A 55798-nucleotide genomic window follows, 5' to 3' on the forward strand; every position below is an offset into this window, starting at 1 on the left:
GGGGCCATCAGCCTCAAACAGATCTCAGGGTTTGGCCAGTACCGGCAGATCCCCGGTCAACCCCAGCGCCTCACGCACAAACAACGCCTTCGCTTCGGGCATCTGCTCCACCAGCTTCAACCCGGCGTTGCGCAACCAGCGCAGCGGCAGCGGATCGGCCTGGAACAAGCGCTCGAAGCCCTCCATCGCCGCCATCAATGCCAGGTTGTGCGGCATGCGCCGACGCTCGTAACGACTCAGCACTTTCACGTCCGCCAGCCGTTCGCCGCGTTCCGCGGCCTGCAACAGCACTTCAGCCAGCACCGCCGCATCGAGGAAACCAAGGTTCACACCCTGCCCGGCCAACGGGTGAATGGTGTGCGCCGCGTCGCCGATCAGTGCCAGGCCTTCGGCCACGTAACGTTTGGCGTGGCGTTGACGCAACGGCACGCACAGGCGCGGATCAGCGCTGATCACCTCGCCCAGGCAGCCTTCGAACGCCCGCTCCAGTTCACGGCAGAACGCGGTTTCATCCAGCGCCATAAGGCGTTCGGCTTCACTCGGGGTGGTCGACCAGACAATCGAGCACCAGTCCTGCTGCCCGTCACGCTCCAGCGGCAGAAACGCCAGCGGCCCGTGATCGGTGAAGCGCTGCCACGCGGTCATCCGGTGTGGCTTGCTGCTGCGCACACTGGTGACGATGGCGTGGTGCAAGTAATCCCACTCGCGGGTGGCGACGCCGGTCAGGCGGCGCACCGCCGAGTTGGCGCCGTCCGCGGCAATCACCAGCGGCGCACGCAACTGGCGACCATCGGCCAGGGTCAGCAGCCAGTCGTCGCCGGAGCGGCGCATCTGCTCCAGCCGTGCGTTGGCCAGCATGCCCAGATCGCAATCGTGCAAACGATCGAGCAAGGCATCCTGCACCACGCGGTTTTCGACGATATGACCGAGCACTTCGGCATGCACACTGCTCGCCGAGAAATGAATCTGCCCGGTGCCGCTGCCGTCCCACACGTGCATGTCGGTGTACGGGCTGCTGCGACGTTTGGCGATGCCGTCCCAGACGCCGAGGCGTTCGAGAATCCGCTGGCTGGCCGCCGACAGCGCGCTGACCCGCGGCTCGAACGGCGCGTCGGCATCGAACGGTTTGACGCTCAGCGGGCTGCCGTCGAGCAGCAGCACTTCCAGGCCGCTGTCCTGCAACGCCAACGCAAGGGCGCTGCCGACCATTCCGGCTCCGACAATCAGCAGATCTGCGCGCATTTCCATGCTTTAAGCCTGTCTCGCTTGCGGCTTGAGCCGCACGTAAAGGGTTTTTCCGACTCGCGCCACGAGGTTGCCGGCGCCGTCATGAATGTCGACCTGCAATTGCGGCAGGTATTTCTCGCCACTGGCGGTCTGCCGGCGGATCTCGTCGAGCAGGGTGTCGTCGATGTTGAACCGGGCAAACACCGGGCCCTTGCCGGGGGCGATGAAATCGATGTCGGCCGCTTTGTCCCAGACGATGTAACGCGGCCCGAGGTTCTCCATCAGCATCAGCATGTAGAACGGATCGACCATCGAGTACAGGCTGCCGCCAAACTGGGTGCCGACGTAATTGCGGTTGTACCAGCCCAGCCCCATCGACACCTGAACGTCGCGAAAATCATCGCTGATGTGCCGCACCCGCACCCCGGAGCCGAGGTACGGTGGGTAAAAGGTCATCACCCAGCGCATCAAGCGCGCCTTGCCGAACGAACGGCTCAACCACTCAAGCATCCGGCCGCGTCCCCAGCCCCATGGCCTGACGGGCGAACCAGCGTTTGGCCGGCGGCAGCAGATCGAGGCCGAGCAGGCCGATGTTGCGCCCCAGCGAGACCAGCGGCTGGGTGCTGCCGAACAGTCGGGTGACCTGATCGGAGAAGCCCACGGTAAGCTCCTGGTCCAGGCGCTGTCGCTCGCGATACGCCTGCAATGTAGGGAAGTCGCCCAGCGGTTTGTCGCTGGCCAGCAGCGCAGCGGCCAAGGCATCGGCGTCGCGTAGCGACAGGTTGAAACCCTGTCCGGCAATCGGGTGCAGGCTGTGCGCGGCATTGCCCAGCACGGCCAGATGCGAGCGCACCTGCTCCTCGGCCTCGACCAGCGACAACGGATACAGATGCCGCGCACCGACCTGTTTCAAGGTGCCGAGGCGGTAGCCGAACACGCCTTGCAGTTCACTGAGGAATTCGCGTTCGCTCAAATCGGCCAGGCGTTGCGCGTCCATGCCCAGACGGGTCCAGACCAGCGCGCAACGGTTGTCCGGCAGCGGCAGCAAGGCCATCGGGCCTTCGTCGGTGAAACGCTCGAAGGCCATGCCGTTGTGCGCTTCGCTCGGGGTGATATTGGCGATCAGTGCGCTCTGGTTGTAAGGACGCTTGCGCACGTTGATGCCCAGTTGCTCGCGCAGACCGGAGCGACCACCATCGGCGAGCACCGCCAGATCGCACTCAACGGTTGTTTCATCGTTGAGGGTCAGGCGATAGCCGTCGGGCAGCGGCTCCATGCGCGTGACTTCCGCCGGGCAGCGCCAACTGATCACGTCTTTATCCAGATGCTGCCACAGGCATTGGCCGAGCCAGGCGTTTTCCACCACGTAGCCCAAGGCCGGCACGCCCTCTTCCATCGCCGACAGACGAGCGGTGGAAAAGCGACCACGGTCGGAGACGTGAATCTGTTTGATCGGCTCGGCGCGGCGGGAAATGTCCTGCCACACGCCCAGCCGCTGATAGATCTGCCGCGAGCCGAAGGACAGCGCCGACGAACGTGCGTCGTAGCTCGGCTGCCAGCTGTCGCCGGGGGCGAACGGTTCGATCAGGACGATTTTCCAGCCACGCGCCTTGGCCCCGGCCTGCAAGGCCAGCGCCAGGCTGGCGCCGACCAGGCCGCCACCGATGATTGCCAGATTGACTCGACTCATGCCGCGTATGTCCGTGCTTGCGCCATCAGCGCTTCGATTTCGGCGACGGTTTTCGGTACGCCGCTGGTCAATATTTCACAACCGGTCTTGGTCACTACCACGTCATCCTCGATGCGCACGCCAATGCCGCGCCATTTCTTCGCTACGTTCTGGTTGTCCGGGGCGATGTAGATGCCCGGCTCGACGGTCAGCGCCATGCCGACCTCCAGCACCCGCCATTCGCCGCCGACCTTGTACTCGCCAACGTCGTGTACATCCATGCCCAGCCAATGGCCGGCACGGTGCATGTAAAACGCTTTATAGGCTTCGGTCGCGATCAGCTCATCGACCTCGCCTTGCAGGATTCCGAGTTTGACCAGGCCTGCGGTAATGACCCGCACCGTGGCTTCGTGCGCCTGATTCCAGTTTTTGTTCGGGGCGATTTCAGCGAATGCGGCTTCCTGCGAGGCCAGCACCAGTTCGTAAATCGCTTTCTGCTCGGGTGAAAACTTGCCGTTGACCGGCCAGGTGCGGGTGATGTCGCTGGCGTAGCAGTCGATCTCGCAACCGGCGTCGATCAACACCAGATCGCCGTCCTTGAGCAGCGCGTCATTCTGCTGGTAATGCAGGATGCAGCTGTTGCGCCCGGCAGCGACGATCGAACCGTAGGCCGGCATCTTCGCCCCGCCCTTGCGGAATTCGTAATCGAGTTCGGCTTCCAGGCTGTACTCGTAAAGCCCGGGCCGGCTGGCCTGCATCGCGCGGATATGCGCCTGAGCGGAAATCCGTGCGGCTTCGCGCATCACCTTCACTTCTGCCGCCGATTTATACAGGCGCATGTCGTGCAGCAGGTGATCCAGGGCAACGAATTCGTTCGGTGGCTGGGCGCCGAGGTGCGCCTTGGAGCGGATCACGTTGATCCAGTCCATCAGGTGCCGATCGAATTCCGGGTTGCTGCCCATTGCCGAATACACTCGGTCGCGGCCTTCGATCAGGCCCGGGAGGATGTCGTCAATGTCGGTAATCGGGAACGCGTCGTCGGCGCCGTAATCACGGATCGCGCCTTCCTGGCCGGCGCGCAGGCCGTCCCATAACTCGCGTTCGGCATTGCGTTCACGGCAGAACAGCACGTACTCGCCGTGCTCGCGGCCGGGCATCAGGACGATGACCGCCTGTGGCTCGGGAAATCCGCTGAGGTACTGGAAGTCGCTGTCCTGGCGGTAGACGTGCTCGACGTCGCGGTTGCGGATCGCGACCGCGGCGGCGGGCAGGATCGCGATGCTGTTGGGTTCCATCTGCGCCATCAGGGCCTTGCGGCGACGGCTGTATTCCGCTTTGGGGATATGGATCATGGGCAGATGGCTTTCCCTGGCACGCGATTAATGCAGCGACGGCTTGGCGGCTGGCGGCACGTCGGCTTTTTTGGTTTCCGAGAACAGCAGCAGCGGCGCGACGCGCAGGTATTCCATGACTTCCATGTAGTCGCTTTCGCCGTCTTCGGATTCTTCCAGAGCGTCTTGCACCTGAGAGATCGCCGCCAGATCCTGCAGCACTTCGGTGGCTTCGGTACTGAGCATGCTGCTGTCGCGGCAGTTCAGGCCGAAACCGCTGAGGAAGCCCTGGCACCATTGGCCCAGTGCGGCGGCGCGGTCGGCCAGCGGTGCGTCATCGGTTGGCAACAGCAGAACGACGGTGACGTCGCTGCCGGTCAGCTCGCCCTTGACCATCTCTTGCAGGCCGATCAGGGCGTTGCGGACGTTGTCCTGTGGCTCGTTTTCCAGAAGTTCGGCGGCATCGATCAGCCACTCGTCGGCGTTGAAGCCGGCACCGGCGCAGCTGCGGCCGAGCAGCAGGCCATGCAGTTCGGCAGGCGAGACGTTGTGGCCGCTGGAAGTCAGCAGGGTGGCAAAGGCTTGGTACGGGGAATTCGCAATGGTCATGGGCAGCTAGGCGCCAGACGGCGCTATGTCTAGAATGAAGGCCTTGTATCCTACATCGACAGACTCGCCAAGACTATTAAAGGCTGTCCGCCAGCCAGGCGCCTGCCGCCCATCAGATGAATTCAGTGGACACAATGGAAGACACCGACCTGCAAGCGCTGATGGCCAGACTCGAGAAGCTGATTACCCGAGTCGAGCAACTAAAGAGTCAAAACGCACTCTTACTAGCTCAGGAAAAGACCTGGCGCGAGGAACGCGCTCACCTCATTGAAAAAAACGAAATCGCCCGGCGTAAGGTCGAATCGATGATTTCGCGCCTCAAGGCCCTGGAGCAAGACTCATGAGTTCAAGCAATAGCGTTACCGTGCAGATCCTCGACAAAGAATATTCGATCATCTGCCCCCAGGAAGAACGCAGCAATCTGGTCAGCGCCGCCCGCTACCTGGACGGCAAGATGCGCGAGATCCGCAGCAGCGGCAAAGTCATCGGCGCCGACCGTATTGCGGTGATGGCCGCGCTGAATATCACCCACGACCTCTTGCACAAAGAAGAGCGCCCGGACATCCAGGCCAGCGGCTCGACTCGTGAACAGGTGCGCGACTTGCTCGATCGTGTCGATCTGGTGCTGGCCGACGATCCGGACATCAGCAAGGGCTGATTCGCCAGGCCGCTTGAGGTATACTCGCCGCACTCCCTGGGGTGCTTGCCAGTTGACGATGTCCCTGAGCCGATTCGCACTACCCTGGAAGTTGCACGTTGGGCTGGTGTGCATGTCCGCCAGACGGAAAGCCTTAAAGTCTACTGCATCTTCCACCTTGAACTTTCGGGTTCAAGGGCTAAGTTGACAGCGGTTCATCCGGGGAGCCTGATTCGAATCCGATGCCGGTTTTTGCCGGCATCGGATTTTTTATGCGTGCGTTTTCGCCCTCACCTGCCGAAGCCGAACCATGACCGAACCTGCGCTGCTGCCCCGCCCGCAACTCCGCCGCCTGCTGCGCAAGGCGCGCCGTGCACTGACTCCCGGTGAACAACGGCAGGCCGCCAAAGGCTTGTTCCGGCAACTGGCGCAAGACCCGCACTTTCGCCGGGCCAGACACATCTCTCTGTACCTGCCCACCGATGGCGAAATCGATCCGCGCCTGCTGCTGCGCGAAGCCCAGCGTCGCGGCAAGGCCACCTACCTGCCGGTGCTCAGCGCCTGGCCGCGCACCAAAATGGTGTTCCAGCGGATTCGCCCCGGCGAAAAGCTCAAGCCCAACCGCTTCCGCATTCTCGAACCACGAGCCAATCTGGCCCATCAGCGCAAGATCTGGACCCTGGATCTGGTGTTGTTGCCACTGGTGGGGTTTGACGATGCTGGCGGACGCCTGGGGATGGGCGGCGGTTTCTACGACCGCAGTCTGGCGTACCTGGCCCGGCGCAAAAACTGGCGCAAGCCGACGTTGCTGGGCCTGGCCCATGAATGTCAGAAGGTCGAACGCCTGGCGCAGGCCAGCTGGGATGTACCGTTGCAAGGCACGGTCACCGATAAGGCGTGGTATTTCGCGGGATAGACGCCGCGCAGATCAGCGGCGTCGGGAAGGCAGTTTCAGCGCTTGAAGGCGGTCGACTGTTGGACCTGTTGCGCGACTTCAACCGGAGCATCGGTCTTGCTCGTCCACAGACTTTGCGCGTAACCGGTGGTCACGACGCCAAGGCCGAACAAAATAACCAAAGTCCATAGCAAATCCGGTTTGCGTTTCATCGATTGCCCCCCTCAAGGCACATCATCACGATGACAGCAGCGGTTTCCATTCGTAGGCCGTGCAGCAGCGTCAAGCTTTAAAGGCCGGCATTTTGCGACAACGTGAACCTCGGCGCAAACGCTGACGTCAACCGACCGTCGGTTTGTCATAAAATTGCCCGACAACCTGCCCAATGACCGCTTGAGGAGCAAAAGACATGGCCTATTGGCTGATGAAATCCGAGCCCGACGAACTCTCGATCAAAGATCTGGAGAAACTCGGCAAAGCGCGCTGGGACGGGGTTCGCAACTATCAGGCGCGCAATTTCCTGCGGGCGATGGCGGTCGGCGATGAGTTCTTTTTCTACCACTCCAGTTGTCCGGAGCCGGGTATCGCCGGAATCGGCAAAATAATCGAAGCGGCGTACCCGGATCCCACCGCACTGGAACCCGAGAGCCATTACTTCGACCCGAAGGCCACACCCGATAAAAACGCCTGGACTGCGATTGATGTTGCGCATGTCGAGACGTTTGCCCGGGTGCTGAAGCTCGATTATCTGAAACAGCAGACCGCCCTGGCTGAAATGCCGTTGGTGCAAAAAGGCAGTCGTCTATCGGTCATGCCGGTGACAGCCGAACAGTGGGCCGCCGTGCTCGGCTTGCGCTGAGAACTTGCCGGTCACGGTTTTTAGCGACAAAAGGGGCTAGGCTTGACGCTCATTTGACTGACATCAAGCGAACGGAACGCTTGAACAGTCAGACTGCAAGTCACTGCCGCAGGATGCCCCCATGTCGACGCACAGCCGTTCTTCACTTCTATACGCCGGTTCGCTCCTGGTGTTACTCGCCGCCGCTGGCGGATTGGGTTACTGGATGTCCATCAGCAGCCGCCTGGTCGAAGGGCTGTCGATGGGCAACGGGAGGCTGGAAGCCACCGAAGTGCAGATCGCCAGCAAGACTCCCGGGCGCCTCGCCGAGGTGCTTGTGGATGAAGGCGACAAGGTCAGTAAAGGGCAACTGCTGGCGCGCATGGACACCCGAACCCTCGAAGCCCAGCGCAATCAGGCCGAAGCCGAAGTGTTGCGCGCCCGGGAAAATCTCAACGCCGCTCAGGCCAATGTGCAATTGCGCCAGAGTGAGCTGTTGCTGGCCCAGCAAGAGCTCGGGCGTTCGCAATCACTGTTCAAGCACGGTTATGTCAGCGCGCAAATCATCGATCAACTGCAGTCACGTCTTGGCACCGGTAATGCCGCCGTTGTCGCCGCCCGGGCCCAGGTGTCTGCTGTCAGTGCGGCGATTGGCGCGGCACAGGCTCAAGTCGCGCAGTTGACCAGCGAAATTGACGACAGCAGTCTGCGCGCGCCGATTGATGGCGTGATCCAGCTGCGCATGGCCGAGCCCGGCGAAGTGCTGGGGGCCGGGGGCCGGGTCTTGCTGCTGATCGATCCCAACGACCAGTACATGAACCTCTATCTGTCAGCCGCGGTGGCCGGACGCCTGGCGGTGGGCGACGAGGCGCGAGTGCTGCTCGATGCCTTGCCCGATAAACCGCTGCCGGCAAAAATCAGTTTCGTCACGGCCAAATCGCAGTTCACCCCCAAAGAGGTCGAGACCCGCGACGAGCGGCAAAAACTGGTGTTCCGCGTCAAGCTGCGCCTGGTCCAGCCCAGCGCCGTGCCGCAGGCCAAACCCGGCATGCCCGGCGCCGGCTACGTGCGGATCGCGCCCGTCGAATGGCCGGCCAATCTGCAATGAGCGGCCTTGCGGTTCAAGCGAACGGTATCGCCCACCGCTACGGCAAACAGCAAGCGCTGAGCGACATCGCCTTCAGCCTGCCCGCCGGCACCCGCTGCGGACTGATCGGCCCCGATGGCGCCGGCAAATCCAGTCTGCTGGGGTTGATTGCCGGCGTGAAGACCTTACAGCAAGGGCAACTGGAGGTGCTCGGTGGCGCGATCGAGGATCGCCGGCATCGCGACACACTCTATGCGCGCATCGCCTTCATGCCGCAGGGGCTGGGCGGCAACTTGTACCCCGAGCTGTCGATCCGCGAAAACATCCAGTTCTTTTCGACGTTGTTCGGCCTGTCCAAGGCTGAAAGCGAGCAACGCATGCATAGCCTGCTGCTCGCCACGGATCTGCTGAAGTTCGCCGAGCGCCCCGCCGGCAAGTTGTCCGGCGGCATGAAGCAGAAACTCGGGCTGTGCTGCGCGCTGATCCATGAACCGGATCTGCTGATCCTCGATGAGCCTACCACCGGCGTCGACCCGCTCTCGCGCCGGCGCTTCTGGGAGTTGGTCGACGATGTGCGACGCCAGCGCCCGCAACTGACGCTGCTGGTTGCCACGGCCTATATGGAAGAAGCCGAGCAGTTCGAGCATTGCCTGATGCTCGACGCCGGCAAGTTGATCGCCACCGGCCTGAGTCGTGAGCTGGCGACCGTCACCTCCAGCGGCAAGCTCGACGACGCCTTCACTCATTTTCAGGGTGACAGCCATCACGACGCTCAGCCGCTGGTGATTCCACCGCGCAGCGGCAACAGCAGCGACATCGCCATCGAAGCCCACGATCTGACGCTGCGCTTCGGCGATTTCACCGCTGTGGATCACGTCAGTTTTGCCATTGGGCGTGGCGAAATTTTCGGCTTTCTTGGCTCCAACGGCTGCGGCAAGACCACCACCATGAAAGTCCTGACCGGGTTGATGCCGGCCAGCGAAGGCAGTGCAACGCTGCTCGGCAACCCGGTGAACGCCAAGGATCTGGCCACGCGCAAGCGGGTAGGCTTCATGTCGCAGAGTTTTTCGCTGTATGGCGAACTGAGTGTGCGGCAGAACCTCGAGCTGCACGCGCGGCTGTTCGATCTGCCAAAAACCGAGAGTGCACAACGCATCGAGGCATTGATTCAGCGCTTCAATCTGCTTGCGGTCGCCGACCAGCCTTCCGGGGCGTTGCCATTGGGACTGCGCCAACGTCTGTCACTGGCGGTGGCGGTGCTGCACCGCCCGGAAGTGCTGATCCTCGATGAGCCGACTTCCGGCGTCGATCCGGCGGCTCGCGATGACTTCTGGCGACTGTTGATCGAGTTGTCCCGCGAGCAAGGCGTGACGATCTTCCTCTCCACGCACTTCATGAACGAAGCGCAGCGCTGCGACCGCATCTCGCTGATGCACGCCGGCAAGGTCCTCGCCTGCGACACCCCGGCGGCGCTGCAACGCCAGTTTGCGGGAGAGACGCTGGAAGCGGCCTTCGTCACCTGCCTGGAACAGGCTCAGGGTGCTCAGGCATCAGCGCCTGTGACCGAGCCGCAAATGGCGCCGCCAAGCGCTGCGACAACACCAGTGCCCCAGCACGGTTTCAGCCTCGGTCGCCTGTTGGCCGTGGCCAGTCGCGAAGGCAAGGAGCTGCTGCGCGACAAAGTGCGCATGGCATTTGCCCTGGCCGGGGCGATTTTCATGATGGTGATCTTCGGTTACGGCATCTCGCTGGACGTGGAAAACCTCGCGTTCGCCGTGTACGACCAGGATCAGACACCGCAAAGCCGAGCTTATCTGGAGGCGTTTCGCGGCTCCCGGTACTTCGACGAACAGCCGGCCATTCATGACCCGCAGGAACTGCACCGGCGCCTGCAACGCTCGGAAATCAAACTGGCGCTGGAGATTCCCCCCGGATTCGGCCGCGATCTGTACGCCGGGCGCCAACCCGCCGTGGCGGCGTGGCTGGATGGCGGCATGCCGTTTCGCGCCGAAACCAGCCGTAACTATGTTGAAGCCGTGCACCTGGGCAATCTGCAACAGCTGGCCGAGCAGAGCAGCCCCGCGCTGGCCCACCCGGCGGCCGCTAGTCTGGAAACCCGCTTTCGCTACAACCAGGACGTGGTCAGCGTCAACGCCATCGGCCCCGGGGTCATGGCGCTGATCCTCGCCTTCATTCCGGCGATGCTCACGGCGCTGGGCATCGTCCGCGAAAAGGAGCTGGGGTCGATCACCAATTTCTACGCCACGCCCCTGACCCGTCTGGAGTTTCTGCTGGGCAAACAGGCGCCGTACCTGCTGGTCAGTCTGGTCAACCTCGCAGTGCTGGTGGCGATGAATCGCTGGCTGTTCGGCGTGCCGTTCAAGGGCAGCCTACTGACGCTGGCATTCGGCGGACTGCTGTATGTGTTGGCCACCACCAGCATGGGCCTGCTGATTTCGGCATTCACCCGCACACAAATCGCCGCGATCCTCGGCACCATGATCATCACCAGCCTGCCGACCATCCAGTTCTCCGGATTGATCGTGCCGCGCTCTTCACTGGAAGGTGCGGCAGCAGTGATGGGCATGCTGTTTCCGGCGGGGCACTTCCTCGACATTGCGGTGGGCACGTTCACCAAAGCACTGGATCTGCGTCAGCTGTGGCCGCAGTGCCTGGCGCTGTTCGGGTTCTTTGTCGGATTCACCGGGCTGAGCCTGATCATGCTGAAAAAGCAGGAGGCCTGATGCACAAGTTCGCGCACATCCTGCGCCTGGGACTCAAGGAACTGACCAGCCTGCGCCATGACAGCGTGTTGCTGCTGTTTCTGTTCTACGCTTTCACCGTGGCGATCTACATGCCCGCCGCCGGTTCGGTGATCGGCGTGCACAACGCCAGCGTGGCCATCGTCGACGAAGACCACAGCGCCCTCTCACGCCAATTGGCCCAGGCCCTGCAGCCGCCGGAATTCCAGACGCCGGTGCTGCTGCCTTATGCGCAACTGGATCAGGTCATGGACAGCGGTCAGTACACCTTCGTGATCAATATTCCGGCGGGCTTTCAAACCGACTTGCTCGCCGCGCGGCAACCGGCGATTCAGGTCAACGTCGATGCCACAGCCATGAGCCAAGCGTTCATGGGCGCCGGCTACATCGGCCGGATCTTCCAGCGCGAATTGCTCGACTATGCCGGTCAGGGCAACGCAGCGGCCAAGGCGCCCGTGCAACTGACTACTCGCGCCCTGTTCAACACCAATCTGGAGGGTGGCTGGTTTCTGGCGGTGATTCAGATCGTCAACAACATCACCATTCTGGCGATCATCCTCACCGGCACGGCGCTGCTGCGCGAACGCGAACACGGCACGCTCGACCATTTACTGGTGCTGCCGCTGACGGCGCTGGAAATCATGCTGGCGAAAATCTGGAGCAACCTGCTGGTGGTGGTGCTGTGCACCTGGCTGTCGCTGGAGGTGGTGGTCAAAGGCGCGTTGGGCGTGCCGTTGGCCGGCTCGATGAGCCTGTTTTTGCTGGTGACTGCGGTTTATCTGTTTGCCAGTACCGCGCTGGGCATTTTTCTGGCGACGCTGGCGCGTTCGACGCCGCAGTTCGGTCTGCTGGCGATTCCGGTGATCATCCCGATGTTGCTGCTGTCCGGCGGCAGCACGCCATTGGACAGCATGCCGCAGTGGCTGCAATGGGTCATGCAGGGCTCGCCGTCCACACACTTTGTCAGCCTCAGCGCCGCGATTCTGTTTCGCGATGCCGGGCTGAGCGTGGTCTGGCCGGACTTGCTGGCGCTGACGGCTATCGGCCTGCTGTTCTTCGTCATCGCGTTGGCGCGCTTTCGCAAAAGCCTGGCGTCCTGAACAGCGGCCAGCGTGGTTACTGAATGATCAAGTTGTTGAACAACAGATCTTCAACCACTGGCTTGCCGGTCTCGTCATTCATCACTTGCTGAGTCTGCTTCAAGGCTTCCTGACGCAGCTTCTCCTTGCCTTCGATGCTGCCCATCGCCTCGGTCGTCTGCTGGGTGAACAGCGCCACCAGTTGATTGCGGATCAGCGGCTCGTTGGCCTTGACCAGTTTGGTCGCCTCGTCGCCGGTCACACGCAGCGCCACGTCGGCCTTGTAGACCTTGAGCTTGGGCGTGCCGTCCAGCCCGTAGTTACCCACGAACGGCGGGTTCAGGGTGATGTAGTTGACCTTCGGCGCCTCGCCTTCTTTGGCTTCTTCGGCCAGCGCTGCCACAGGCAGAGACAGGGCCAGCAACAACATGATCCACGCTTTCACAATTCGCTCCTTATCCGGTTTGCGGCCTAGCATAACGACCCGCCGCGCAAGCACAAGCTTATGGCTGACTATCAGGGTCGGGCATGCTCGTTGACCCGTTGACTGACACACCTACACTTATCGGCCATCACTCCCAAAGGAATAGCCCTGATGAAAGCCGTGCTGTGCAAAGCCTTCGGCCCTGCCGAATCGCTGGTGCTGGAAGACGTCGCCAGTCCTGTCGCGAAGAAGAACGAAATCCTGCTGGAGGTGCACGCCGCCGGGGTCAACTTCCCGGACACGCTGATCATCGAGGGCAAGTATCAGTTCAAGCCGCCCTTCCCGTTTTCTCCGGGGGGCGAAGCGGCCGGCGTGGTCAGCGCCGTCGGTGAGAAAGTCAGCCATCTGAAAGTCGGCGACCGGGTCATGGCCCTGACCGGCTGGGGCAGCTTCGCCGAACAGGTCGCGGTGCCGGGCTACAACGTGCTGCCGATCCCGACGTCGATGGATTTCAATACCGCTGCGGCGTTCAGCATGACCTACGGCACTTCGATGCACGCCCTCAAGCAGCGCGCGAACCTGCAACCGGGCGAGACCCTGCTAGTGCTCGGCGCTTCCGGCGGCGTCGGTCTGGCGGCGGTGGAAATCGGCAAAGCCATGGGCGCCCGGGTGATTGCCGCCGCCAGCAGCGCGGAAAAACTCGCCGTGGCCAAGGCCGCCGGCGCCGATGAACTGATCAACTACAGCGAAACCAGCCTCAAGGACGAAATCAAACGCCTCACCGATGGCCAGGGCGCCGACGTGATCTATGACCCGGTCGGCGGCGACCTGTTTGACCAGGCCATCCGCGCCATCGCCTGGAACGGCCGCCTGCTGGTGGTCGGCTTCGCCAGCGGGCGCATCCCCGAACTGCCAGTCAACCTCGCCCTGCTCAAGGGCGCGGCAGTGGTCGGCGTGTTCTGGGGCTCCTTCGCCCAGCGCCAGCCGCAGGACAACGCGGCGAACTTCCAGCAGTTGTTCAGCTGGTTCGCCGAGGGCAAGTTGAAACCGCTGGTGTCGCAGGTGTATCCGCTGAGCAACGCGGCGCAGGCGATCAATGATCTGGGGCAACGCAAGGCTGTGGGCAAGGTGGTGGTGCAGGTGCGCTGAGTTTTTCAGGCCGGTGACTTCCCGCAACCGGCTTGAGCCGCGCACAGCAGCGACGCAGCGTCACCCTCAACGGCGCTGCGTCGCCACCTGTCAAAGCAAATCACGAACCTCCCCCGGCAGAAAACTCATGTATCTACGCGTAGGGTTTTCCCGGCAGCCCCTGACGATCATCGGTACGCGCCGGTTCATCTCGGCGATGATCGCCAGTCGCTGCTCATAGGCCAACTGACTCTTGTGGATCACGTTCGAAATGTACGCACGGGTGTAGTCGAACACCTTCGCGTCAACCAACGCGTGCTCTGGCATGTTTCTGAAACCGCCATTGATGACGTGACACTTAACTGACTTCAGCCACTGATTGATGTCGATCGGCTGATCCAGATCCAGGCGAAAGACTATCGGCGCAACGACCGACTGCTCCGCCGGCCGCTCTCCCGCTACCGTCCAGGGTTTGAATCGCCACTGTGTTACCGCATCTTTAACCAACTCAGCCAGGTCGGGATGAGCACTTTGCACAATGTTGATCCCGCTGACCGAACCATCCGCCTTGACGATGAAGCTGACCCTGACCTCGCCTTCGACCCCGGCTCTGGACAACACCTTGGGGTAAATCGGCATGGGATTGTTTTCGGGTATGAGCAACCCTTCCGCTGCCAGCGCGAGGCTGAAGATCATCAATAAAAGCCCAGCAAAAAACCATCGCATGATCCCGCCCCTTCCCTAGTGAAATGCCTGTTCGGCAACTACAGAAAGGTTACGGAGCAAGGTCCTTTAACTGAATGGCGCAGCTTCGCTTTGCGATGCAGGACATTTCCTGATCTCGGTGGGAATTCTGGCGAGCCCCCTGCGCAAAGGGCTTCAGGTACATTTTCTGACGGACGTTTAGCCGCCGTTTGCACCAGCGAGGTCGCCCGGCAACAGGTGTTCCTGCACTTTATGGCTGCGAGACGGGATCAGTCGCCCGTTCTCATCGAAGCGCAGGACGATCAGCCAGTCGAATACATCATCCGGCCATTTTTCCTGTCCCATCAGCGCTGTCGCGTCGCCGCCGAACGCCTTGATCAGCTTATTGATATGGCCGTGATGCCAGGCGATCAGCACTGTCGGCGCCTGATTGCTCTTGCGCAACAACCCGACCAGTTGATGGAGATCGCCATTGACGTAGGGCTGCTCGATCGGCAGTTTCAAACGCTCGGACAGCGGCGTCAGCGTCAGGCGCGAGCGCGAACTCTCCGGGGTGTCGCCGGCAGCGATCAAGCGCTGGGGGATGAGCGTCTGGCCGTCGAGTTTCAGCGGATTGAAATAGTCGACGTAGGCGGCCGCACGCTGTTCGCCGCGGGCATTGAGTACCGATCCCGCATCCGGCTTTTCCGCGTGCCGAATGATCAGCACCGTGGTGTTGCGCAGACCGGAATGGGCCGGATGATCGGTGACGATCAAGAGCAGCATGACAACGGCGATTCCAGCCGCCACCAAAAATCTCGGCACCAACATGCGAACCTTCAGTGACATTTCTTATCTCGGCTGATCAATCGGCTGAACGGGCCGCGAGTCTAAGTCACCCAATGTTGATAAGGGGTGAAAACGCCCTGTTCTTACAGCTGAGCGACAGGTTCGTAAAAGAACGTGCGACTTCCAACATTTTCCGCTGTTTTGCCGATGCGAACCGGTGCTATTTTCGGTAACGAAACTGTAACATTCGCATCCGCAGTCAAAACAAGAAATCTGGAGCTCTTGAATGTTTGCTTTCTTTCGACCTGCCGCACATCAGGCTCCATTGCCTGAAGAAAAAATAGACAGTACTTACCGACGCCTGCGCTGGCAGATCTTCGCCGGTATCTTCTTTGGTTACGCCGGTTACTACCTGCTGCGCAAAAACTTCTCGCTGGCCATGCCGTACCTGATCGACGAAGGCTACAGCCGTGGCGATCTGGGTCTGGCGATGTCGGCCATCGCCATTGCCTACGGCCTGTCCAAGTTCCTGATGGGCCTGGTCTCCGACCGTTCCAACCCGCGCTACTTCCTGCCGTTCGGTCTGCTGGTGTCGGCGGGAGTGATGTTCATTTTCGGTTTCGCGCCGTGGGCGACGTCCAGCGTGACCATGATGTTCATCCTGCTGTTCATCAACGGCTGGGCCCAGGGCATGGGCTGGCCGCCGAGCGGTCGCACCATGGTGCACTGGTGGTCGCAGAAGGAACGTGGCGGCGTGGTTTCGGTATGGAACGTGGCGCATAACGTCGGCGGCGGCCTGATCGGCCCGCTGTTCCTGATCGGCATGGGCCTGTTCAATGACTGGCACGCAGCCTTCTACGTTCCGGCAGCGGTGGCGCTGGGCGTGGCGGTGTTTGCCTTCATCACCATGCGCGACACCCCGCAATCGGTCGGCCTGCCGCCGATCGAAAAGTACAAGAACGACTACCCGGAAGGCTACGACGCCAGCCACGAAGACGAATTCAGTGCCAAGGAAATCTTCGTCAAATACGTGCTGCGCAACAAAATGCTCTGGTACATCGCCATGGCCAACGTCTTCGTCTACCTGCTGCGTTACGGCGTACTGGACTGGGCGCCGACCTACCTGAAAGAAGCCAAGCACTTCGACGTCGACAAGACTTCGTGGGCCTACTTCTTCTACGAATGGGCGGGCATTCCGGGCACGCTGCTGTGCGGCTGGATGTCGGACAAGATCTTCCGTGGCAACCGTGGCCTGACCGGCATGGTGTTCATGGCGCTGGTGACCGTTGCGACCCTGGTTTACTGGCTGAATCCGGCCGGCAACCCGACCGTGGACATGATCGCGCTGTTCTCCATCGGCTTCCTGATCTACGGCCCGGTGATGCTGATCGGCCTGCAGGCGCTGGAACTGGCACCGAAGAAAGCCGCCGGTACGGCAGCGGGCTTTACCGGTCTGTTCGGCTATCTGGGTGGTTCGGTCGCGGCAAGTGCGGCGATGGGCTACACCGTTGACCACTTCGGCTGGGACGGTGGTTTCGTGCTGCTGGTGGGCGCTTGCCTGCTGTCGATGGCCTTCCTGGCGCCGACGCTATGGCACAAACAAGTCGCCAGTCAGAGTCGTGAAGCCGTCGCCTGATCGGCTTTTGACTGACAGCGCTTGAGCCGCGCCTCCAGATTTCGATCCGGCATGGCGTGGCTGCGCAGGGCGTGGGCGGTCTGCTCGACATAATCGCGAGTGGTGCCGTAGCGCCCGCAAGCGCTTTCGAACACCTGACTCAGCACATGATCCGGCAAGTTGCCGGCATAGCTGGGCAGGTGTCGCTCCAAAACAAACCCCAACGCCTGAACCTGGCTACCGTCCTCAAGACGGCAGTTGAGCCAGTGTGGGCGATAGGACGGGAACGGCATCTCGCGTTTCCACAGCGCGTACAGCGCAGCGTCGAGATTCTCTTCCGGGAGCCGATAGGCGAAGCCGCTGCACGAACCGCCGCGATCCAGACCGAACACCAGCCCGGGCATTTCCGGCGTCCCACGGTGCTCGTGCGACCACAGATACAAACCGCGATGATAGCCATGCACTCGCCCGCGCACCCGCTCCACCGCCGAACATTCCGGGCGCCAGATCAGCGACCCGTAGGCGAACAGCCACACCGGCCCGCCCTTGTGGCGCGCCATGGTCGATTGCATGGAAGCGAGAAGTTGTTCGTGAGTGAGCTGCGGCCCCAGATCGAGCCGCGGAGGATAAGCCAGATTCAGAAAAGCAGATTCTATGGCTGTCATGACGGAAGTGTTCGGCCCCGCAAGTATTACAAGATGTAAGCGCAATTCGTTCGATAGAACATATAGCAGTAAATCTAAAACGAAAAGTGCTAAAGGATGTATGACCTGCTCGATAGCGCTAAATCGGGTGTATCAGTCAACGCTATGCGGTTTTATATAGCCTAATACCATTGCCGAAATATCTTAAATACCCGAATGAAATATGCATAAGCCTTCGCTTGTTCAGGATTGGTTCAAGAAAGCGCAGGAATCTTCCTACTAAACTGTCGGACTTTCTGTCTTTCCCGTCGCTGAACGCCTACGTATAACGGCCTTCCTCTGGCGCAAGCCATCCCGTTTAACCGAGGCTGCACAATGAAGAAACCAAGGCTTTTGGCCGCATTGCTATTGATTCAAACCGACCAGGCGCTGGCCGAGGATGACACTCAAAAAGACCAGGGCTTCTGGTATGCACAGACCAGTGTCTATACCCGACATTATTCGCCCGACCCCGAACACAATAATCATCAGGACTTGATCGGCATCGAACGCAATCAGGCTTCCGGCTGGGTATTTGGCGGGGCAACTTTCCGTAACTCGTTCCGCCAGCGATCGAATTACGCCTATGCCGGCAAACGCTATGACAGCAGCGAGTATCCGGTGTATCTGAAAGTCACGGGTGGGCTGTTGCAGGGCTATCGCGGTGATTACAAGGACAAGATTCCGTTGAACCGCTACGGCGTTGCGCCGGTGATCATTCCGTCCGTCGGCACTCACTACGGCCCATTGGCCGCCGAGCTGGTGTTTCTCGGCGCCAATGCAGCGATGGTGACGACCGGCGTGCGTTTCTAGGGGCGCGGCTCAATTTGCACGGATCAGGATCGAGGCGCGTAGGCAAATACGTCGGCGCGCATCTGGTGTGCATCCATGCCGGCTTCAACTAACGCATCCAGCGTGCCGTAGACCATCGCCGGCGAGCCGCTGGCGTAGACGTGCAGGGGCTTCAGATCGGCGAAGTCTTCACACACGGCCTGGTGCAACATCCCGCAGCGCCCTTCCCAACCGCACTGGTCGCTGACGACTTTGTGCAGGAACAGATTGGGCAGCTTCAGCCATTCGTCCCAATGCTCGATCTCGTAGAAATCTTCCGGACGGCGTACACCCCAATACAGATGCACCGGGTGTTTGAAGCCGTTGGCACGGCAGTGTTCGATCAGGCTGTGGATCTGGCCCATGCCGGTACCGGCGGCGATCAGCACCAGCGGCCCGTCGGGCAATTCGGCGAGGTGAGTGTCACCGAACGGCAACTCGACGCGCACCAGCGGGTTGCGCTGCAGTTGCTCGATCAGACTCAGGGCACTGGCTTCGCGGGCCAGTACGTGGATTTCCAGGTCGCGCCCGCCGTGGGGCGCCGAGGCCATGGAGAACGCCGACTTCTCGCCGCTCTCACGCTCGATCATCAGGTACTGCCCGGCGTGATAACGCGGCGGCTTGCCGGCCGGCGCCCGCAGACGCACGCGCCAGGTGTCGCCGCCGACGTCCCGGCATTCGATGACCTGACACGACAGGCTGCGCACCGGCAGTTCTCCCAGCGCGAGCACGCCATCCCACAGCAGGACGCAGTCTTCCAGCGGCTCGGCTATGCAAGTGTAGAACTCGCCGTGGTCATGCACCTTGCCGGCCTGCTCGACCCGGCCTTCCACCAGCAGCGCCGCACATACGTGGCAATTGCCGTTACGGCAGCTTTGCGGGCATTCATAGCCCAGGCGCCGCGCACCATCGAGAATCCGCTCGCCGGGCCGTATCTCAAGCACCGCTCCGGAGGGCTGCAGGGTTACACGCATCAATCTATTCCTAACTGATTCCAGATGGCATCGATCCGCTGGGTGACGGCGTCGTCCTTGACGATTACGCGGCCCCACTCGCGAGTGGTTTCGCCCGGCCACTTGTGGGTGGCATCCAGGCCCATTTTCGAGCCCAGGCCGGACACCGGCGAGGCGAAGTCGAGGTAGTCGATCGGCGTGTTGTCGATCATCACCGTGTCGCGCTTGGGATCCATGCGCGTGGTGATGGCCCAGATCACGTCGTTCCAGTCCCGGGCGTTGATATCGTCGTCAGTGACGATAACGAACTTGGTGTACATGAACTGTCGCAAAAACGACCAGACACCGAGCATCACGCGCTTGGCATGCCCCGGATACGACTTCTTCATCGTTACCACGGCCATGCGGTACGAGCAGCCTTCGGGCGGCAGGTAGAAGTCGGTGATTTCCGGAAACTGCTTCTGCAGGATCGGCACGAACACTTCGTTCAGCGCCACGCCGAGAATCGCCGGCTCATCCGGCGGACGACCGGTGTAGGTGCTGTGGTAGATCGGCTTGATCCGGTGAGTGATGCGTTCGACGGTGAACACCGGGAAGCTGTCGACTTCGTTGTAGTACCCGGTGTGGTCGCCGTACGGGCCTTCGTCGGCCATTTCGCCCGGATGGATCACGCCTTCGAGGATGATCTCGGCAGTGGCCGGCACTTGCAGGTCGTTGCCACGGCATTTGACCAATTCGGTGCGGTTACCGCGCAACAGACCGGCGAAAGCGTATTCGGAGAGGCTGTCCGGCACCGGCGTCACAGCACCGAGAATGGTCGCCGGGTCTGCACCCAGCGCCACGGACACCGGGAACGGCTGACCCGGGTGCTTCTCGCACCACTCACGGAAGTCCAGCGCACCGCCACGGTGGCTGAGCCAGCGCATGATCACCTTGTTGCGGCCGATCACTTGCTGACGGTAGATACCGAGGTTCTGGCGGTCCTTGTTCGGGCCTTTGGTGACGGTCAGGCCCCAGGTGATCAGCGGGCCGACGTCGCCAGGCCAGCAGGTCTGCACCGGCAGCATCGCCAGGTCGACGTCGTCGCCTTCGATGACCACTTCCTGGCACACCGCGTCTTTGACGACTTTCGGCGCCATCGAAATGATCTTGCGGAAGATCGGCAGTTTCGACCACGCGTCCTTCAGGCCCTTCGGCGGCTCCGGCTCCTTGAGGAAGGCCAGCAGCTTGCCGATCTCGCGCAGCTCGCTGACCGACTCGGCGCCCATGCCCATGGCCACCCGCTCAGGAGTGCCGAACAGGTTGCCGAGCACCGGAATGTCGTAACCAGTCGGTTTCTCGAACAGCAGCGCCGGGCCCTTGGCCCGCAGTGTGCGGTCGCACACCTCGGTCATCTCCAGCACCGGCGAGACGGGAATCTGGATGCGTTTCAACTCTCCGCGCTGCTCAAGCTGCTGCACGAAATCCCGAAGATCCTTGAATTTCATTGACGATGGCACCCTCAAAATAGGCGTACATCCTACCTGCTCTGACGGGCAAACAGCAGCCCGTCAGTGCCCGGCATCGCTCAATTCTGGCTAGCGCCCAGCAGCATTGGCGCAAATAACGGGCTCAATCGGGCGCTGCCGACATCCGACAGGTGATCCTCGTCCCGGTACTGCGAGTGACCGTTGACTTCAATGCTGCAAACGCCGTTCGCGCACATCATCGGCGTCGGGTCGATCACATGCACGCCCGGGTCAGCGGCGCTCATGGCGTCGAACAGCGTGCTGATGAAATGCTGTCGCGCCAGATGTTCTTCCAGCGGGCGACCGAGGCCCTCGGCCGAACGCCCGATCCGCGCCAGGCTGGTGAGGCGGTTGATGCTGCCTTTGCGTTGCAGCGGCACATCCTTGAACAGCCAGACTTGCACCCCGGCCTCTCGCAACGCGGCCACGCGCGCCTTGAGCCCGGCAGCCATGCGTTGTTCGGCTTCGGCGGTATTGTCCCGGGGGTTGAGCAAAACCTTTTTGTCGCCGTCTTCGCGACCATACATGTACAGGCTCCAGTTGGACGCCAGCACCACATCCTTGATCCCGAGGCTGCGCACTTTTTCCATGGTGTGGACGTTGAAGTCTTTGCACCGTTGACGCTGGTCATCGGCGATAATCGGCGAGCAGGCGCTCATGCTGAACAACCAGACAGGGCGGCCTTCGTGACGTGCATTGCTATCGATGGCCGGCAGCAGCGCAGCGGCGTGACTGTCACCCCAAACCATTTGAGTGGCCGGTACATCCTGATTGTCACCAAGCAGACAGGCCTTGTCCGGCACCGTGTCCTGGGTGACCAACATGCATTTCATCTGCCCGTTCCGCCATTCGCGGGACTGTGCATATTCCAGGGCCTTGCCGGTCAACCGCTGCGGAACACCGTCAGACTCGCGGATCATCGTGCCTGTCGTCGCCAGTACCACGATGGCAGCGACAGCCCCGGTCAACACCGCCTTACGGCTGGCGAGCAGACGCTTCTCCCGGAACGGCAACTCGACATAGCGCAGGCTCAGCCACGCCAGGCCCAGCGACAGGGCAATCCAGCCCAGCGCCTCCAGCGGCTGAATACCGTCGATGGAAATGGCGTTGGCGTAGACATAGACCGGCCAGTGCCACAGGTACAGCGAGTAAGAGAGCAAACCGACCCAGACCAGCGCACGCAGACTCAACAGGCGCGCCGTCCAGCTCGGCCCTTGCGCACCCGACCAGATCAGCGCCGTGGTGCCCAGGACCGGCAACAGCGCGGCCCAGCCCGGGAACACGGTGGACTTGTCGAACGTGAACACCGCGACCAGCACCGCCGCCAGACCGGCGAGTCCCACCCCTTGGTAAACCCAGCCACGCACGGCCTGCCTTGGCGGCGGGATCACTGCCAGCATGGCGCCACAGAGCAGTTCCCAGGCCCGGGTTGGCAGTGAAAAGAAGGTGAATTCCGGCTTGTACCCGATGTGATGAATATTCAGGCCGAACGACAACAGCAGCACGGCGAACAACATCCAGCGCCAATGACGGGCATAACGAATCAGGGCTGCCATCAGCAACGGGAAGAATATGTAGTACTGCTCCTCCACCGCCAGCGACCAGGTATGCAGCAGCGGCTTCAGATCGGAGGCAGGCTGAAAGTAGCCGTCCTCGCGCATGAACAGAATGTTGGAGATGAACAGCGACTGATAGCGCACCGTTCGTCCCAGTTCGGCAAAGTCTTTGGCTGTCAGCAGCAGCCAGCCGAACGCCAGCGTGACCAGCATCACCACGGTCAGGGCAGGAATGATGCGGCGGGCACGGCGCGCCCAGAAATCAACGAAGCTGAAACGCTGTGCACTGATTTCACGGAACAGGATGGTGGTGATCAGGAAGCCGGAGATGACGAAGAACACATCAACGCCGACAAAGCCGCCACTGAATGTATTGAATCCGAAATGAAAAAGTACGACGGGAATAACCGCCAGTGCCCGTAATCCGTCGATATCACGGCGATTGCCAAACGTGTGCATGAAAGCCCTTTCTCGTTTTTCGGATACAAAGTCCAAGGAAAGGGCGAAAGTTATCAGTCGTACAAATTTCAATCCAGATACAAATATACCGATACAAAAAAAAGCGCCCTTGCGGGGCGCTCTTTTTAAACAGCTTTCGTCTTACTTGCGCTTCATCGACAGGAAGAACTCGTCGTTGGTCTTGGTCGTTTTCAGCTTGTCGACCAGGAACTCGATGGCAGCCACTTCGTCCATCGGGTGCAGCAGCTTGCGCAGGATCCACATTCGCTGCAGTTCGTCGTCGGCGGTCAGCAACTCTTCGCGGCGGGTGCCGGAACGGTTGATGTTGATGGCCGGGAAGACGCGCTTTTCCGCAATCTTGCGGTCCAGCGGCAGTTCCATGTTGCCGGTACCCTTGAACTCTTCGTAGATCACTTCGTCCATCTTCGAGCCGGTTTCAACCAGCGCGGTGGCGATAATGGTCAGCGAGCCGCCTTCTTCGATGTTGCGCGCAGCACCGAAGAAACGCTTCGGTTTCTCCAGGGCGTGGGCGTCAACACCACCGGTCAGCACCTTGCCGGAGCTCGGGATCACGGTGTTGTAGGCACGGGCCAGACGGGTGATGGAGTCGAGCAGGATCACCACGTCCTTCTTGTGTTCGACCAGGCGCTTGGCCTTCTCGATCACCATTTCGGCAACCTGCACGTGACGGGTCGGCGGCTCGTCGAAGGTCGAGGCAACCACTTCGCCACGCACGGTGCGCTGCATTTCGGTCACTTCTTCCGGACGTTCGTCGATCAACAGCACGATCAGGTGAACTTCAGGATTGTTCCGGGCGATGTTCGCCGCGATGTTCTGCAGCATGATCGTTTTACCGGCTTTCGGCGGTGCAACGATCAGACCACGCTGGCCTTTGCCGATCGGGGCGCACAGGTCGATCACACGACCGGTCAGGTCTTCGGTGGAACCGTTACCGGCTTCCATCTTCATGCGCACGGTCGGGAACAGCGGGGTCAGGTTCTCGAAGAGAATCTTGTTCTTCGCGTTCTCCGGACGATCGAAGTTGATCGTGTCGACCTTGAGCAGAGCGAAGTAACGCTCGCCTTCCTTCGGAGGGCGGATCTTGCCAACGATGGTGTCACCGGTGCGCAAGTTGAAACGACGGATCTGGCTCGGCGAGACGTAGATATCGTCCGGGCCGGCGAGGTAGGAAGCGTCAGCGGAGCGCAGGAAGCCGAAGCCGTCCTGGAGAATCTCCAGCACGCCATCACCGGAGATTTCCTCGCCGCTTTTCGCGTGCTTTTTCAGCAGGGAGAAAATCACGTCCTGCTTGCGCGAACGGGCCATATTCTCTATGCCCATCTGTTCGGCCAATTCGAGCAGTTCGGTAATCGGCTTTTGCTTGAGTTCAGTCAGATTCATATAGGAATGACGTAATCATTTATGGAGGGGGGAAATTAAGCTTTTGGCTTAATGAGGCCGCGCCGCGGAGAAGGCGACAGGATCGCGAACTTGTTCGAAAAGGAGTGCGTCGGCGACGGCTAGCAGGGGGCAGTGGAGAAACCAGTGCGGGGCCGAATGTACCACCTGAATTTCGGAGCGTCTAGCCCTGAATACGCAAAAAGCCCCGCAATTTGCGGGGCTTTTTCAGGGCACTTTGCAGCGACGCTTAGATGTTGGCGTCGAGGAAAGCAGCCAGTTGCGACTTCGACAGAGCGCCGACCTTGGTCGCTTCAACGTTGCCGTTCTTGAACAGCATCAGCGTCGGGATACCACGCACGCCGTGCTTGGCCGGGGTTTCCTGGTTTTCGTCGATGTTCAGTTTGGCGACGGTCAGCTTGCCTTTGTAAGTCTCGGCAATCTCGTCCAGAACCGGAGCGATCATTTTGCAAGGGCCGCACCATTCAGCCCAGTAGTCGACCAGTACAGCGCCTTCGGCCTTGAGTACGTCGGCTTCGAAGCTGGCGTCGCTAACGTGTTTGATAAGATCGCTGCTCATGGAATTCTCCAGGTTGTAAGCAAAAAAACGTGGCCCATCATATCCGCCCTTCCCTTGTTCAGGAAGCCGCAGATGATTGAGTCTTGCTATGGCGCCCCATGAGTCTGGGTATAGCTCAAGTCACGCGGTGGCGGGGGCGATGAAGGCGATCCCGGTGCGCAGTGCCGCGTTGCGCACGTGCTCCTGCATGGCTTTCTGGGCGGCAGCGGACGCCCGGCGCGCCAGGGCACGAAGGATCTTGCGGTGCTCCTGCCAGGTTTCCATCGCCCGTTCGGCGCGGATGAACGGTAGTTTCTGACTCTCGAGAAAGATTTCGGCGCTGGCGGTGAGGATGCTCAGCATCGCCTGATTGCCGCTGGCCAGCAGAATGCGCCGGTGGAATTCGAAGTCGAGTTTCGCCGCGGCCTCGAAGTCCCCAGCCTTCAATTGCTCGCGCATCGCCGCAACGTTGTCCTCCAGCGCATCCAGATCGAACGTGCTCAAGGTCACCGCCGCCAACCCGGCGGCAAAACCCTCCAGTGCATAGCGCAACTGAAAGATATCCAGCGGCGAGGCCTGCGCCGCAAACGGCCAACCCGGGGCATTTTCACCGTGCCCAAGTTCCACCGGCGCCTGCACGAACACGCCTTTGCCCGGCTGGATGCTGACCACGCCCAGCGCACTGAGCGACGACAGCGCCTCACGCAACGACGCGCGGCTGACCCCCAGTTGCACCGCCAGGTCCCGTTGCGACGGCAACGCATCGCCCACGCCGAAACCCTGTTCGGTGATCAGTTTGCGGATCGCTTGCAGCGCCACTTCGGGTACCGCACGGGAGATCGAGTTCATGTTTTTTCAGACGAGCCAGGCCAAGGTGCGGCTAGTTGTAAAGCTATTCGCCGGATCCGGCAAGTCGTGCCCCAGCGGGGTTCGGCGTCCGCTGTCGATGCGCTATCGAGGTGCGAAAAACCACCTGACTGTTCAGACCAGTAAGACCGAACAAACCCGGCAAACCCGCGGCCTGCCGGGGATAAATCCGGGTATTGGCACGGCGCGTGCTCTGTCCGATCGCAGAAAACACTTCCCGCCGATCCGGAGATTTGCCATGAGCCTGCGTTACAGCGCCCTCCTCACCGCCCTGTTTGCCAGCCTGCTGCTGAGCCAGGCCCCCGCCCACGCCGACGGTCTGGACGACGTGGTCAAACGCGGCACGCTGAAAGTCGCGGTGCCCCAGGACTTCCCGCCATTCGGCTCGGTCGGCCCGGACATGAAACCCCGCGGCCTGGATATCGATACGGCAAAGCTGCTGGCCGACCAACTCAAGGTCAAACTTGAACTGACCCCGGTCAACAGCACCAACCGCATCCCGTTCCTGACCACCGGCAAGGTCGACCTGGTGATCTCCAGCCTGGGCAAGAACCCGGAGCGCGAGAAAGTCATCGACTTCTCCAACGCCTACGCGCCGTTCTACCTCGCCGTGTTCGGCCCGCCGGACGCGGCCATCAGCAGCCTCGACGACCTCAAAGGCAAGACCATCAGCGTCACTCGTGGCGCTATCGAAGACATTGAGCTGACCAAGGTCGCCCCCGAAGGCGTGACCATCAAGCGTTTCGAAGACAACAACTCGACCATCGCCGCCTACCTCGCCGGGCAAGTCGACCTGATCGCCAGCGGCAACGTGGTGATGGTCGCCATCAGCGAGAAGAACCCGAAACGCGTACCGGCGCTGAAAGTGAAGCTCAAGGATTCGCCGGTCTACGTTGGCGTGAACAAGAACGAGCCGGCGCTGCTGGGCAAGGTCAACGAGATCCTCGCCACCGCCAAGGCTGACGGCGCGCTGGAGAAAAACTCGCAGACCTGGCTCAAAGAGCCGCTGCCGGCCGATCTCTGATCGATCGCGCGGGAGACAATTGATGGCTTATCAGTTCGATTTCATGCCGGTGCTGCAAAACACCGATCTGTTGCTGCGCGGCGCACTGTTTACCCTGGAGCTGACGGCGATTGGCGCGCTATTCGGGGTCGGCGTGGGCATTGTCGGCGCGCTGGTGCGGGCGTGGAACATCCGCCCGTTCTCGGCAATCTTCGGCGTCTACGTCGAGTTGATCCGCAACACGCCGTTTCTGGTGCAACTGTTCTTCATCTTCTTCGGCCTGCCGTCGCTCGGGGTGCAGATTTCCGAGTGGCAGGCGGCGGTGCTGGCGATGGTGATCAACCTCGGTGCGTATTCGACCGAGATCATCCGCGCCGGCATCCAGGCGATTCCGCGCGGACAACTGGAGGCCGCCGCCGCACTGGCGATGAGCCGTTTCGAGGCGTTCCGTCACGTGATCCTGCTGCCGGCGCTGGGCAAGGTCTGGCCGGCCCTGAGCAGCCAGATCATCATCGTCATGCTCGGCTCGGCGGTGTGTTCGCAAATCGCCACCGAGGAGCTGAGCTTCGCCGCCAACTTCATTCAATCACGCAACTTCCGCGCCTTTGAAACCTATGCGCTGACCACGCTGATCTACCTGTGCATGGCGCTGCTGATCCGCCAGCTGCTGAACTGGGTCGGCCGCCGCTATATCGCGAGGAGCAGCCGATGAGCGACTTCACCTTCTGGGACATCCTGCGCAACCTGCTCACCGGCCTGCAATGGACGCTGGCGCTGTCGCTGGTAGCGTTCATCGGCGGCGGCCTCGTCGGGCTGCTGATTCTGGTGATGCGCATTTCGAAAAACCGCTTGCCGAGCAACATCGCCCGCACCTGGATCGAGTTGTTCCAGGGCACACCGTTGCTGATGCAGCTGTTTCTGGTTTTCTTCGGCGTGGCGCTGGCCGGGATCGAAATCTCGCCGTGGATGGCGGCGGCGATTGCCTTGACGCTGTTTACCAGTGCCTATCTGGCGGAGATCTGGCGCGGCTGCGTCGAAGCGATCCCCAATGGCCAGTGGGAAGCCTCGTCGAGCCTGGCGCTGAATCCGCTGGAGCAGTTGCGCTACGTGATCCTGCCGCAGGCGCTGCGCATCGCCGTGGCGCCGACCGTGGGCTTCTCGGTGCAAGTGGTCAAGGGCACTGCGGTGACCTCGATCATCGGTTTCACCGAGCTGACCAAGACCGGCGGCATGCTCGCCAACGCCACCTTCGAACCGTTCATGGTCTACGGCCTCGTCGCCCTCGGCTACTTCCTGCTCTGCTACCCCTTGTCGCTCAGTGCGCGCTACCTGGAAAGGAGACTGCATGCCTCTGCTTAGAATTTCCGCCCTGCATAAATACTACGGCGATCACCACGTACTCAAAGGCATCGACCTCAGTGTCGAGGAAGGCCAGGTGGTGGCAATCATCGGCCGCAGCGGCTCGGGCAAATCCACCCTGCTGCGCACCCTCAATGGCCTGGAGTCGATCAACGACGGGGTGATCGAAGTCGACGGCGAATACCTCGACGCCGCCCGCGCCGACCTGCGCAGCCTGCGGCAGAAAGTCGGCATGGTGTTTCAGCAGTTCAACCTGTTCCCGCACCTGACCGTCGGCGAAAACGTGATGCTCGCGCCGCAGGTGGTGCAGAAAGTACCCAAGGCCAAGGCTGCGGAGCTGGCGCGCAAGATGCTCGAACGCGTCGGGCTGGGGGAGAAGTTCGACGCCTTCCCGGATCGTTTGTCCGGTGGACAGCAACAGCGCGTAGCGATTGCCCGGGCACTGGCGATGTCGCCGAAAGTCCTGCTGTGCGACGAAATCACCTCGGCGCTGGACCCGGAACTGGTCAACGAAGTGCTCGCTGTGGTGCGCCAACTGGCCAAGGAAGGCATGACGCTGATCATGGTCACCCACGAAATGCGCTTTGCCCGGGAAGTCGGTGACAAACTGGTGTTCATGCACCATGGCAAGGTGCATGAGGTGGGGGATCCGCAGGTGTTGTTCGCCCATCCGCAGACGGCGGAGCTGGCGAATTTCATTGGCACCGTGGAAGCCGCCAACTGAGCCGGCACGCTCCTGTGGCGAGGGAGCTTGCTCCCGCTCGGCTGCGCAGCAGTCGTGAAACCCGCCGACCGCGATTTACCTGAATATCAAGGTGAATGGCTTCAGGGCCGCTTCGCAGCCCAGCGGGAGCAAGCTCCCTCGCCACAGAAGCTGTGTTGGATCAACGGTTTGAGCCATGCGCGTTGGCGCCAGCGTTTGATCGTGGCACGATGGCGGGGTTATCGACCGAGACCCCCAGACCATGCCGCAATCCAAAGCCAAGAATCTGTCCCTGATCGCCGCAATCGACCTGGGCTCCAACAGCTTCCACATGGTCGTGGCCAAGGCCCAGAACGGTGAAATCCGTATCCTGGAGCGCCTCGGAGAGAAAGTGCAGCTCGCCGCCGGTATCGACGATGAGCGCCATCTCAACGAAGAATCGATGCAGCGTGGCCTCGACTGCCTCAAGCGTTTTGCCCAACTGATCAACGGCATGCCGCTGGGCGCCGTGCGGATCGTCGGCACCAACGCCTTGCGCGAAGCGCGCAATCGCCTGGAATTCATCCACCGCGCCGAAGAAATCCTCGGTCACCCGGTGGAAGTCATCTCCGGCCGTGAAGAAGCGCGGCTGATTTATCTGGGCGTTTCGCACACCCTCGCCGACACCCCGGGCAAGCGCCTGGTGGCCGACATCGGCGGCGGCAGTACCGAATTCATCATCGGTCAGCGCTTCGAGCCCTTGCTGCGCGAAAGCTTGCAAATGGGCTGCGTCAGCTTCACCCAGCGCTACTTCAAGGACGGCAAGATCACCCCGGCCCGTTACGCCCAGGCGTATACCGCGGCACGGCTGGAGATCATGAGCATCGAACACGCCCTGCACCGCCTGACCTGGGATGAAGCCATCGGCTCCTCGGGCACCATCCGCGCCATCGGTCTGGCGCTGAAGGCCGGCGGGCATGGCACCGGCGAAGTGAATGCCGAAGGTTTGGCGTGGCTCAAGCGTCGTCTGTTCAAACTGGGTGACGTCGACAAGATCGACTTCGAAGGCATCAAACCTGACCGTCGGGCGATCTTCCCCGCAGGTCTGGCAATTCTCGAGGCGATCTTCGATGCCCTCGAACTGCAACTCATGGATCACTGCGAAGGCGCGCTGCGTGAAGGCGTGCTCTACGACCTGCTCGGCCGCCATCACCACGAAGACGTGCGCGAGCGCACCCTGACTTCGCTGATGGAGCGTTACCACGTCGACCTGGAACAGGCCGCGCGGGTAGAACGTAAAGCCCTGCACGCTTTCGATCAGGTCGCCAAAGACTGGGAACTGGACGACGGCATCTGGCGTGAACTGCTGGGCTGGGCGGCGAAAGTCCACGAAGTCGGCCTCGACATCGCGCACTACCACTACCACAAGCACGGCGCCTACCTGATCGAGCACTCGGATCTGGCCGGGTTCTCCCGAGAAGACCAGCAAATGCTCGCGCTGCTGGTGCGCGGCCATCGCCGCAACATCCCCAAGGACAAGTTCGCCGAATTCGGTGACGACGGCGACAAGCTGATCCGCCTCTGTGTGCTGCTGCGCTTCGCGATCCTGTTCCACCACATCCGTGGTACCCAGGCGATGCCGCAAGTGACGCTGCATGCCAAGGGCGACAACCTCGACGTGGAATTCCCGGAGAATTGGCTGGATGAGAATCAGCTGACTCAGGCCGACTTTGGTCTCGAAGCCGACTGGCTGACGCGGGTGGGGATTGTCCTCACTGTTCACTGAGTTAAATTTCAGCTGCAAAAAAGGCGATCCTTCTGGATCGCCTTTTTTATTGGGTTCGACTTGAGTGCGGGTGTGGACCTGCCCCTCACCCCAGCCCTCTCCCGAGGGAGAGGGAGCCGATCCGTGTTGTTTTCAAAACCTGACTTCGACCCGATATTTCGGGTCGGCGTAACTCGACCATTCATCTCGGTCAGTCCCCTCTCCCTCGGGGAGAGGGTTAGGGTGAGGGGTTTTTGACCTTCAAGGCCTCAGCTGCTCACCGGCAGAATCGGGCTGCCCAGCCGCTCCAGCAACGTCGCCTGCGCACTGCGCGGGTTCTGGTTGCCGGTTGGCGTGTTGCGGATGTAACGGCCATCCGACTGCAGGCTCCAGCTGTGGGTGTTGTCGGTCAGGTACAGCTCCAGCTCTTTCTTGACGCGGGTCAGCAGCTTCTTGCCTTCCACCGGGAAGCAAGTCTCGACGCGCTTGTCGAGGTTGCGCTCCATCCAGTCGGCGCTGGAGAGGAACATCTGCTCCTCGCCACCATTGAGGAAGTAGAACACCCGGGTGTGCTCGAGGAAGCGACCGATGATCGAGCGCACATGGATGTTGTGCGAAACCCCGGCGATGCCCGGACGCAGGCAGCACATGCCACGCACCACCAGATCAATGCGCACGCCGGACTGGCTGGCCTTGTACAGCGCGCGGATGATCTTCGGATCGGTCAGCGAGTTGAACTTGGCGATGATGTGCGCCGGTTTGCCATCGAGGGCGAACTGGGTCTCCCGGGCAATCATGTCGAGCATGCCCTTCTTCAGGGTGAACGGCGCATGCAGCAGCTTCTTCATGCGCAGGGTTTTACCCATGCCGATCAACTGACTGAACAGTTTGCCGACGTCTTCGCAAAGCGCGTCGTCGGAGGTCAGCAGGCTGTAGTCGGTGTACAGACGGGCGTTGCCGGCGTGGTAGTTACCGGTGCCGAGGTGCGCGTAACGCACGATCTCGCCGGCCTCGCGACGCAGGATCAGCATCATCTTGGCGTGGGTCTTGAAGCCGACCACGCCGTAAATCACCACCGCACCGGCCGCTTGCAGACGGCTGGCCAGTTGCAGGTTGGACTCTTCGTCGAAGCGTGCGCGCAGTTCGATCACCGCGGTCACTTCCTTGCCGTTACGCGCGGCGTCCACCAGCGCATCGACGATTTCCGAGTTGGCGCCGGAACGGTACAGGGTCTGGCGCACGGCCAATACATGCGGATCTTTGGCGGCTTGGCGCAACAGGTCGACCACCGGGGTGAACGACTCGAACGGGTGCAGCAACAGAATGTCCTGTTTGCTCACCACGCTGAAAATGTTCTCGCTGTTCTGCAGCAGTTTCGGGATCTGCGGGGTGAACGGCGTGTATTGCAGCTCCGGATGGCTGTCCAGACCGGTGATGCTGAACAGACGGGTCAGGTTGACCGGGCCGTTGACCTGATACAGCTCGGTCTCGCTCAGGTTGAACTGCTTGAGCAGATAGTCCGACAGGTGTTTCGGGCAGGTGTCGGCGACTTCCAGACGCACCGCATCACCGTAGCGCCGCGAGAACAGCTCGCCACGCAGGGCGCGCGCCAGGTCTTCGACGTCTTCGGAGTCGAGCGCCAGGTCGGCGTTTCGGGTCAGGCGGAACTGGTAGCAGCCCTTGACCTTCATGCCCTGGAACAGGTCATCGGCGTGGGCGTGGATCATCGACGAGAGGAACACATAGTTGTCGCCCGGGCCGCCGACTTCCTCCGGAACCTTGATGATCCGTGGCAGCAGACGCGGTGCCGGGATGATCGCCAGACCGGAATCGCGACCGAAGGCGTCGATGCCTTCCAGTTCGACGATGAAGTTCAGGCTCTTGTTCACCAGCAACGGGAACGGGTGCGTCGGGTCGAGGCCGATCGGGGTGATGATCGGTGCGATCTCATCGCGGAAGTAGCGGCGCACCCAGGTCTTGATCTTGGTCGTCCAGTGACGGCGACGGATGAAGCGCACCTGATGCTTTTCCAGCTCCGGCAGCAGGATGTCGTTGAGAATCGCGTACTGGCGGTCAACGTGACCGTGCACCAGCTCGCTGATCCGCGCCAGCGCCTGATGCGGTTGCAGACCGTCGGCACCGGCCTGTTCGCGGGCGAAAGTGATCTGCTTCTTCAGGCCGGCGACGCGGATCTCGAAGAATTCGTCGAGGTTGCTGGAGAAGATCAGCAGGAACTTCAGCCGCTCCAGCAACGGATAGGACTCGTCCAGCGCCTGTTCCAGCACGCGGATGTTGAACTGCAGTTGCGAGAGCTCGCGGTGGATGTACAGGCTGCTGTCATCTAGGCCCGGGATCGCAATCACTGGCGCCGCCGCGACGGGTTCGGTGACCGGCGCGGGTGGCGCAGGCTCCAGTTCCGGCGGGGTTTCGGTGATTTGCTCCACCACCGGTTGAGCTTCTTTTACTGCAGTTTCAGTGAGTCCTTCGGTATTCATCGAATGTTCCTGGGAGGGCTATTTCTGCTCTCGTAACAATTGAGCGGCACGGACAGCAAAGTAAGTCAGGATGCCATCAGCGCCGGCACGTTTAAAGGCGGTCAGTGATTCGACAATCACCGCCTCGCTCAACCAGCCATTCTGGATCGCCGCCATGTGCATGGCGTATTCGCCGCTAACCTGATAGACGAAGGTCGGCACCTTGAAGGCATCTTTTACCCGGAAAAGAATGTCCAGGTACGGCATGCCGGGTTTGACCATGACCATGTCCGCGCCTTCAGACAAGTCCGCACCGACTTCGTGCAGCGCTTCGTCGCTGTTGGCCGGGTCCATCTGATAGGAGGCCTTGTTGGCCTTGCCCAGATTCGCTGCCGAACCCACGGCATCGCGGAACGGCCCGTAATAGGCGCTGGCGTACTTGGCCGAGTAGGCCATGATCCGCACGTTGACGTGACCGGCCAGCTCCAGCGCCTCGCGGATCGCCTGGATGCGACCGTCCATCATGTCCGACGGCGCCACGACCTGAGCGCCGGCCTCGGCGTGGGACAAAGCCTGTTTGACCAGTGCGTCGACGGTGATGTCGTTCTGCACGTAGCCATCTTCGTCGAGAATACCGTCCTGACCGTGGGTGGTGAACGGATCAAGCGCGACGTCGGTGATCACTCCCAATTCCGGGAAACGCTCACGCAAGGCGCGGGTGGCGCGCTGGGCAATGCCCTGCGGGTTCCAGGCTTCGGCAGCGTCGAGGGATTTCAATTCGGTTGGCGTGACCGGGAACAGCGCCAGCGCCGGGATCCCCAGTTCGACCCATTGCGCCGCCTCTTCAAGCAGCAGATCGATGGTCAGACGTTCGACACCGGGCATCGAGGCCACGGCTTCGCGACGGTTTTCACCCTCAAGCACGAACACCGGCAGGATCAGGTCATCGACCGTCAGTACGTTTTCCCGAACCAGCCGGCGCGAAAAATCATCACGACGGTTGCGGCGCAAACGCGTGGCTGGAAACAAACGGTTGGCAGGGGTAAAGCTCACGGCAGACTCCTGAGCCCGCGCAAACGGGCGAGCGTGACAGTTATAAGCGGCCATTATGACCAACAGATTACAGTTGTGCGCACCCCGTGACATGTAGCCGCATTCCATTGTCAGCGTAGGAATTGTTCACGTCGAGACACATTTCGACACTTTCCTGAATGTGTCCGAAGGGTTAGGCTGCGCGTTCATTTCGCCAGCACCCAGACAATGCTCCAACAATTTCTGCATGACTTCGGCTACTTTGCCTTGTTCCTCGGCACGTTCTTCGAAGGCGAAACCATCCTGGTGCTCGCAGGCTTCCTCGCGTTCCGTGGATACATGGACATCAACCTGGTGGTGGTCGTGGCGTTCTTCGGCAGCTATGCCGGCGATCAGCTGTGGTACTTCCTAGGGCGCAAGCACGGGCGCAAATTACTGGCGCGCAAACCGCGCTGGCAGATGATGGGCGACCGCGCGCTGGAACACATCCGCAAGCACCCGGACATCTGGGTCCTGAGCTTTCGCTTCGTCTATGGCCTGCGCACGGTGATGCCGGTGGCGATCGGCCTGTCGGGGTATCCGCCGGGACGTTATCTGCTGCTCAACGGCATCGGTGCGGCAATCTGGGCCAGCGCCCTCGCGGCCGCCGCCTACCACTTCGGTGCGGTGCTCGAAGGCATGCTCGGCAGCATCAAGAAGTACGAACTGTGGGTGCTCGGCGCGCTGTTGGTACTGGGTGTCGGCCTGTGGCTGCGTCGCCGCTTCAAGAATGCGCGCCTGGCCAAGCAGGTTTACGCCGACGAGCAAGCCGCAAAAGCGGCGCACCTGCTTCAAGCGGAGCAAGCCAAACCCGCCGAACCTAAGACGCCAGCCGAGTAACACGCTGGCGACAGCCATACAGCCCGATGCCGCTGAGCAGGCTGTAACCGAGCAAACCAGCCCAGGCCAACGGGCTGGCCGGCCATAGCCCGAGCAGCGGCGCCAGCCACACCAGCGGCAGGTTCGACGCCAGCCGCAGCAGCTCGACCGACAACGCCCATGGGCGACTCTCCAGCGCCACCCCCAGCACAAACAACCCCCACGCCACCGCGCCCCAACCCAGCAGCAACGCGGCGATCGGCAGATGCTGCGCCTGCCCCATCAGGTAACTGCCCAGCGCGATATAGACGCAGAACTGCAAGGCCACATACCACTGGCGGCGGCTGTCGAGCGGCACTTCGAATTTGCGGAAGCGGCTCAGGTCCGGTTTGTTCAGCGGGTACTTGGCCGCGACATCCGCCGGACGCCAGCCAGTGCGCATGAACCAGATTCGCAGCTTGTCCCACGGACGTTCGGCGCGGCGGGCGTCGTCCCACAGCTGCGCATAAAACTGCACGTTGGCCCACAGCGGATTCCAGCTCGCCAGCGGCGTGGTCACACCGAATATCACTGGCTCGTTATCGTCCTCTTCCTGGAATGTGCCGAACAGCCGATCCCAAAGAATGAACACCCCGCCGTAGTTGCGATCCATGTAGAGAGCGTTCTGTGCATGGTGGGCCCGATGATTGGATGGCGTAACGAAGAACCACTCGAACCCGCCGAGCTTGGGAATGTGCCGGGTGTGCACCCAGAACTGATACAGCAGATTCATCGCCGCGACGCTGACAAACACCAGCAGCGGCACGCCGAGCACGGCCATCGGCAAATAGAAGATCCAGCCCAGCAGAAAACCGGTACTGGTCTGGCGCAACGCCGTGGAGAGGTTGTACTCCTCGCTCTGGTGATGCACCGAGTGCGCGGCCCAGAGAATGTTGCGCTCATGGCCCAACCGGTGCAGCCAGTAATAGCAGAAGTCATAGAAGACGAAGGCCAGCACCCAGACCCAGAGGCTGTCCGCCGACAACCTGATCAGCGCCAGATGATCCAGGGCAAACGCATACGTCAGCAGCCCAACCCCCTTGGTCAGCAGGCCGGTGGTGGTCGACAACACCCCGGCGCTGAGGCTGTTGACCGAATCGGCGAGGCGATAGTGGCTGGTCCCGCGCCAGCGATCGGCAAGCAGCTCGGCGGCCATCAGCACGAAGAAAAACGGCACTGCATACAGAATGAAGTCCATGGCGCGCCCCGGTCGGATTCTATGGACAGATCCTAGGTGTAGCCGTTCTTTCCCCCTATGGCAACGCGCGACAATTTAGTGGACATTTAGCGCCATGAACCTGGAGAGAAACCCATGAGCAAAAAAGTTGCAGTGATCCTGTCCGGCAGCGGCGTGTACGACGGCGCCGAGATCCACGAGAGCGTCATCACCCTGCTGCGCCTGGATCAACGTGGCGCGCAGGTGCAATGCTTCGCCCCGAACATCGCGCAATTGCATGTAATCAATCACCTGACCGGTGAAGAAATGCCCGAGACGCGCAATGTGCTGGTCGAGTCAGCGCGCATTGCCCGCGGCAACATCAAGGACATCCGCGAGGCCAACGTCGATGACTTCGACGCGCTGATCGTGCCTGGCGGTTTTGGTGCGGCGAAGAACCTCTCGAATTTCGCCGTCGAAGGCGCCGGCTGCAGCGTGCAGCCGCAAGTGCTGGAACTGGCCGAAGCGTTTGCCGAAGCGGGTAAACCGGTAGGCCTGATGTGCATCTCGCCGGCACTGGCGGCAAAGATCTACGGCCCGGGCGTGACCTGCACCATCGGCAATGACGCCGACACTGCTACCGCGATGAACAAGATGGGCGCCACCCACGAAGACTGCGCGGTGACCGACATCATCGAAGACAAGGCACGCAAACTGGTGACGACCCCGGCTTACATGCTGGCGCAGAACATCAGTGAAGCGGCTTCGGGGATCAACAAACTGGTCGACCGAGTGCTCGAACTCACCCACGAGAACGATGTTTGATCTCTGACTGCATGCAGAGCGAAATGTGGGAGCGGGCTTGCTCGCGAAAGCGGTGTGTCATTCCAATCAATGTTGTCTGATACGACGCCTTCGCGAGCAAGCCCGCTCCCACATGGGATTTGTGTTTGGCTCAGGGTTTGCGGATCAGCCGCGTGAGGATGCGGTCCAGCGCATTGGCAAACGCCTGCTTCTCGCGTTCGCCGAACGGCGCCGGGCCGCCGCTGATCTGGCCCTGTTCGCGCAGGTCGGTGAACAGGTTGCGCACCGCCAGGCGCTCGCCCATGTTCTGCGCGTCGAACTCCTTGCCGCGCGGATCCAGCGCCGCCACGCCTTTCTTCACCAGACGATCGGCCAGCGGAATATCGCTGCAGATCACCAGCTCTCCGGGCACGGCGTGCTCGACCAGATAATCGTCCGCCGCATCCGGGCCGCTGGGCACCACGATCAGTTTGACGATGGCCAGCCCCGGTTTGGTCTGCGGCTGCCCGGCCACCAGCACCACTTCGAACTGGCGCTTGAGGGCGAACTTCACCACCAGATCCTTGGCGGCCCGGGGGCAGGCGTCGGCATCGATCCATACACGCATCTTCTTTTCCTCTCTTAAAAGCATCGCGGGCAAGCCACGCTCCCACAAGGTTAACGCTAATCCTGTGGGAGCGGGCTTGCCCGCGAATGTGAGCGCCAGCGAATGCTTTTTAAGCGACGACCCGCCGCTTCTCGGCCATCCGGCTGCGCCCATACAACACAACAATCGCCAGAATCGCCAGCGCCTGCGCCGTCAGCGAATAGGCATCGGCATGAATCCCCAGCCAGTCGAATTCAAAGAACGCCACTGGCCGCGTGCCAAAGATCCCGGCTTCCTGCAGCGCTTTCACACCATGCCCGGCAAACACCACCGACAGCGCACAGAGCAGACCGGCGTTGATGCTGAAGAACAACGTCAGCGGCAGTTTCGCCGAGCCGCGCAGGATCACCCAGGCCAGACCGATCAGCAGCACCAGCGCCGTCGCACCACCGGCCAGCACCGCGTCGTGCCCGGCGGGGCCGGCCTGCAGCCACAGGGTTTCGTAGAACAGGATCACTTCGAACAACTCGCGGTACACCGAGAAGAACGCGAGGATCGCGAAGCCGAAACGCCCGCCGCCGCCCACCAGACTCTGCTTGATGTAATCCTGCCAGGCCGCCGCGTGCCGCCGGTCGTGCATCCACACGCCGAGCCACAGCACCATGACGCTGGCGAACAGCGCCGTAGCGCCCTCAAGCAGTTCCCGCTGCGAGCCGCTGACGTCGATCACATACGCCGCCAGCGCCCAGGTGCCAAGCCCGGCGAGCAACGCCAGGCCCCAACCGATGTTGACGCTGCGCACTGCCGACTGCTGGCCGGTATTGCGCAGGAACGCGAGGATCGCCGCAAGCACCAGAATCGCTTCGAGGCCTTCACGCAGCAGAATCAGCAGGCCGGAAATGAAGCTCAGCGACCAGCTCAGGCCATCGCTGCCGAGCAGTTCCGCGGACTCTTTCAATTTGCCCTTGGCCGCGTCCAGACGCTGTTCGGCCTGCGCCACCGGCAAGCCGTCCTGCAACGATTGACGGTAGGCCATCAGCGATTTTTCAGTGTCCTTGCGCACGTTGGCGTCGACGTTATCCAGCGAGCTTTCGACCAGTTCGAAGCCTTCCAGATACGCCGCCACCGACAGGTCATAGGCCTGATCGTGATCACCGGCACGATACGCGGCCAGGCTCTTGTCCAGCGTGGCGGCGGTGTAATCGAGCAACTGCGCCGGGCCGCGCTTGACCTGCGGTGGCTGGGCGCGCTGGGCACGGAAGGTCGCCGCCGCTTGCGGGCCTTCGGCGGCCTGCACCTCGGCCGGGGTCTGGCGCGCCAGATCAGCGATGTTGAAGGTCTTGTCGGACTTGGCTGCGGCCGGGTCGGCACTGAAACCGGCAATGTAGGTCGCCAGATCCCAACGCTGACGGTCGTCCAGTTGATCGGCGAACGCCGGCATGTCGGTGCCTTCGACGCCTTGGCCGAGGGTGCTGTAGATCGCGTACAGGCTCAGGTGATCGATGCGTGCGGCATCGCGCAGATTGGCCGGCGGCGGCGTCATGCCGAGGCCCGCCGGGCCGTCGCCGGCACCGCTGGCGCCGTGGCACACCGAGCAGTTCTGGGCGTACAGCGGCGCGCCCCGGGTCGGATCGGGAGTGATGATCGGCGCCTGGCTGACTTCATACGCCACCGCCAGTTGCGCCCCCAGTTGCCGGGCCTGACGCGCGACTTCAGCGCCGTCCTGCTTCGCGGTGATAGCCGCATGCAAGGCCTCGACGCCCTGCTCCAGCGCCGCCTTCTCCGGTTTGGCTGGCAGGCCGCCGATCAACCCCTGCAACACCTGGGTGAATTCCAGTTGCTCACGGTACTCGCCGTCGTCGACGACCTTGCCCGCCTCGACCGTCGGCGGGTAGTCGGCGCTGATGTAATCGAGCAGGTGCAGCGCCTGCGGGGCGCCTTCCACGGTGTCGGCCAGCAGGCTGGAACTGCTCAGGGCAAACAGAGGGAACACCAGCCAGGCCAGGAATCGGGACGCGGCAGTCATGAATGAGTCTCAAATGGAAATGCGAAGTTACATATTGTTCACTTCGAACGCTTTTCACTCAAGCTCTGTCGATGTCTCGTGGCGTTTTAACGCAGCGCGACGGGTGTGTTGCGGTAATGCTCCATCATGAACTCGACGAACACCTGCACCTTCAGCGCGACGTGCCGGGCATGCGGATAGAGCGCGTAATAGTGGCGCTGCCCCAGGTTGTAGTTGGGCAGGATCTGCACCAGCCGACCACTGAGCAGATCCTCCTGCACCGTGGCCCGGGTGAACGCGGCGATGCCGACCCCGGCCAGCGCGGCAGCATGCAACGCACTGATCGAATCGGCCTTGAAGCGGCCCTGCGCGCGCACGCTGCTGGTGAGCCCGCGCGCATCGGTCAGCGTCCAGTCGCTGCCACCGGCAAACGCCAGCAACTGATGCTCGGCGAGTTCGCGCACCAGACGTACCAGACCATTGCGCGCCACGTAAGCCGGCGAAGCCACCAGCAACATGTCCGAGACGGTCAGCAACCGCGCCACCATGGATGAATCGGCCAGGGGTCCGCAGATGCGCAGGGCTACATCGAAGCCCTCGGCGATCAGATCGACGAAACGGTCATCGCAGGAGAGGTCCACCTCAATCTCGGGATAGCGCTGCTGGAATGCCGGCAGCCAGCTCGCCAGTTCCAGCGTACCGATCACCATCGGTGCACTGATGCGCAGCAGACCGCTGGGGCTTTCATGGGCCTGACCGACCGCCAGCGCGGCTTGATCGAGGCGTTCGAGAATGTCCACGCACGCCGCGTAATACTGCTGCCCCGCCGTGGTCAGGTTGAACCCACGAGTGTTGCGATTGATCAGCCGCGTGCCGAGTTCGCTTTCCAGCTGCTGCAACTGTCGGGAGATCGTCGAGTGAGTGGTGTCGAGGCGCTCGGCAGCGGCGCTGAACCCGCGACACTCGACGATGCAACGAAACGCGCGCATGGCTTGCAGTTGATTCATTGAAGTCCCGCAATGGTTAAGCGTCAGGCCAGCAAGGCTAGCCCAAACCCCGCATCCATCCCACCGGTAAATCCACCGCGTGATCCAAATGATCTGTGCAATCAGCAAACAAAAACCACGCATCACTTGGCCACTATTGCCGCCTATAATGCGCCACCTCGTCGCATTTCCCGCTCAAGGATGAACCCCCTCATGCGCCACCGCTTGCTGCTGCCCCTGTTGATCACCGCTGTTGTGCAACTGAGCGGCTGCGCCGCGTATCGCAACTACGACCTGGAACTGCAACAGACCACCGACCAGTTCAAGGCCGGCAATATCGACGGCGCCCTGGCGCTGATCGAAGCGCACAACCCGGATCCGGAAAAAGACCTGCTCTACTACTTCGAAAAGGGCGCCGTCCTCAGCGCCGGCGGCGCGCTGCCGCAGAGCCAGACAACCTGGCGCAGCGCCGAGCAGATGATCATCGAGCGCCAGGACACGATCGAGACCACCGGTGACAAGTTGCTCGCGGCGATGGGCGATCACTGGGGCGGCATCATCAATGACAAGCTGCGGCGCTACGATGGCTACGACTATGAAAAAGTCATGCTGACCACGCAAATGGCCCTCAACCAATTGGCACTGAATGACTTCGACGGTGCCCGTGCCGACATCAAGAAAACCCACGAACGCGAATCGCTGATCGCCCGGCAGCGGGAGCTGGAATACGAACGTATCGAAGATGCGGCCAAGGCCCAGGGCGCGCGCGTGCACTACAAGGACCTGCAGGGTTATCCGGTGGTGATGCTCGAATCCCCGGCAGTGATTGCCCTGAAAAACGGTTACCAGAGCGCGTTCAGTCACTACCTCGCCGGCTTCACCTATGAGGCGCTCGGCGAAAAAGACCTGGCGGCGCCCGGTTATCGTCAGGCCATCGAGCTGCGCCCGGACATGCCGTTTTTCCAACAGGCACTGCGCGACCTCGACAGCCCCGGACTCAAGGCCGACGAAAGCGATGTGCTGATCATCGTGCAAAGTGGTCTGGCACCGGCCCGCAGCTCGGTGCGCGTACCGTATCCGGTGCAGCTCAAGGACGGTCAGGTGATCGTCGCCAACATTTCCTTCCCGGTGATGGTGCCGGATAACTCCACCGCGCCGTTCAATCAGGTCCGCATCGACGGTCGCGAGAAAAAGCTGATCGCGGTCAACAGCATCACCGATATGTCTTTGCGCACACTGCGTGACGACATGCCCGGGATTATCCAGCGCACCACCTACCGGGCGTTCCTCGCGGCGGACGTTCAAGGTACCGACAATCGCCGCAATCCGGCCAAGGCCTCCTACGTCACCCAGTGGGATGGTTTCGAGCAGGCCGACACCCGCACCTGGCGCACCCTGCCCAACCTGACACAGGTCGTGCGCCTGCGTCTGAAAAAGGGCGAGCACCAGATCAGCCTGCCGAACACTTCAGGCGCTCCACTGAACATCCGCATCGACCAGAATCGCCAGATGATCGGCTTTCGCGTGCTGGGCGAGCGGATTTACGCAAACGGCAGCGCTTTTCAACCTGCCATGTCGGTGGGAAATCGCGTATCCGCCGTGAAATAAGTAATGGCACCAAACTAACAAGTGCGATTAAAAAGCTATTACATGGCCAGCATCGCCCGCTTATAATGCCGCGCCCGCGCTATAGCGACGCGGCATAAAAGCTCCTCTGGTTATGAGGAATTGGCAGGAGGCCAGCGCCACTGTCGATGGGTCACACCAGCCCGACCAGCACCGGCGGCTGATGCAGTTTCTAGCTCAGGGAAGAAGTACCCCCATGGCATTGCGCACTCCCACCTTGATCGCGCTCAGCGCTGTCACCCTGCTGTCCGGCTGTTCGGCGTTTCGCAACTACGATTCGGAACTGGCCCAGACCAACCAGCAACTGGCCACCGGCAACGTCGATGCCGCGCTGACCCTGCTGGAAAAAAACAACACCGGCCCCGACAAAGACTTGCTCTATTACTTCGAGAAAGGTGAGTTGCTACGCGCCAAGGGCGACCTGTCCGGCAGCCAGAACGCCTGGACCAGCGCCGATCAGGTGGTCGGGCAGTGGGAAGACGCGGTCAAGCTCGACTCCGGCAAATACCTGGCGCAGTTCGGCAGCTTCATCGTTAATGACAAGGTCCGCCGCTACGAAGGCTACGACTACGAAAAAGTCATGCTGACCACGCAGATGGCCCTCAACCTGCTGGCGGTCAACGACTTCGACGGCGCCCGCACCGCGATCAAGAAGACTCACGAACGTGAAGCGGTGATCGCCGACCTGCGTGACAAGGAATACCTCAAGAGCGAGGAAGAGGCCGAAAAAGAAGGCATCAAGACTCAGTACAAGGATCTGCAGGGTTACCCGGTCGCCAGCCTCGATGCGCCAGAAGTGGTCAGCCTGAAAAACAGCTACCAGAGTGCGTTCAGCCATTACCTGGCCGGTTTCGTCTACGAAGCCCTGGGCGAGAAAGACCTGGCTGCGCCGGGCTACCGTAAAGCCGCCGAACTGCGTCCGAACACGCCGCTGCTGGAGCAGGCGCTGGTCAATCTCGACAAGCCGACCAAGAGCGACGACAGCGACATCCTGATCGTGGTGCAAAGCGGTCTGGCGCCGGCGCGTGACTCGATCCGCGTGCCGCTGCCGTTGCCGATCTCCAACAACGTGGTGATCACCCCGCTGTCGTTCCCGATCATCAAGCCTGACACCTCCACTGCACCGTTCGCGCAGATTGGCGTCGATGGCCAGCAAGTCAACCTGACCGCCCTCAACAGCACCACCGCCATGTCCCGTCGCGCCCTGCGCGATGACATGCCGGGGATCATCGTCCGCACCACCGTGCGCGCGATCACCAAAGGCGTGGCGCAGAAGAAGATCAACGAAACCAACCCGCTGGCCGGCCTCGCCGTGGGTATTTCTTCAGCTGTGCTGGAAGGTGCCGATACCCGTACGTGGCGCACCCTGCCGGACAACACCCAAGTGGTGCGTCTGCGCTTGAAGAAAGGCGAACACCAGGTCAGTCTGCCGAGCGCCGTCGGTGGCTCGGTGGTCAAGGTCACCGTCGATCAGCGCTACCAGGTGATCAGCCTGCGCGCCGTGGGCAATCAGGTGTTCGCTGCGGGCCTCGCCGCCCACGTCATCCCGAGCGCCGGCGCGACCAACGTCGCCAGCCTCAAACAACCTTAAGAACGGAGTCTTTGCATGCGCTTGAAACTCTTCGCCGTTGCCGCTCTCGCCGTCCTGGCCAGCGGCTGCGCCACCCCGCCACCACCGGAGCCGGGCAGCGCCGCGAGCAAGGTCGTGGCCATGGGCCCGCAGAAACACATCGCGGTTGGCGCCATGCGCGTCGCCCGCGAGAACGGCTTCATGACCGTCAATGTGCAGTTGACCAACACCCTCAACAGCAACAAGACGTTCTACTACCGCTTCGCCTGGCTGGGCCCGGAAGGTTTCCCGGTCGCCGAGGAAGAAGTCTGGAAAAGCCAGATGATGTACGGCGCCCAGACCAGCTTCATCCAGGGCATCGCCCCGACCCCGAAAGCCGTGGATTTCCGCCTGGAACTCAAGACGCCTTAAGTCCGCCACCCTATTCCTGTTTTAGAGAGCATTCCCATGTTTGCACGCTTTTCCTTGATCGCCGTCCTCGCCCTGCTGGCTTCCGGTTGCGCCAACACCTCGCCGACCCTGGGCAGCAAGAACATCAGCTACGGCGACACCAAAGCGGTTGAAACCGTGACCAACGAATTCGGTTCGACCGACCTGCAAATGATCGCCGAATCGATGACCCGTTCGCTGGCCCAGTCCGGCATCCTGCAGGGCCGCCCGGTGGTGCAGGTCTACGACGTGAAGAACAAGACCAGCGAGTACATCGATACCCGCGAAATCACCACCAGCATCAAGACTCAGCTGATGAAGTCCGGCACCGCCCGCTTCGCCAGCGACAACACCGCGATGCAGAGCCAGGTCGATCAGCTCAAGCTGCAAAACCAGAGCGGTCTGTACAAGAAGAGCACCGTGGCCAAGACCGGCAACATGATCGCTGCCAAATATCGCCTGGAAGGCTCGATCAGCTCGATCGTCAAGCGCAGCAGCGATTACAAGGACGTCTTCTACAAATTCAGCCTGCAACTGATCGACGTTGAAAGCGGTCTGGCCGAGTGGATGGACGAAAAAGAGATCCGCAAAACCACGGAGCGTTAATTGATGCGCACATGGATTGGCATGATGGCCCTGGCTTGCGCGTTCAGCGTGCAAGCGGCCCCGAAAGTCGCGGTAACGGATCTGGCGTATCAGGAACGGGTGGAGCAGTACATCCACATCGTTTCGGCGCAGAACAATTATCGCGAGGGTTATTACAGCTCCAGTGGTTCCTCGAACTACAACGAGCTGGAAGCGACCACCAGCTACATCGAACAAGGTGAGCTGCGTAAATTCACCGGCGACATCAAGGGTGAAATCCTCCGCACCGGGATGTTTCAGCTGGTGCAGGGCACGCCGTACACCGCGTCGTCCAAGGGTGACGTGTACGACGTGATCAAGCGGATCAAGGCCGGCAACTTCAAGGGCGCCGACTATGTGCTGTTCGGCACCGTGTCGGACATCGACTTCACCCAGGACATGAACGAGCTGGCGCACACCGACAGCTATTCGGCGGTTTTGGGCCTGACGCTGGTGGCCGATTTCAGCCTGATCAACACCAAGACCTACGAGATCACTTCGGCCTTCACGGCGATGGGCGAAGCGCAGGACACCAAACTGGTGAACGGCCGCGACATCAAGATCTCGCTGAACCGCCCTCGGGTGGTGCGTGACGTGTCGAAAGCGCTCGGCGAAGACGTCGCCGGGCAACTGAGCATGCAGCTCGGTGGCGGCGGGTACGAGCAGCCGCGTGAGGCGCAGCAGCGCAACAATCTGCCGCGTGATACCGCGCCGGTGATTTTGCACTAGTCGGCTGAGTGAATAACTCTGTGGTGAGGGGATTCATCCCCGATGGCCTGCGCAGCAGGCCCCTTCTTGTCAGGTCAAGAGCGGGGCCGCTTCGCGCCCCATCGGGGATGAATCCCCTCGCTACAACGGAGTTCACTGGAGAAATCAGCAGGAATAAAAAGGCGACCCCAAGAGGTCGCCTTTTTTCTGCCTGCGGGTTTTACACCACCGCTTTACGCAACGTCGCCATGAACGCCGCCGCGCCAATGAACAGCCCGGCAAACGTGCGGTTCATGCGCTTCTGCTGCTTCGGTGTGCGCAACAGGCGCAGCACCTTGGACGCCAGACCGGTGTAGCCGGCCATGACAATCAGATCCACGCAGATCATGGTCACGCCGATCACCAGGTACTGCATCAGCAGCGGTGCGTGCGGATTGATGAACTGCGGCAGCACCGCGAGCATGAACACCAGTGCCTTGGGGTTGCTGATGTTCACCAGAAAGCCGCGGAACACCAGCGCCAGCGGCTTGCCGATCGGGCGCACGGCGGCGTCATCGCTCATGTCCATGGGCAGCGCGCGCCATTGCTTGATCGCCAGATAGACCAGATAGGCCACGCCAAACCATTTGATCGCATAGAACGCGGTGGCCGATGCGGTGAGGATCGCGCCGACCCCGGCGCCGACAATTGCAATCTGTACCGCCAGGCCGACTTGCAGGCCCAACGCGTTCCAGTAGCCGCGCCAGAAACCGTATTGCAGACCGCTGGACATCGACGCAATGGCGCCCGCGCCCGGGGACAGACTGATCACCCAGCAGGCGGCAAAGAATGCCAGCCATGTTTGAAGCTCCATCGCACACCTCGACTGTGAATCGTGACAGACGTCAAAGCTAATGCGGTTTGGCCCGGATGACTACCGATTTTTGCTGGATGGTCCGGGCGCGGCTGATGGCCTCTTCGCGATCAAGCCCGCTCCCACATTGGATTTGTGTCGATCACAGATCCAATGTGGGAGCGGGCTTGCTCGCGAAGGCGTCTGATCAGACGCCCGAAGACTACTTCTCGAAACCGCTCGAAGGAAACACATCACTCCCGCGCCAGCGCCGCACCGAACGCTGGAAGAACAGACTGTTCGGCACTTGCACCATGGCACTGCCTGTTCCCAGTTCTTCGGCTTCGATCAATGTGGTGTACAGCAGATTGATCGCCACCACCCGGCCTTTGACGCCGGGCTTGTCGGTGGTGTCCACCAGCTCGACCACATCGCCGAGGCGGAACGGGCCGACGGTGAAGATTAGAATCGCGCACAGCAGGTTCGACAGCACACTCCACATCGCGAAGAACGCCACCGCCGCCACCGCGACGAAACCCGACAGCGCCGTCCACAACACCGTGGCCGATACCCCAAGGCGTTCCAGCACAAAGATCAGCGCGCTGCCCATGATCAGCCAGCGCAGACCGCCACGCAGCGGCATCAGCAGCTGCGGCGGAAACGGGTAGCGCTCACCCAGACGGGTCAGGCCTTTGGCAACGAAGCGCTGAGCGAGATAACCCGCCAGCAGGATCAGCAGAATCTGCACGCCGAGCCAGATCGGCTCGACCCACACCGCCGGCAATGGCCACTTGAACGCGTCCATCAGGACAACGCCTCCAGCTCCGCCTGCATGCTTTCCAGGGTTTCCAGCGCTTCCATCCACGCTTCTTCGAGCTCGGCTTCGCGCACCTTCAATTTGGCCTGTTCGGCCAGCAGATCACGCAACTCGTTCTTGCGTGCCGGCTCGTAGATGTCGCTGTCGCCGAGGCTGGCATCGACCTTCGCCAGCTTCTCGTGGAGCTTGCCCAGTTCGGCTTCAAGCTTGTCGGCCTCGCGCTTGTGCGGTGCCAGTTGCTGACGCAATGCAGCAGCGGCCTGGCGCTGAGCCTTCTTGTCGGTCTTGTCCGGATTGACCGGAGTGTTGCTGACCGGCGCATTGCGCTGACGGTATTCCACCAGCCAGCGCGCGTAGTCTTCGAGGTCGCCATCGAACTCTTCGACCTTGCCATCGGCGACCAGGTAGAAGTTGTCGGTGGTGCTCTTGAGCAAGTGCCGATCGTGAGACACCACCAATACCGCGCCGCTGAATTCCTGCAGCGCCATGGTCAGCGCCAGGCGCATTTCCAGGTCGAGGTGGTTGGTCGGTTCGTCGAGCAGCAACAGGTTCGGTCGTTCCCAGGCGATCAATGCCAGCGCCAGACGCGCTTTCTCGCCACCGGAGAAATTCAGCACCGGCTCGTCGATGCGCGCGCCACGGAAGTCGAAACCACCGAGGAAGTCGCGCAGAGTCTGTTCACGCTCGGTCGGCGCCAGACGCTGCAAATGCAGCAGCGGGCTGGCCTTGGCATCCAGCGAGTCGAGCTGATGCTGGGCGAAGTAGCCGACGACGGTGTTCTCGCCACGGGTCAGACGCCCGGCCAGCGGTTCGAGCTCGCCGGCGAGGTTCTTGATCAGGGTCGATTTACCGGCGCCGTTCGGCCCGAGCAGACCGATCCGCGCACCCGGGGTCAGTTGCAGCTTGACCTTCTCCAGGATGGTTTTATCGCCGTAACCCAGACGCGCATCGGATAGGTCGATCAGCGGACTGGAGATCTTGGTCGATTCGCGGAACACGAAATCGAACGGCGAATCGACGTGGGCCGCCGACAGCTCTTCCATGCGCTCCAGGGCCTTGATCCGGCTCTGCGCCTGACGGGCCTTGGTGGCCTGGGCCTTGAAGCGGGCGATGTAGCTTTCCATGTGCGCACGTTGCGCCTGCTGCTTCTCGTAGGCCTGTTGCTGCTGGGCCAGACGTTCGGCACGGGCGCGTTCGAACGCGGTGTAGCCACCACGGTAGAGGGTCAGTTTGCGCTGATCGACGTGGGCCACGTGATCGACCACTTCATCGAGGAAGTCGCGGTCGTGGGAAATCAGCAGCAGGGTGCCCGGGTAGCTTTTCAGCCACTCTTCGAGCCAGATGATCGCGTCGAGATCCAGGTGGTTGGTCGGTTCGTCGAGCAACAACAAGTCCGACGGACACATCAAGGCCTGCGCCAGGTTCAGACGCATCCGCCAGCCACCGGAGAAATCTCCTACCTGACGATCCATCTGTTCATTGGTGAAACCGAGACCGGCCAGCAACTTGCGCGCCCGCGCATCGGCGGTATAGCCGTCGGCGCTGTCGAGTTCGGCGTGCAGACGGGCCAGAGCCGTGCCATCGTGGGCCGCTTCGGCGGCGGCGAGGTCACGTTGCACTTCGCGTAGACGCAGGTCGCCATCGAGCACATAGTCGACCGCCAGGCGTTCGAGCGTGTCGACCTCCTGGCGCATGTGCGCGATCCGCCAGTCGGCCGGCAGCAGGCAATCGCCCGAGTCCGGGTGCAACTCGCCGCGCAGCAAGGCAAACAGGCTGGATTTGCCGGCGCCGTTGGCACCGATGAGGCCGGCTTTGTGGCCGGCGTGCAGGGTCAGCTCGGCGTCTTCTAGCAGACGTTGCGGGCCACGCTGTAAAGTCAGGTTCTGAAGTCGGATCATAATGGCGGCGGAGTCTACCAGCTTCGCTCACAACTGGCGCGAGTAGCACGATGTCCTCTGACCTGTGGAGCTTTTCCCTTGCCATCTACGCCCGACCGGGCGTGGAACCTGCTTGCCTGCAACTGCAAACGGCGGGGGCCAATGTCTGCCTGCTGCTGTGTGGTTTATGGCTGGAACAGCGCGGCGCGGCCTGCGACGAACAGCGCGTGCAGCAGCTGAAAACGCTGGTGGGGCCGTGGGATGTGGAGGTGGTGCAGCCACTGCGTGCGTTGCGTACTCAGTGGAAAACCCTGGCCGAGGAAGATCCGGTGCTCAAGGGGCTGCGAGAACAAATGAAAGCGCTGGAGCTGGAAGCCGAACGGCATCTGCTGTGGCAACTGGAACAGGTTGCGCAGGATTGGCCGCGCGATGACGCATCAGCGTCGGGGGAGTGGCTGGAGAGTCTGACGGGATCGGCCGCCAGCCCGAACCGCGACGCGCTGCAAGTGCTGCGCGTCGCGGCAACCGGCACTTAGGAAGCGCTGGTCGGGTTGCTGCTGGCGCTCGACGCAGCGGCTGGCGTTGGCGCAGTCGTGGTGGTCGAGGTGGAGGCTGCTGGAGCAGGCGCGGCGGCCGGCGCCGGAGCGGTTGGCTTGGCGACTGGTGCAGTCGCCGGTTTGGCGGCAGCTGGTTTGGCAACGGCCGGTTTTTTCGCGGCAGGTTTGGCAGCTGGCTTGGCGGCTGGTTTAGCGGCTACTGGTTTGGCGGCAGGCTTGGCTGCAGCGGTCGCAGGTTTTGCTGCTGCAGGTTTGGCAGCGGTTTTAGCGGCAGGCTTGGCCGCTGGTTTGGCAGCAGGTTTTGCCGCGACCGGTTTGGCCGCAGTCTTGGCTGCCGGTTTTGCAGCGGCGGTTTTCGCGGCAGGTTTGGCAGCCGGTTTTACCGCTACTTTGGCAGCTGGTTTAGCAGCAGCGGTTTTTGCCGGAGCGACTTTGCGCGCAGCAGGTTTTGCTGCTGGCTTGGCAGCCGGTTTTGCCGCTGCAGGTTTGGCAGCGGCAGTACGTGCGGCCGGTTTCGCAGCGCTCGCCGCAGCCGGTTTTTTCACTGCGGTTTTTGCAGCAGGTTTGGCGGCGGTTTTAGCCGGTGCCTTGGCTGCTGGTTTGGCTGCCGGTTTTGCCGCAGCGGTTTTCGCCGGGGCTTTCGCCGCAGCAGGTTTGGCTGCCGCTTTTTTCGCAGGCGCTGCTGCTGGTTTGGCGGCGCGGGAGGACAGCGCTTTGCCGGCAGCCTCTTGCACCCGGCCGACACCCTGGGCCAGTTTCAGGCTTTCCTGGGCATCACGCTTGAGTTGCAGAATGTAGCCGCGAGTGTCGGACTGACGCCCCTTCAGCGCGTCGAGCAAGTCTTCGAGTTCTTTGACGGCAGCCTTGGCCTTGTTCTGCGCCTTGGCTTTACCGGCAGTGGCTGCGTCCTGCAATTTGGTACGGGACTTGTGCAGTTTTTCTTGCGCCTTGCCGCGTTGCTTTTCCAGTTTGGCGAGCAGTTTTTCAGCATCAGCCAAGGCTTGGGAGCAAGCGTTTTCCAAATGCTCGAGCAGGCTGCCCGAGAGTTGTTGGAGTAGGTGCAACGGAGTGTTTACAGGCTTCTTGGTGGCCGACATGGTTTACCTCCTGGCTGACGTGAGTGCGGCTCATACTAGACCTCTGCAGTTACCGCCGCTAGGTCATCTTGACAGTATCGAAACCGTTGCGTTGCAACGAAGTGAAAATGTTCTGCACAAAGACAAAAGCAGTTCACCGTTGCAGACCTTCGCGCTGGCATAATCGCCCGCATCTCAGGACGGAGAGTGCCCATGTCGCGCTACCTTTTTTTATCCCTCTGGATGATTTTTTCCGTGGCCCAGGCCGACGAAAAAACCACCGCGAACGATGCTCACGATCTGGCCTACAGCCTCGGTGCCAGCCTCGGTGAACGCTTGCGCCAAGAGGTGCCGCAATTGCAGATTCAGGCATTGGTCGAAGGTTTGCAGCAGGCCTATCAAGGCAAGCCGCTGGCCCTGAGCGAAGCGCGGATCGAGCAGATCCTGGCCGATCACGAATCGCAAAACGCCGAACACGCGTCGCTGCCTTCCAGTGATGCCGCGATGGAAAACGAGCAGCGTTTTCTCACCGCCGAAAAAGCCAAACCGGGTGTGAAGGAATTGGCCGACGGCATCCTGCTGACCGAGCTGAGCCCGGGCACTGGCCCCAAGGCCGGGCCGGATGGAAAAGTGCAGGTGCTGTATGTCGGTCGCCTGCCGGATGGCACCGTGTTCGATCAGAACACTCAGCCACAATGGTTCAGCCTCGACAGCGTGATTGCCGGGTGGCGTACGGCGTTGCAGAACATGCCGGTTGGCGCGAAGTGGCGACTGGTGATTCCATCGGATCAAGCCTACGGCGCCGACGGTGCGGGCGATCTGATCGCGCCGTTCACACCGCTGGTGTTTGAGGTCGAATTGCGCGGTGCAACGAGCTGACCGACGCCGACTCGCCTGCATAAAAAAACGCGGTGCGCTTTCGGCGCACCGCGTTTTTCATGTCGGCGAGAAACGAATCAGGCCTGAACCGGATCTTCCTGCTTGTGTGCGGTGTGCAGCACTTCAATCAGGCAATCTTCCAGTTCGAAGCGTTCGTGCAGCAGGCCACCCAGTTCCTTGAACTTCTCGGCAACGCATTTGCCTTCATCGCAAAGGTCGTTGAAGGCGAGGAGTTTTTCGGTGATGACGTCGATACGCGGATAGAGGGTTTCGGCAAGCTCGAGGCCGCGCTTGTCGTTGAACGCCTTGGCTTCGCCGGTCAGCTGTTCGTAGATTTCGAAGTGCCCGGCCGAGACGTAATCGACCAGCACGCCGCAGAATTCAAGCAAGGGTTTACGGTTCTCGGACAGAGCCTGGGGTTTGTCACCCAACTTGTCGTAGGCACCGATCAGATCTTCACGCTCCTGCAACCAGCGGTCGATCAGCAGATGAACTCCACCCCAGCGTTCCTGAGCATTCTGACAACTTTCGAGCATGGCGATCTCTCTTCCCTTGTGGGTCATGCTGCTCTACACCCGCGCCCCTCTTCTGGCTTTTATCGCTTGGAGGCCGACCGGGCAGAGCGTCATCGAGCAACATAAATCCAATGACACGTGCGGGCCAGATTATGCCCGCACGCCTATGGCTTCAAGGTACGCAGGAGATAAAGTTCATACAAGTGTTTAATCCCCGACCAGCGCCCGGTGCGACGCTTCGCCGCTGAGCGGTCGTTGCAGCGCGCTCCAGACCAGACGCAGTAACTGGTAAACCGCAAGGATCGACATCGCCACAAAGAACAGCAGACTCCATTCCGGGATGCTCAAATCGAACAGCGTCCAGGAAATTTCCGCGCAATCGACACCGCCCTTGAACATCCGCAGCGTTGCGCACAACCACGGCAGGTTGCTGAACAGCGCTTCGGAATCGGGCGCGCAACTGGTCATTTGCACCAGCGGATCACTCTGCAACAACACCTGCCGCCAGGCCGCCGTGGTTCCGCCCAGGCTCAGGCCAAGCGCGGCCGCCCAATAGAGCGACAGGCCGACACGCCCTGGGCCGTGAATCGCCGCCAGCCCGCAACAGACCATCAGCAACGCCATGAAGAAGCGTTGCGCCAGGCACAGACTGCAGGGCGTCAGCCCGACCGCATATTCGAGGTAATAGGAAGCTCCCAGGGCCAGTGCGCCTGCAGTGAAAGCCGTAAAAAACAAGGAGCGTGAACAGGCCAACGACATGGCTTTTCCGTAGCAGTGGAGACAGGCAGTTACGGTAGAGGAAAGCTTGTCAGCCTTTCAAGGCAGGTGCCTGGCGACAGTTCACCAGAAGTGTAGGGAAAACCCGACAGGCGCGAGAGGAATAGGTGTAGTCCGCTGTAGGACTTTGCCCAACACGCCCGCCAGAGGTAATTATTCGCTCACTGAACGTTGACGAGGGAGCAGCCTCCCTCGTGATTTCAGGCGCGAACCGGCACCGGTAACGGCGCGGCCAGCAGGCGTTCATCCAGCAGGCCAAGACCTTCCTGGAACAACTGGTTGCTGCGCTCGGTATCACCCAGTTGCGCGAGCAGGCGCGCCAACTCGGCGCAGGCTTCCGGGTTACGCTGCACCCGCAGACTGCTTTCCAGATAATCCCGTGCCTTGCCCCACAAGCTGGTTTGCAGACAGAGACGACCGAGGGTCAGCAACAGGCTTGGATCAGCCGGATGCTCCTTGAGCCAGCCTTCGGCGGTCTGCAACTGACGCGCCGGATCGCTGCCGCGCACCAGGCCATAAAGGCGTGCAAGGTGGCTGTCGTACTTGCGCTTGAGGGCGCTGCGCAGGACTTCTTCCGCCTCGACCTGAGCCCCCAGCTGACGCAGTTGTTCGGCGTATGCCAGCACCAGCGCCGGCTCCTGACGCTGCGCGGAAGTCAATTGCTCCCAGGCACGCGTGAGTGACTGCAGACCGACTTTGCCGTCCTCGTCACGATGCGCCGCCAGGGACAGGTTGTTGCCCCAGGCACGCCGTTCGAGTTCCGCCAGCTCGGCCGGCGGCAACACCTTGTCCTTGCGCAGTTCCGGCAACAGGCGAATGACCGCCGCCCAGTCGCCACGCTGCTGATGCAGACGCTGCAACTGTCGCAAGGTCTGCACGTTATGCGGATGCCGCTCGTGCATCGCTTGCAGGGTCACCAGGGCGCCGTCGGTGTCACCACGATCGGTCTGCAACTGCGCGTGACTCAAGGCAATCGCCAGTTCGGCCTGAGGCTGGCGCTCCAGGGCACGCTCGAGCAACTGATCACACTCCTCGTACTTGCCTTGTTCGTTGGCCGCGCGTGCCGCGCCGAGGTAATACAACAGCGGCTGGCGCTCGGCCTCGGCGGCGCGAGCGAGGTGACGTTGCGCGCTGGCCCAGCGACCTTCGGCCAGATCCAGCTGACCGTGTTCGATGGCCACCTGCACCCGCCGGCTGCGGTTGCGCCGTGACCACGGATTGACCACGCCACCGGACGTCATGACCAGCTCGACCAGGGCCCTGATGCCCCAGATCAATAGCCACAACACCGCAATCAGCGCCAGCGTCGCCCACAGGCTCGATTCATAGCGAAAGCTCTTGTAGGCAACCAGCACGTAACCGGAATGCTCGGCAATCGCCAGGCCCAGCGCCGCCGTCGCGGCGATCACCAGAAACACGATCACATACAGGCGTTTCATGGCGTGGTCTCCTGCGCGGTGTTGGCGGCAGGTTTGGCGAACGGTTTGACCGATTCTTCAGCGTTGACGTTACGGCGTTCCAGGTAAGCCTGCACCGCGCTCAACGTGCCGGTCAGGTCCGGTGTCTTGACCGTCACAGGTTGCTGGCTCAGCTCGGCAACCTGTTCGAGCATGATTTTGCTCTGCGGATTATCCGGATTGAAATTGCCCTTGAGCACATCCCGTGCTTCGGTCAGCGCCTGGCTGTAGACCGGCCCCTGGCCATTGAGCGCCGCCCATTGCGCCTGCTCCAGCGCCAGACTCAGCGCCAGGCGTACCTGACTCAGACTTTGCCCGGCCAGCAGTGGCTTCACATTCTTGTCGGCATTGAAATCGATGCGGATGTAGCGCGACACCTGATCCCACCACTGCGCCCAGCGACTGGCACCATCGCCGTCAGCGGTCAGGCCCAGCAGCGATTCGCCGCGATCCTTGTACTCCGGCGCCAGCTCGGTCAGTTGGATGACCTGATCACGCAAGGCGCCGATGCGCAGGAACAGCCCGGTGCGATCCGGCTGCTCGGTACTGCGCAGGGCGACGAGGGTTTTCGCCACTTGCTCGCGGGCGGCGAACGAGCCGGGATCGTTCTGTTCACGGAGGATTTCGTCGGCACCCTGCACCAGCGCCTGGGCGCTGCTGATGTCCTGCAGGGCCGAGAGGCGCAGACTGGCCAGACGCAGCAGATGCTCGGCCTCGGCCAGACGCCAGTCCTTGCGGCTGGCGCCGAGAACGGTTTCCAGGCGCTGGTTGAGGCGCTGTTGATCACCCTGCAGTTGCGTCACCAGACGCTGGCGCTCGGCGAGTTCATCGGCACCGGGCAGTTGCGCGAGGCGCTCGGTCAGGCGCTGTTCGTTGAGCTTGAGGCTCTGCGCCTGATCGTTCAACGCCTGCACCTGATCGGACTGTTGTGCGGTGTTGGTCTGCAGGTGACGCACCTGCCAGACACCCCAGCCACCGATCGCCACGCCGGCAGCGCCGAGCAACAGGGCGACAATGGCCAGTCCGTTGCCTCGGCGCGGCTCTTTGGCCGGCGGTGGAGTTTCAACCTGGGCATCGATCACAGGCTGGACATCATCTTTAGGCAAGGCTGTTTCGCTCACGTATCCATCCTTTGCATTAGAGAACGGGCACGGGATGCTCCCGTAACGCCGTCAGCAAAGCCGCGGCACTCGCGCCGCGGCAATCCACAACTGTTCGGGCCCCGGCGGCACGCGCCAGCTCGGCGACCCTTGGGCTCGGCACAAACAACGGCAACTGCGCAATTGAAGGCCAGGCATCGCCGGCCATCTGGCGCAAGTGCTCGAAACCCTGTCCACTGCTGACCACCAGCCCGTTCAAGCGTTCCGCTGCAATCCGCCGCGGCAGCTCTTGCGGCGGGTAGGCCGGCAGGTCACGCCGATACAACTCCAGATACTCGACACTAGCACCAAGCGCGCGCAGGCGCTCGGCGAGCAGCTCGCGGCCACCCTCGCCACGCAGGATCAGCACCTGCGCGCCGGGCTCGGTGACCGCCTCGCGCAGACGCGACAATTGCAGCAGGGCTTCACTGTCATCGCCATCGGCGGGAAAGTGTACGTCGAGACCGTGATCGCGAAGAATCTGCGCGGTCGCCGCGCCGACGCTGAACCACGGCATCGACAACGACCGAGGTCCATAAGCGTCCAGCAGATCAAGCGCAATCCGCGCCGCCGGCTTG

General features: G+C 61.6%; 55 protein-coding genes and 1 other RNA gene (1 of these 56 cut by a window edge). 25 read left to right on the plus strand and 31 right to left on the minus strand.

Annotation, left to right across the window (positions count from 1 at the left end; translation table 11 throughout):
* Positions 1-24: 24 nt before the first annotated feature.
* Genes NTD85_RS13585 through NTD85_RS13605 form a run of 5 tightly spaced genes read right to left on the minus strand, consistent with a single transcriptional unit; the run spans position 25 to position 4836 of the window.
* Complete coding sequence (locus NTD85_RS13585; RefSeq protein ID WP_262142429.1) at positions 25-1242, minus strand: 2-octaprenyl-3-methyl-6-methoxy-1,4-benzoquinol hydroxylase; 1218 nt, start codon at positions 1240-1242, stop codon at positions 25-27.
* Between the two features lie 9 nt (positions 1243-1251).
* Positions 1252-1737 carry a DUF4442 domain-containing protein gene (locus NTD85_RS13590; RefSeq protein ID WP_103483640.1) on the minus strand — a complete coding sequence of 162 codons (486 nt, stop codon included), beginning with the start codon at positions 1735-1737 and terminating at the stop codon, positions 1252-1254.
* On the minus strand, positions 1730-2917 hold the full coding sequence (ubiH, locus tag NTD85_RS13595) for a 2-octaprenyl-6-methoxyphenyl hydroxylase (RefSeq protein WP_262142402.1): 1188 nt from the start codon (positions 2915-2917) through the stop codon (positions 1730-1732). Before ubiH ends, NTD85_RS13590 begins: the two co-directional genes overlap by 8 nt.
* Entirely contained in the window at positions 2914-4248 is a 1335-nt protein-coding gene (pepP, locus tag NTD85_RS13600; protein WP_262142403.1) for a Xaa-Pro aminopeptidase, read from the minus strand. The genes ubiH and pepP overlap by 4 nt, the downstream gene beginning before the upstream one ends.
* Before the next feature lie 27 nt (positions 4249-4275).
* The gene (locus tag NTD85_RS13605) at positions 4276-4836 is read right to left on the minus strand and encodes a YecA family protein (RefSeq protein ID WP_003229301.1); all 561 of its coding nucleotides are present in this window, start codon (positions 4834-4836) and stop codon (positions 4276-4278) included.
* Between the two features lie 134 nt (positions 4837-4970).
* Here NTD85_RS13605 and NTD85_RS13610 point away from each other — a divergent pair, with 134 nt between their 5' ends.
* From NTD85_RS13610 to NTD85_RS13625, 4 genes are all read left to right on the plus strand, one after another.
* Positions 4971-5180, plus strand: coding sequence for a TIGR02449 family protein (locus tag NTD85_RS13610; RefSeq protein WP_103483758.1), 210 nt, complete (start codon positions 4971-4973; stop codon positions 5178-5180).
* Positions 5177-5494 (plus strand): cell division protein ZapA, encoded by a 318-nt coding sequence (locus tag NTD85_RS13615; protein ID WP_007967943.1) that lies wholly within the window; start codon positions 5177-5179, stop codon positions 5492-5494. The genes NTD85_RS13610 and NTD85_RS13615 overlap by 4 nt, the downstream gene beginning before the upstream one ends.
* 30 nt (positions 5495-5524) lie before the next feature.
* Positions 5525-5703: non-coding RNA, 6S RNA (gene ssrS, locus NTD85_RS13620), on the plus strand.
* A gap of 80 nt (positions 5704-5783) precedes the next feature.
* Positions 5784-6389, plus strand: a complete 606-nt coding sequence (locus tag NTD85_RS13625; protein ID WP_103483643.1) for a 5-formyltetrahydrofolate cyclo-ligase — start codon at positions 5784-5786, stop codon at positions 6387-6389.
* A gap of 35 nt (positions 6390-6424) precedes the next feature.
* Here NTD85_RS13625 and NTD85_RS13630 read toward each other — a convergent pair whose 3' ends face one another.
* Positions 6425-6580 carry a hypothetical protein gene (locus tag NTD85_RS13630; RefSeq protein WP_003229308.1) on the minus strand — a complete coding sequence of 52 codons (156 nt, stop codon included), beginning with the start codon at positions 6578-6580 and terminating at the stop codon, positions 6425-6427.
* Between the two features lie 197 nt (positions 6581-6777).
* Between NTD85_RS13630 and NTD85_RS13635 the strand changes: the two genes are divergently transcribed.
* The 4 genes from NTD85_RS13635 to NTD85_RS13650 all read left to right on the plus strand — a co-directional run bounded on the left by NTD85_RS13635 (position 6778) and on the right by NTD85_RS13650 (position 12155).
* Positions 6778-7227 carry an EVE domain-containing protein gene (locus NTD85_RS13635; protein ID WP_103483644.1) on the plus strand — a complete coding sequence of 150 codons (450 nt, stop codon included), beginning with the start codon at positions 6778-6780 and terminating at the stop codon, positions 7225-7227.
* A 121-nt stretch (positions 7228-7348) separates the two neighbouring features.
* Positions 7349-8314, plus strand: coding sequence for an HlyD family secretion protein (locus NTD85_RS13640; protein ID WP_262142404.1), 966 nt, complete (start codon positions 7349-7351; stop codon positions 8312-8314).
* Entirely contained in the window at positions 8311-11037 is a 2727-nt protein-coding gene (gene rbbA, locus NTD85_RS13645; protein ID WP_262142405.1) for a ribosome-associated ATPase/putative transporter RbbA, read from the plus strand. The genes NTD85_RS13640 and rbbA overlap by 4 nt, the downstream gene beginning before the upstream one ends.
* Positions 11037-12155, plus strand: a complete 1119-nt coding sequence (locus tag NTD85_RS13650) for an ABC transporter permease (protein ID WP_262142406.1) — start codon at positions 11037-11039, stop codon at positions 12153-12155. The genes rbbA and NTD85_RS13650 overlap by 1 nt, the downstream gene beginning before the upstream one ends.
* 16 nt (positions 12156-12171) lie before the next feature.
* On the opposite strand, the gene NTD85_RS13655 is transcribed toward NTD85_RS13650, so the two are convergent.
* A complete protein-coding gene (locus NTD85_RS13655) occupies positions 12172-12579 on the minus strand; it encodes a flagellar basal body-associated protein FliL (protein WP_103519715.1) in 408 nt (135 codons plus the stop codon).
* Between the two features lie 150 nt (positions 12580-12729).
* Between NTD85_RS13655 and NTD85_RS13660 the strand changes: the two genes are divergently transcribed.
* Positions 12730-13707: an NADPH:quinone oxidoreductase family protein gene (locus NTD85_RS13660; RefSeq protein ID WP_003229317.1), complete on the plus strand. Its 978-nt coding sequence runs from the start codon at positions 12730-12732 to the stop codon at positions 13705-13707.
* A 90-nt stretch (positions 13708-13797) separates the two neighbouring features.
* Here the strand turns inward: NTD85_RS13660 and NTD85_RS13665 are convergent, their stop codons facing one another.
* Both NTD85_RS13665 and NTD85_RS13670 read right to left on the minus strand, forming a co-directional pair.
* Entirely contained in the window at positions 13798-14412 is a 615-nt protein-coding gene (locus tag NTD85_RS13665) for an energy transducer TonB (protein ID WP_103519716.1), read from the minus strand.
* A gap of 177 nt (positions 14413-14589) precedes the next feature.
* Positions 14590-15219: a flagellar basal body-associated protein FliL gene (locus NTD85_RS13670; protein ID WP_262142407.1), complete on the minus strand. Its 630-nt coding sequence runs from the start codon at positions 15217-15219 to the stop codon at positions 14590-14592.
* 226 nt (positions 15220-15445) lie between these two features.
* Here NTD85_RS13670 and glpT point away from each other — a divergent pair, with 226 nt between their 5' ends.
* The gene (glpT, locus tag NTD85_RS13675) at positions 15446-16795 is read left to right on the plus strand and encodes a glycerol-3-phosphate transporter (protein WP_003229323.1); all 1350 of its coding nucleotides are present in this window, start codon (positions 15446-15448) and stop codon (positions 16793-16795) included.
* Here glpT and NTD85_RS13680 read toward each other — a convergent pair.
* Positions 16771-17439, minus strand: coding sequence for a gamma-glutamylcyclotransferase (locus tag NTD85_RS13680; RefSeq protein ID WP_045122668.1), 669 nt, complete (start codon positions 17437-17439; stop codon positions 16771-16773). The two genes, glpT and NTD85_RS13680, sit on opposite strands and share 25 nt — an antisense overlap.
* A 354-nt stretch (positions 17440-17793) precedes the next feature.
* On the opposite strand from NTD85_RS13680, the gene NTD85_RS13685 reads away from it, so the two are divergent.
* Positions 17794-18270, plus strand: a complete 477-nt coding sequence (locus NTD85_RS13685; protein WP_003229327.1) for a hypothetical protein — start codon at positions 17794-17796, stop codon at positions 18268-18270.
* Positions 18271-18293: 23 nt separating this feature from the next.
* On the opposite strand, the gene NTD85_RS13690 is transcribed toward NTD85_RS13685, so the two are convergent.
* From NTD85_RS13690 to NTD85_RS13715, 6 genes are all read right to left on the minus strand, one after another.
* Positions 18294-19262 carry a CDP-6-deoxy-delta-3,4-glucoseen reductase gene (locus NTD85_RS13690; RefSeq protein WP_262142408.1) on the minus strand — a complete coding sequence of 323 codons (969 nt, stop codon included), beginning with the start codon at positions 19260-19262 and terminating at the stop codon, positions 18294-18296.
* A complete protein-coding gene (gene ubiD, locus NTD85_RS13695; protein ID WP_003229330.1) occupies positions 19262-20728 on the minus strand; it encodes a 4-hydroxy-3-polyprenylbenzoate decarboxylase in 1467 nt (488 codons plus the stop codon). The genes NTD85_RS13690 and ubiD overlap by 1 nt, the downstream gene beginning before the upstream one ends.
* A gap of 80 nt (positions 20729-20808) precedes the next feature.
* Positions 20809-22764, minus strand: coding sequence for an acyltransferase family protein (locus NTD85_RS13700; protein WP_262142409.1), 1956 nt, complete (start codon positions 22762-22764; stop codon positions 20809-20811).
* 141 nt (positions 22765-22905) lie between these two features.
* Positions 22906-24165, minus strand: a complete 1260-nt coding sequence (gene rho, locus NTD85_RS13705) for a transcription termination factor Rho (protein WP_003229334.1) — start codon at positions 24163-24165, stop codon at positions 22906-22908.
* A 247-nt stretch (positions 24166-24412) separates the two neighbouring features.
* On the minus strand, positions 24413-24742 hold the full coding sequence (gene trxA, locus NTD85_RS13710; protein WP_003206727.1) for a thioredoxin TrxA: 330 nt from the start codon (positions 24740-24742) through the stop codon (positions 24413-24415).
* A 120-nt stretch (positions 24743-24862) separates the two neighbouring features.
* Positions 24863-25570, minus strand: coding sequence for a FadR/GntR family transcriptional regulator (locus NTD85_RS13715; protein WP_262142410.1), 708 nt, complete (start codon positions 25568-25570; stop codon positions 24863-24865).
* A 256-nt stretch (positions 25571-25826) separates the two neighbouring features.
* Here NTD85_RS13715 and NTD85_RS13720 point away from each other — a divergent pair, with 256 nt between their 5' ends.
* From NTD85_RS13720 to ppx, 5 genes are all read left to right on the plus strand, one after another.
* Positions 25827-26612 carry a transporter substrate-binding domain-containing protein gene (locus NTD85_RS13720; protein WP_201136280.1) on the plus strand — a complete coding sequence of 262 codons (786 nt, stop codon included), beginning with the start codon at positions 25827-25829 and terminating at the stop codon, positions 26610-26612.
* Positions 26613-26634: 22 nt separating this feature from the next.
* Positions 26635-27303 (plus strand): amino acid ABC transporter permease, encoded by a 669-nt coding sequence (locus NTD85_RS13725; protein WP_003229338.1) that lies wholly within the window; start codon positions 26635-26637, stop codon positions 27301-27303.
* A complete protein-coding gene (locus tag NTD85_RS13730; RefSeq protein ID WP_103483656.1) occupies positions 27300-27950 on the plus strand; it encodes an amino acid ABC transporter permease in 651 nt (216 codons plus the stop codon). Before NTD85_RS13725 ends, NTD85_RS13730 begins: the two co-directional genes overlap by 4 nt.
* Positions 27937-28674, plus strand: coding sequence for an amino acid ABC transporter ATP-binding protein (locus NTD85_RS13735; RefSeq protein WP_262142411.1), 738 nt, complete (start codon positions 27937-27939; stop codon positions 28672-28674). The genes NTD85_RS13730 and NTD85_RS13735 overlap by 14 nt, the downstream gene beginning before the upstream one ends.
* Positions 28675-28915: 241 nt before the next feature.
* Positions 28916-30418, plus strand: a complete 1503-nt coding sequence (ppx, locus tag NTD85_RS13740; RefSeq protein ID WP_262142412.1) for an exopolyphosphatase — start codon at positions 28916-28918, stop codon at positions 30416-30418.
* Positions 30419-30666: 248 nt separating this feature from the next.
* On the opposite strand, the gene ppk1 is transcribed toward ppx, so the two are convergent.
* Both ppk1 and hemB read right to left on the minus strand, forming a co-directional pair.
* On the minus strand, positions 30667-32892 hold the full coding sequence (gene ppk1, locus NTD85_RS13745) for a polyphosphate kinase 1 (protein WP_003229347.1): 2226 nt from the start codon (positions 32890-32892) through the stop codon (positions 30667-30669).
* An 18-nt stretch (positions 32893-32910) separates the two neighbouring features.
* Entirely contained in the window at positions 32911-33924 is a 1014-nt protein-coding gene (gene hemB, locus NTD85_RS13750) for a porphobilinogen synthase (protein ID WP_003229349.1), read from the minus strand.
* A 207-nt stretch (positions 33925-34131) separates the two neighbouring features.
* Between hemB and NTD85_RS13755 the strand changes: the two genes are divergently transcribed.
* Positions 34132-34782, plus strand: a complete 651-nt coding sequence (locus tag NTD85_RS13755; protein ID WP_262142413.1) for a DedA family protein — start codon at positions 34132-34134, stop codon at positions 34780-34782.
* Here NTD85_RS13755 and NTD85_RS13760 read toward each other — a convergent pair.
* Positions 34763-35998 carry a sterol desaturase family protein gene (locus NTD85_RS13760; protein ID WP_262142414.1) on the minus strand — a complete coding sequence of 412 codons (1236 nt, stop codon included), beginning with the start codon at positions 35996-35998 and terminating at the stop codon, positions 34763-34765. The two genes, NTD85_RS13755 and NTD85_RS13760, sit on opposite strands and share 20 nt — an antisense overlap.
* A gap of 114 nt (positions 35999-36112) precedes the next feature.
* On the opposite strand from NTD85_RS13760, the gene elbB reads away from it, so the two are divergent.
* Positions 36113-36781 (plus strand): isoprenoid biosynthesis glyoxalase ElbB, encoded by a 669-nt coding sequence (gene elbB, locus NTD85_RS13765; RefSeq protein WP_103483660.1) that lies wholly within the window; start codon positions 36113-36115, stop codon positions 36779-36781.
* 130 nt (positions 36782-36911) lie between these two features.
* Here the strand turns inward: elbB and NTD85_RS13770 are convergent, their stop codons facing one another.
* From NTD85_RS13770 to NTD85_RS13780, 3 genes are all read right to left on the minus strand, one after another.
* Positions 36912-37367, minus strand: a complete 456-nt coding sequence (locus NTD85_RS13770; protein WP_103483661.1) for a YaiI/YqxD family protein — start codon at positions 37365-37367, stop codon at positions 36912-36914.
* Positions 37368-37476: 109 nt separating this feature from the next.
* A complete protein-coding gene (locus tag NTD85_RS13775; protein WP_262142415.1) occupies positions 37477-39372 on the minus strand; it encodes an FTR1 family protein in 1896 nt (631 codons plus the stop codon).
* Between the two features lie 86 nt (positions 39373-39458).
* Positions 39459-40358 carry a LysR family transcriptional regulator gene (locus NTD85_RS13780; protein ID WP_262142416.1) on the minus strand — a complete coding sequence of 300 codons (900 nt, stop codon included), beginning with the start codon at positions 40356-40358 and terminating at the stop codon, positions 39459-39461.
* Positions 40359-40550: 192 nt separating this feature from the next.
* Between NTD85_RS13780 and NTD85_RS13785 the strand changes: the two genes are divergently transcribed.
* From NTD85_RS13785 to NTD85_RS13805, 5 genes are all read left to right on the plus strand, one after another.
* Positions 40551-41945, plus strand: coding sequence for a COG3014 family protein (locus NTD85_RS13785; protein WP_262142417.1), 1395 nt, complete (start codon positions 40551-40553; stop codon positions 41943-41945).
* Between the two features lie 214 nt (positions 41946-42159).
* Positions 42160-43554, plus strand: a complete 1395-nt coding sequence (locus tag NTD85_RS13790; protein ID WP_003229360.1) for a COG3014 family protein — start codon at positions 42160-42162, stop codon at positions 43552-43554.
* A gap of 15 nt (positions 43555-43569) precedes the next feature.
* Positions 43570-43944: a YcfL family protein gene (locus NTD85_RS13795; protein WP_103483665.1), complete on the plus strand. Its 375-nt coding sequence runs from the start codon at positions 43570-43572 to the stop codon at positions 43942-43944.
* A gap of 36 nt (positions 43945-43980) precedes the next feature.
* Positions 43981-44568, plus strand: coding sequence for a penicillin-binding protein activator LpoB (gene lpoB / locus NTD85_RS13800; protein WP_003229365.1), 588 nt, complete (start codon positions 43981-43983; stop codon positions 44566-44568).
* Positions 44569-44571: 3 nt separating this feature from the next.
* Positions 44572-45315, plus strand: a complete 744-nt coding sequence (locus NTD85_RS13805; protein ID WP_262142418.1) for a penicillin-binding protein activator LpoB — start codon at positions 44572-44574, stop codon at positions 45313-45315.
* Between the two features lie 199 nt (positions 45316-45514).
* Here NTD85_RS13805 and rhtB read toward each other — a convergent pair whose 3' ends face one another.
* The 3 genes from rhtB to NTD85_RS13820 all read right to left on the minus strand — a co-directional run bounded on the left by rhtB (position 45515) and on the right by NTD85_RS13820 (position 48841).
* On the minus strand, positions 45515-46147 hold the full coding sequence (rhtB, locus tag NTD85_RS13810; protein WP_064589768.1) for a homoserine/homoserine lactone efflux protein: 633 nt from the start codon (positions 46145-46147) through the stop codon (positions 45515-45517).
* Between the two features lie 202 nt (positions 46148-46349).
* Positions 46350-46931, minus strand: coding sequence for a mechanosensitive ion channel family protein (locus tag NTD85_RS13815; protein WP_003229371.1), 582 nt, complete (start codon positions 46929-46931; stop codon positions 46350-46352).
* Positions 46931-48841, minus strand: a complete 1911-nt coding sequence (locus tag NTD85_RS13820) for an ATP-binding cassette domain-containing protein (protein WP_003229372.1) — start codon at positions 48839-48841, stop codon at positions 46931-46933. Before NTD85_RS13820 ends, NTD85_RS13815 begins: the two co-directional genes overlap by 1 nt.
* A gap of 50 nt (positions 48842-48891) precedes the next feature.
* Here NTD85_RS13820 and NTD85_RS13825 point away from each other — a divergent pair, with 50 nt between their 5' ends.
* Positions 48892-49356 carry a TIGR02444 family protein gene (locus NTD85_RS13825; protein WP_262142419.1) on the plus strand — a complete coding sequence of 155 codons (465 nt, stop codon included), beginning with the start codon at positions 48892-48894 and terminating at the stop codon, positions 49354-49356.
* On the opposite strand, the gene NTD85_RS13830 is transcribed toward NTD85_RS13825, so the two are convergent.
* Positions 49353-50474 (minus strand): AlgP family protein, encoded by a 1122-nt coding sequence (locus tag NTD85_RS13830; RefSeq protein ID WP_262142420.1) that lies wholly within the window; start codon positions 50472-50474, stop codon positions 49353-49355. The two genes, NTD85_RS13825 and NTD85_RS13830, sit on opposite strands and share 4 nt — an antisense overlap.
* A gap of 192 nt (positions 50475-50666) precedes the next feature.
* Between NTD85_RS13830 and NTD85_RS13835 the strand changes: the two genes are divergently transcribed.
* Positions 50667-51332, plus strand: coding sequence for an FKBP-type peptidyl-prolyl cis-trans isomerase (locus NTD85_RS13835; protein WP_262142421.1), 666 nt, complete (start codon positions 50667-50669; stop codon positions 51330-51332).
* A gap of 77 nt (positions 51333-51409) precedes the next feature.
* On the opposite strand, the gene NTD85_RS13840 is transcribed toward NTD85_RS13835, so the two are convergent.
* The 5 genes from NTD85_RS13840 to NTD85_RS13860 form a co-directional block, all read right to left on the minus strand.
* Positions 51410-51868 carry an Rsd/AlgQ family anti-sigma factor gene (locus NTD85_RS13840; protein ID WP_007964519.1) on the minus strand — a complete coding sequence of 153 codons (459 nt, stop codon included), beginning with the start codon at positions 51866-51868 and terminating at the stop codon, positions 51410-51412.
* A 186-nt stretch (positions 51869-52054) separates the two neighbouring features.
* A complete protein-coding gene (locus NTD85_RS13845; protein ID WP_262142422.1) occupies positions 52055-52606 on the minus strand; it encodes a disulfide bond formation protein B in 552 nt (183 codons plus the stop codon).
* Between the two features lie 218 nt (positions 52607-52824).
* Entirely contained in the window at positions 52825-54063 is a 1239-nt protein-coding gene (locus tag NTD85_RS13850) for a heme biosynthesis protein HemY (protein ID WP_262142423.1), read from the minus strand.
* Entirely contained in the window at positions 54060-55202 is a 1143-nt protein-coding gene (locus tag NTD85_RS13855; RefSeq protein WP_103483671.1) for a uroporphyrinogen-III C-methyltransferase, read from the minus strand. The genes NTD85_RS13850 and NTD85_RS13855 overlap by 4 nt, the downstream gene beginning before the upstream one ends.
* 16 nt (positions 55203-55218) lie before the next feature.
* Positions 55219-55798, minus strand: partial view of a uroporphyrinogen-III synthase gene (locus NTD85_RS13860; protein WP_262142424.1) — the 3' portion only. Its footprint extends 188 nt past the window's final position; 580 of the gene's 768 nt are visible here — the last part of the coding sequence; its start codon lies off the right edge, out of view; the stop codon is at positions 55219-55221.

This window comes from Pseudomonas sp. 13B_3.2_Bac1, from assembly GCF_025466205.1.
Taxonomy (GTDB): Bacteria; Pseudomonadota; Gammaproteobacteria; order Pseudomonadales; family Pseudomonadaceae; genus Aquipseudomonas; species Aquipseudomonas fluorescens_H.

Bases quoted from the DNA above. Each gene is read 5' to 3' on its own strand.
- NTD85_RS13585 (WP_262142429.1), bottom strand. From the start codon at position 1,242: ATGCGCGCAGATCTGCTGATTGTCGGAGCCGGAATGGTCGGCAGCGCC.
- NTD85_RS13590 (WP_103483640.1), bottom strand. From the start codon at position 1,737: ATGCTTGAGTGGTTGAGCCGTTCGTTCGGCAAGGCGCGCTTGATGCGC.
- ubiH (WP_262142402.1), bottom strand. From the start codon at position 2,917: ATGAGTCGAGTCAATCTGGCAATCATCGGTGGCGGCCTGGTCGGCGCC.
- pepP (WP_262142403.1), bottom strand. From the start codon at position 4,248: ATGATCCATATCCCCAAAGCGGAATACAGCCGTCGCCGCAAGGCCCTG.
- NTD85_RS13605 (WP_003229301.1), bottom strand. From the start codon at position 4,836: ATGACCATTGCGAATTCCCCGTACCAAGCCTTTGCCACCCTGCTGACT.
- NTD85_RS13610 (WP_103483758.1), top strand. From the start codon at position 4,971: ATGGAAGACACCGACCTGCAAGCGCTGATGGCCAGACTCGAGAAGCTG.
- NTD85_RS13615 (WP_007967943.1), top strand. From the start codon at position 5,177: ATGAGTTCAAGCAATAGCGTTACCGTGCAGATCCTCGACAAAGAATAT.
- NTD85_RS13625 (WP_103483643.1), top strand. From the start codon at position 5,784: ATGACCGAACCTGCGCTGCTGCCCCGCCCGCAACTCCGCCGCCTGCTG.
- NTD85_RS13630 (WP_003229308.1), bottom strand. From the start codon at position 6,580: ATGAAACGCAAACCGGATTTGCTATGGACTTTGGTTATTTTGTTCGGC.
- NTD85_RS13635 (WP_103483644.1), top strand. From the start codon at position 6,778: ATGGCCTATTGGCTGATGAAATCCGAGCCCGACGAACTCTCGATCAAA.
- NTD85_RS13640 (WP_262142404.1), top strand. From the start codon at position 7,349: ATGTCGACGCACAGCCGTTCTTCACTTCTATACGCCGGTTCGCTCCTG.
- rbbA (WP_262142405.1), top strand. From the start codon at position 8,311: ATGAGCGGCCTTGCGGTTCAAGCGAACGGTATCGCCCACCGCTACGGC.
- NTD85_RS13650 (WP_262142406.1), top strand. From the start codon at position 11,037: ATGCACAAGTTCGCGCACATCCTGCGCCTGGGACTCAAGGAACTGACC.
- NTD85_RS13660 (WP_003229317.1), top strand. From the start codon at position 12,730: ATGAAAGCCGTGCTGTGCAAAGCCTTCGGCCCTGCCGAATCGCTGGTG.
- NTD85_RS13665 (WP_103519716.1), bottom strand. From the start codon at position 14,412: ATGCGATGGTTTTTTGCTGGGCTTTTATTGATGATCTTCAGCCTCGCG.
- NTD85_RS13670 (WP_262142407.1), bottom strand. From the start codon at position 15,219: ATGTCACTGAAGGTTCGCATGTTGGTGCCGAGATTTTTGGTGGCGGCT.
- glpT (WP_003229323.1), top strand. From the start codon at position 15,446: ATGTTTGCTTTCTTTCGACCTGCCGCACATCAGGCTCCATTGCCTGAA.
- NTD85_RS13680 (WP_045122668.1), bottom strand. From the start codon at position 17,439: ATGACAGCCATAGAATCTGCTTTTCTGAATCTGGCTTATCCTCCGCGG.
- NTD85_RS13685 (WP_003229327.1), top strand. From the start codon at position 17,794: ATGAAGAAACCAAGGCTTTTGGCCGCATTGCTATTGATTCAAACCGAC.
- NTD85_RS13690 (WP_262142408.1), bottom strand. From the start codon at position 19,262: ATGCGTGTAACCCTGCAGCCCTCCGGAGCGGTGCTTGAGATACGGCCC.
- ubiD (WP_003229330.1), bottom strand. From the start codon at position 20,728: ATGAAATTCAAGGATCTTCGGGATTTCGTGCAGCAGCTTGAGCAGCGC.
- NTD85_RS13700 (WP_262142409.1), bottom strand. From the start codon at position 22,764: ATGCACACGTTTGGCAATCGCCGTGATATCGACGGATTACGGGCACTG.
- rho (WP_003229334.1), bottom strand. From the start codon at position 24,165: ATGAATCTGACTGAACTCAAGCAAAAGCCGATTACCGAACTGCTCGAA.
- trxA (WP_003206727.1), bottom strand. From the start codon at position 24,742: ATGAGCAGCGATCTTATCAAACACGTTAGCGACGCCAGCTTCGAAGCC.
- NTD85_RS13715 (WP_262142410.1), bottom strand. From the start codon at position 25,570: ATGAACTCGATCTCCCGTGCGGTACCCGAAGTGGCGCTGCAAGCGATC.
- NTD85_RS13720 (WP_201136280.1), top strand. From the start codon at position 25,827: ATGAGCCTGCGTTACAGCGCCCTCCTCACCGCCCTGTTTGCCAGCCTG.
- NTD85_RS13725 (WP_003229338.1), top strand. From the start codon at position 26,635: ATGGCTTATCAGTTCGATTTCATGCCGGTGCTGCAAAACACCGATCTG.
- NTD85_RS13730 (WP_103483656.1), top strand. From the start codon at position 27,300: ATGAGCGACTTCACCTTCTGGGACATCCTGCGCAACCTGCTCACCGGC.
- NTD85_RS13735 (WP_262142411.1), top strand. From the start codon at position 27,937: ATGCCTCTGCTTAGAATTTCCGCCCTGCATAAATACTACGGCGATCAC.
- ppx (WP_262142412.1), top strand. From the start codon at position 28,916: ATGCCGCAATCCAAAGCCAAGAATCTGTCCCTGATCGCCGCAATCGAC.
- ppk1 (WP_003229347.1), bottom strand. From the start codon at position 32,892: ATGAATACCGAAGGACTCACTGAAACTGCAGTAAAAGAAGCTCAACCG.
- NTD85_RS13755 (WP_262142413.1), top strand. From the start codon at position 34,132: ATGCTCCAACAATTTCTGCATGACTTCGGCTACTTTGCCTTGTTCCTC.
- NTD85_RS13760 (WP_262142414.1), bottom strand. From the start codon at position 35,998: ATGGACTTCATTCTGTATGCAGTGCCGTTTTTCTTCGTGCTGATGGCC.
- elbB (WP_103483660.1), top strand. From the start codon at position 36,113: ATGAGCAAAAAAGTTGCAGTGATCCTGTCCGGCAGCGGCGTGTACGAC.
- NTD85_RS13770 (WP_103483661.1), bottom strand. From the start codon at position 37,367: ATGCGTGTATGGATCGATGCCGACGCCTGCCCCCGGGCCGCCAAGGAT.
- NTD85_RS13775 (WP_262142415.1), bottom strand. From the start codon at position 39,372: ATGACTGCCGCGTCCCGATTCCTGGCCTGGCTGGTGTTCCCTCTGTTT.
- NTD85_RS13780 (WP_262142416.1), bottom strand. From the start codon at position 40,358: ATGAATCAACTGCAAGCCATGCGCGCGTTTCGTTGCATCGTCGAGTGT.
- NTD85_RS13785 (WP_262142417.1), top strand. From the start codon at position 40,551: ATGCGCCACCGCTTGCTGCTGCCCCTGTTGATCACCGCTGTTGTGCAA.
- NTD85_RS13790 (WP_003229360.1), top strand. From the start codon at position 42,160: ATGGCATTGCGCACTCCCACCTTGATCGCGCTCAGCGCTGTCACCCTG.
- NTD85_RS13795 (WP_103483665.1), top strand. From the start codon at position 43,570: ATGCGCTTGAAACTCTTCGCCGTTGCCGCTCTCGCCGTCCTGGCCAGC.
- lpoB (WP_003229365.1), top strand. From the start codon at position 43,981: ATGTTTGCACGCTTTTCCTTGATCGCCGTCCTCGCCCTGCTGGCTTCC.
- NTD85_RS13805 (WP_262142418.1), top strand. From the start codon at position 44,572: ATGCGCACATGGATTGGCATGATGGCCCTGGCTTGCGCGTTCAGCGTG.
- rhtB (WP_064589768.1), bottom strand. From the start codon at position 46,147: ATGGAGCTTCAAACATGGCTGGCATTCTTTGCCGCCTGCTGGGTGATC.
- NTD85_RS13815 (WP_003229371.1), bottom strand. From the start codon at position 46,931: ATGGACGCGTTCAAGTGGCCATTGCCGGCGGTGTGGGTCGAGCCGATC.
- NTD85_RS13820 (WP_003229372.1), bottom strand. From the start codon at position 48,841: ATGATCCGACTTCAGAACCTGACTTTACAGCGTGGCCCGCAACGTCTG.
- NTD85_RS13825 (WP_262142419.1), top strand. From the start codon at position 48,892: ATGTCCTCTGACCTGTGGAGCTTTTCCCTTGCCATCTACGCCCGACCG.
- NTD85_RS13830 (WP_262142420.1), bottom strand. From the start codon at position 50,474: ATGTCGGCCACCAAGAAGCCTGTAAACACTCCGTTGCACCTACTCCAA.
- NTD85_RS13835 (WP_262142421.1), top strand. From the start codon at position 50,667: ATGTCGCGCTACCTTTTTTTATCCCTCTGGATGATTTTTTCCGTGGCC.
- NTD85_RS13840 (WP_007964519.1), bottom strand. From the start codon at position 51,868: ATGCTCGAAAGTTGTCAGAATGCTCAGGAACGCTGGGGTGGAGTTCAT.
- NTD85_RS13845 (WP_262142422.1), bottom strand. From the start codon at position 52,606: ATGTCGTTGGCCTGTTCACGCTCCTTGTTTTTTACGGCTTTCACTGCA.
- NTD85_RS13850 (WP_262142423.1), bottom strand. From the start codon at position 54,063: ATGAAACGCCTGTATGTGATCGTGTTTCTGGTGATCGCCGCGACGGCG.